This is a genomic window from Thalassovita taeanensis, from assembly GCF_900110775.1.
GTDB classification, from domain to species: Bacteria; Pseudomonadota; Alphaproteobacteria; order Rhodobacterales; family Rhodobacteraceae; genus Litorimicrobium; species Litorimicrobium taeanense.
Map to the genome: position 1 here is coordinate 121,517 of NZ_FOEP01000004.1, position 53,274 is coordinate 174,790.

Annotated in this window: 64 protein-coding genes (1 of these 64 running past the window's edge); 35 read left to right on the forward strand and 29 right to left on the reverse strand. The window is 62.1% G+C overall.

The features are described from left to right. The 3 genes in view from gshB to rsmI are tightly spaced (at most 57 nt apart) and all read right to left on the reverse strand, a layout consistent with a single transcriptional unit that may run on beyond the window. Nucleotides 1-275, reverse strand: the 5' end (the start) of a protein-coding gene (gene gshB, locus BSF79_RS07305) for a glutathione synthase (RefSeq protein ID WP_090269211.1). The gene continues 661 nt to the left of window position 1, outside the view; the window shows 275 of its 936 coding nt (coding positions 1-275); it begins with the start codon at nucleotides 273-275; its stop codon lies beyond the left edge, outside the window. A gap of 57 nt (nucleotides 276-332) precedes the next feature. Next, nucleotides 333-746, reverse strand: a complete 414-nt coding sequence (locus BSF79_RS07310; protein WP_090269212.1) for a YraN family protein — start codon at nucleotides 744-746, stop codon at nucleotides 333-335. Next, complete coding sequence (gene rsmI, locus BSF79_RS07315; RefSeq protein ID WP_090269213.1) at nucleotides 743-1,603, reverse strand: 16S rRNA (cytidine(1402)-2'-O)-methyltransferase; 861 nt, start codon at nucleotides 1,601-1,603, stop codon at nucleotides 743-745. The genes BSF79_RS07310 and rsmI overlap by 4 nt, the downstream gene beginning before the upstream one ends. 89 nt (nucleotides 1,604-1,692) lie before the next feature. Between rsmI and BSF79_RS07320 the strand changes: the two genes are divergently transcribed. From BSF79_RS07320 to BSF79_RS07335, 4 genes are all read left to right on the forward strand, one after another. Then, on the forward strand, nucleotides 1,693-2,877 hold the full coding sequence (locus BSF79_RS07320) for a penicillin-binding protein activator (RefSeq protein ID WP_090269214.1): 1,185 nt from the start codon (nucleotides 1,693-1,695) through the stop codon (nucleotides 2,875-2,877). Between the two features lie 19 nt (nucleotides 2,878-2,896). Next, entirely contained in the window at nucleotides 2,897-5,662 is a 2,766-nt protein-coding gene (locus tag BSF79_RS07325) for a [protein-PII] uridylyltransferase (RefSeq protein WP_090269215.1), read from the forward strand. Continuing rightward, nucleotides 5,659-7,200 carry a murein biosynthesis integral membrane protein MurJ gene (murJ, locus tag BSF79_RS07330; RefSeq protein ID WP_090269216.1) on the forward strand — a complete coding sequence of 514 codons (1,542 nt, stop codon included), beginning with the start codon at nucleotides 5,659-5,661 and terminating at the stop codon, nucleotides 7,198-7,200. The genes BSF79_RS07325 and murJ overlap by 4 nt, the downstream gene beginning before the upstream one ends. Nucleotides 7,201-7,300: 100 nt before the next feature. After that, a complete protein-coding gene (locus BSF79_RS07335) occupies nucleotides 7,301-7,816 on the forward strand; it encodes a DUF308 domain-containing protein (RefSeq protein ID WP_139246397.1) in 516 nt (171 codons plus the stop codon). Nucleotides 7,817-7,849: 33 nt separating this feature from the next. Here the strand turns inward: BSF79_RS07335 and BSF79_RS07340 are convergent, their stop codons facing one another. Next, nucleotides 7,850-8,536, reverse strand: coding sequence for a rhomboid family intramembrane serine protease (locus tag BSF79_RS07340; protein ID WP_090269218.1), 687 nt, complete (start codon nucleotides 8,534-8,536; stop codon nucleotides 7,850-7,852). Nucleotides 8,537-8,608: 72 nt separating this feature from the next. Here BSF79_RS07340 and trpS point away from each other — a divergent pair, with 72 nt between their 5' ends. Next, nucleotides 8,609-9,658 (forward strand): tryptophan--tRNA ligase, encoded by a 1,050-nt coding sequence (gene trpS, locus BSF79_RS07345; RefSeq protein ID WP_090269219.1) that lies wholly within the window; start codon nucleotides 8,609-8,611, stop codon nucleotides 9,656-9,658. A 44-nt stretch (nucleotides 9,659-9,702) separates the two neighbouring features. Here the strand turns inward: trpS and BSF79_RS07350 are convergent, their stop codons facing one another. Beyond that, entirely contained in the window at nucleotides 9,703-10,245 is a 543-nt protein-coding gene (locus BSF79_RS07350) for a L,D-transpeptidase (RefSeq protein WP_090269220.1), read from the reverse strand. A gap of 191 nt (nucleotides 10,246-10,436) precedes the next feature. On the opposite strand from BSF79_RS07350, the gene BSF79_RS07355 reads away from it, so the two are divergent. Both BSF79_RS07355 and BSF79_RS07360 read left to right on the forward strand, forming a co-directional pair. Then, nucleotides 10,437-10,931: a VOC family protein gene (locus BSF79_RS07355; protein WP_090269221.1), complete on the forward strand. Its 495-nt coding sequence runs from the start codon at nucleotides 10,437-10,439 to the stop codon at nucleotides 10,929-10,931. Nucleotides 10,932-11,015: 84 nt separating this feature from the next. Then, nucleotides 11,016-11,879 carry a branched-chain amino acid aminotransferase gene (locus BSF79_RS07360; RefSeq protein WP_090269222.1) on the forward strand — a complete coding sequence of 288 codons (864 nt, stop codon included), beginning with the start codon at nucleotides 11,016-11,018 and terminating at the stop codon, nucleotides 11,877-11,879. Here the strand turns inward: BSF79_RS07360 and hisD are convergent, their stop codons facing one another. Both hisD and BSF79_RS07370 read right to left on the reverse strand, forming a co-directional pair. Beyond that, complete coding sequence (gene hisD, locus BSF79_RS07365) at nucleotides 11,880-13,178, reverse strand: histidinol dehydrogenase (RefSeq protein ID WP_090269223.1); 1,299 nt, start codon at nucleotides 13,176-13,178, stop codon at nucleotides 11,880-11,882. It lies immediately after the preceding gene. Between the two features lie 167 nt (nucleotides 13,179-13,345). Then, on the reverse strand, nucleotides 13,346-13,780 hold the full coding sequence (locus tag BSF79_RS07370; protein ID WP_090269224.1) for a low molecular weight protein-tyrosine-phosphatase: 435 nt from the start codon (nucleotides 13,778-13,780) through the stop codon (nucleotides 13,346-13,348). A gap of 98 nt (nucleotides 13,781-13,878) precedes the next feature. Here BSF79_RS07370 and BSF79_RS07375 point away from each other — a divergent pair, with 98 nt between their 5' ends. Beyond that, nucleotides 13,879-14,571, forward strand: a complete 693-nt coding sequence (locus BSF79_RS07375; protein WP_090269225.1) for an NAD-dependent deacylase — start codon at nucleotides 13,879-13,881, stop codon at nucleotides 14,569-14,571. Nucleotides 14,572-14,683: 112 nt separating this feature from the next. On the opposite strand, the gene BSF79_RS07380 is transcribed toward BSF79_RS07375, so the two are convergent. The 5 genes from BSF79_RS07380 to meaB form a co-directional block, all read right to left on the reverse strand. After that, on the reverse strand, nucleotides 14,684-15,187 hold the full coding sequence (locus BSF79_RS07380; protein WP_090269226.1) for a copper chaperone PCu(A)C: 504 nt from the start codon (nucleotides 15,185-15,187) through the stop codon (nucleotides 14,684-14,686). Between the two features lie 45 nt (nucleotides 15,188-15,232). Further along, entirely contained in the window at nucleotides 15,233-15,571 is a 339-nt protein-coding gene (locus BSF79_RS07385; protein WP_139246398.1) for a hypothetical protein, read from the reverse strand. A 112-nt stretch (nucleotides 15,572-15,683) separates the two neighbouring features. Further along, nucleotides 15,684-15,971 (reverse strand): 50S ribosomal protein L28, encoded by a 288-nt coding sequence (rpmB, locus tag BSF79_RS07390; RefSeq protein ID WP_090269228.1) that lies wholly within the window; start codon nucleotides 15,969-15,971, stop codon nucleotides 15,684-15,686. A gap of 196 nt (nucleotides 15,972-16,167) precedes the next feature. Further along, on the reverse strand, nucleotides 16,168-16,383 hold the full coding sequence (locus BSF79_RS07395) for a hypothetical protein (RefSeq protein WP_139246399.1): 216 nt from the start codon (nucleotides 16,381-16,383) through the stop codon (nucleotides 16,168-16,170). A 256-nt stretch (nucleotides 16,384-16,639) separates the two neighbouring features. Then, nucleotides 16,640-17,620, reverse strand: coding sequence for a methylmalonyl Co-A mutase-associated GTPase MeaB (meaB, locus tag BSF79_RS07400; protein WP_090269230.1), 981 nt, complete (start codon nucleotides 17,618-17,620; stop codon nucleotides 16,640-16,642). 188 nt (nucleotides 17,621-17,808) lie between these two features. Here meaB and BSF79_RS19740 point away from each other — a divergent pair, with 188 nt between their 5' ends. The 3 genes from BSF79_RS19740 to BSF79_RS07410 all read left to right on the forward strand — a co-directional run bounded on the left by BSF79_RS19740 (nucleotide 17,809) and on the right by BSF79_RS07410 (nucleotide 21,043). Beyond that, nucleotides 17,809-17,949 carry a hypothetical protein gene (locus BSF79_RS19740; RefSeq protein ID WP_175545283.1) on the forward strand — a complete coding sequence of 47 codons (141 nt, stop codon included), beginning with the start codon at nucleotides 17,809-17,811 and terminating at the stop codon, nucleotides 17,947-17,949. A gap of 41 nt (nucleotides 17,950-17,990) precedes the next feature. Continuing rightward, a complete protein-coding gene (hrpB, locus tag BSF79_RS07405) occupies nucleotides 17,991-20,444 on the forward strand; it encodes an ATP-dependent helicase HrpB (protein ID WP_090269231.1) in 2,454 nt (817 codons plus the stop codon). Nucleotides 20,445-20,647: 203 nt separating this feature from the next. Then, entirely contained in the window at nucleotides 20,648-21,043 is a 396-nt protein-coding gene (locus BSF79_RS07410) for an NUDIX hydrolase (RefSeq protein WP_342741852.1), read from the forward strand. A gap of 89 nt (nucleotides 21,044-21,132) precedes the next feature. Here BSF79_RS07410 and BSF79_RS07415 read toward each other — a convergent pair whose 3' ends face one another. Continuing rightward, complete coding sequence (locus BSF79_RS07415; RefSeq protein WP_090269232.1) at nucleotides 21,133-21,738, reverse strand: GcrA family cell cycle regulator; 606 nt, start codon at nucleotides 21,736-21,738, stop codon at nucleotides 21,133-21,135. 145 nt (nucleotides 21,739-21,883) lie between these two features. Between BSF79_RS07415 and BSF79_RS07420 the strand changes: the two genes are divergently transcribed. Together BSF79_RS07420 and BSF79_RS07425 are read left to right on the forward strand one after the other, a co-directional pair. Further along, nucleotides 21,884-22,669, forward strand: coding sequence for an ABC transporter permease (locus tag BSF79_RS07420; protein WP_090269460.1), 786 nt, complete (start codon nucleotides 21,884-21,886; stop codon nucleotides 22,667-22,669). Between the two features lie 144 nt (nucleotides 22,670-22,813). Next, nucleotides 22,814-23,590, forward strand: a complete 777-nt coding sequence (locus BSF79_RS07425; protein WP_090269233.1) for a transglutaminase-like domain-containing protein — start codon at nucleotides 22,814-22,816, stop codon at nucleotides 23,588-23,590. A gap of 7 nt (nucleotides 23,591-23,597) precedes the next feature. Here the strand turns inward: BSF79_RS07425 and BSF79_RS07430 are convergent, their stop codons facing one another. Then, nucleotides 23,598-24,479, reverse strand: a complete 882-nt coding sequence (locus tag BSF79_RS07430) for a DMT family transporter (protein ID WP_090269234.1) — start codon at nucleotides 24,477-24,479, stop codon at nucleotides 23,598-23,600. Between the two features lie 288 nt (nucleotides 24,480-24,767). Between BSF79_RS07430 and BSF79_RS07435 the strand changes: the two genes are divergently transcribed. From BSF79_RS07435 to BSF79_RS07445, 3 genes are all read left to right on the forward strand, one after another. Then, nucleotides 24,768-25,955, forward strand: a complete 1,188-nt coding sequence (locus BSF79_RS07435) for an aspartate aminotransferase family protein (protein WP_090269462.1) — start codon at nucleotides 24,768-24,770, stop codon at nucleotides 25,953-25,955. A gap of 64 nt (nucleotides 25,956-26,019) precedes the next feature. After that, nucleotides 26,020-26,946: an ornithine carbamoyltransferase gene (gene argF, locus BSF79_RS07440; protein ID WP_090269235.1), complete on the forward strand. Its 927-nt coding sequence runs from the start codon at nucleotides 26,020-26,022 to the stop codon at nucleotides 26,944-26,946. 109 nt (nucleotides 26,947-27,055) lie between these two features. Then, nucleotides 27,056-27,556, forward strand: a complete 501-nt coding sequence (locus tag BSF79_RS07445; RefSeq protein WP_090269236.1) for a lytic transglycosylase domain-containing protein — start codon at nucleotides 27,056-27,058, stop codon at nucleotides 27,554-27,556. 168 nt (nucleotides 27,557-27,724) lie between these two features. Here the strand turns inward: BSF79_RS07445 and BSF79_RS07450 are convergent, their stop codons facing one another. Beyond that, the gene (locus tag BSF79_RS07450; protein WP_090269237.1) at nucleotides 27,725-28,201 is read right to left on the reverse strand and encodes a cytochrome b; all 477 of its coding nucleotides are present in this window, start codon (nucleotides 28,199-28,201) and stop codon (nucleotides 27,725-27,727) included. A gap of 315 nt (nucleotides 28,202-28,516) precedes the next feature. Here BSF79_RS07450 and BSF79_RS07455 point away from each other — a divergent pair, with 315 nt between their 5' ends. Genes BSF79_RS07455 through BSF79_RS07465 form a run of 3 tightly spaced genes read left to right on the forward strand, consistent with a single transcriptional unit; the run spans nucleotide 28,517 to nucleotide 31,325 of the window. Next, nucleotides 28,517-29,089 carry a TetR/AcrR family transcriptional regulator gene (locus tag BSF79_RS07455; protein ID WP_175545285.1) on the forward strand — a complete coding sequence of 191 codons (573 nt, stop codon included), beginning with the start codon at nucleotides 28,517-28,519 and terminating at the stop codon, nucleotides 29,087-29,089. Between the two features lie 10 nt (nucleotides 29,090-29,099). Beyond that, nucleotides 29,100-30,212, forward strand: coding sequence for an HlyD family secretion protein (locus BSF79_RS07460; RefSeq protein WP_245776344.1), 1,113 nt, complete (start codon nucleotides 29,100-29,102; stop codon nucleotides 30,210-30,212). 9 nt (nucleotides 30,213-30,221) lie between these two features. Continuing rightward, nucleotides 30,222-31,325: an FUSC family protein gene (locus BSF79_RS07465; RefSeq protein ID WP_090269239.1), complete on the forward strand. Its 1,104-nt coding sequence runs from the start codon at nucleotides 30,222-30,224 to the stop codon at nucleotides 31,323-31,325. Here the strand turns inward: BSF79_RS07465 and BSF79_RS07470 are convergent. Continuing rightward, entirely contained in the window at nucleotides 31,242-32,003 is a 762-nt protein-coding gene (locus tag BSF79_RS07470) for an NAD kinase (protein ID WP_090269240.1), read from the reverse strand. The genes BSF79_RS07465 and BSF79_RS07470 overlap by 84 nt on opposite strands. Nucleotides 32,004-32,171: 168 nt before the next feature. Here BSF79_RS07470 and glyA point away from each other — a divergent pair, with 168 nt between their 5' ends. Beyond that, complete coding sequence (gene glyA, locus BSF79_RS07475; protein ID WP_090269467.1) at nucleotides 32,172-33,455, forward strand: serine hydroxymethyltransferase; 1,284 nt, start codon at nucleotides 32,172-32,174, stop codon at nucleotides 33,453-33,455. 87 nt (nucleotides 33,456-33,542) lie between these two features. Here glyA and BSF79_RS07480 read toward each other — a convergent pair whose 3' ends face one another. After that, complete coding sequence (locus BSF79_RS07480; protein ID WP_217650052.1) at nucleotides 33,543-33,890, reverse strand: hypothetical protein; 348 nt, start codon at nucleotides 33,888-33,890, stop codon at nucleotides 33,543-33,545. Nucleotides 33,891-34,004: 114 nt separating this feature from the next. On the opposite strand from BSF79_RS07480, the gene BSF79_RS07485 reads away from it, so the two are divergent. Further along, entirely contained in the window at nucleotides 34,005-34,760 is a 756-nt protein-coding gene (locus BSF79_RS07485) for an alpha/beta fold hydrolase (RefSeq protein WP_090269242.1), read from the forward strand. A 42-nt stretch (nucleotides 34,761-34,802) separates the two neighbouring features. Here the strand turns inward: BSF79_RS07485 and BSF79_RS07490 are convergent, their stop codons facing one another. Further along, nucleotides 34,803-34,988: a CTP synthetase gene (locus BSF79_RS07490; protein WP_090269243.1), complete on the reverse strand. Its 186-nt coding sequence runs from the start codon at nucleotides 34,986-34,988 to the stop codon at nucleotides 34,803-34,805. Nucleotides 34,989-35,227: 239 nt separating this feature from the next. Continuing rightward, nucleotides 35,228-35,638, reverse strand: coding sequence for a hypothetical protein (locus tag BSF79_RS07495; protein ID WP_090269244.1), 411 nt, complete (start codon nucleotides 35,636-35,638; stop codon nucleotides 35,228-35,230). A 120-nt stretch (nucleotides 35,639-35,758) separates the two neighbouring features. On the opposite strand from BSF79_RS07495, the gene cobO reads away from it, so the two are divergent. After that, entirely contained in the window at nucleotides 35,759-36,367 is a 609-nt protein-coding gene (cobO, locus tag BSF79_RS07500) for a cob(I)yrinic acid a,c-diamide adenosyltransferase (RefSeq protein ID WP_090269245.1), read from the forward strand. Here the strand turns inward: cobO and BSF79_RS07505 are convergent. Then, nucleotides 36,364-37,578 carry an aminotransferase-like domain-containing protein gene (locus tag BSF79_RS07505; protein WP_090269246.1) on the reverse strand — a complete coding sequence of 405 codons (1,215 nt, stop codon included), beginning with the start codon at nucleotides 37,576-37,578 and terminating at the stop codon, nucleotides 36,364-36,366. The two genes, cobO and BSF79_RS07505, sit on opposite strands and share 4 nt — an antisense overlap. Before the next feature lie 182 nt (nucleotides 37,579-37,760). On the opposite strand from BSF79_RS07505, the gene BSF79_RS07510 reads away from it, so the two are divergent. Further along, on the forward strand, nucleotides 37,761-38,528 hold the full coding sequence (locus BSF79_RS07510) for a FadR/GntR family transcriptional regulator (RefSeq protein WP_090269247.1): 768 nt from the start codon (nucleotides 37,761-37,763) through the stop codon (nucleotides 38,526-38,528). A gap of 18 nt (nucleotides 38,529-38,546) precedes the next feature. Here BSF79_RS07510 and BSF79_RS07515 read toward each other — a convergent pair whose 3' ends face one another. The 6 genes from BSF79_RS07515 to BSF79_RS07540 form a co-directional block, all read right to left on the reverse strand. Then, a complete protein-coding gene (locus BSF79_RS07515; protein WP_139246400.1) occupies nucleotides 38,547-39,446 on the reverse strand; it encodes a hypothetical protein in 900 nt (299 codons plus the stop codon). Between the two features lie 207 nt (nucleotides 39,447-39,653). Then, a complete protein-coding gene (locus BSF79_RS07520; protein ID WP_090269249.1) occupies nucleotides 39,654-40,211 on the reverse strand; it encodes a F0F1 ATP synthase subunit B in 558 nt (185 codons plus the stop codon). 5 nt (nucleotides 40,212-40,216) lie between these two features. Beyond that, nucleotides 40,217-40,789, reverse strand: a complete 573-nt coding sequence (locus tag BSF79_RS07525) for a F0F1 ATP synthase subunit B' (protein ID WP_090269250.1) — start codon at nucleotides 40,787-40,789, stop codon at nucleotides 40,217-40,219. A gap of 80 nt (nucleotides 40,790-40,869) precedes the next feature. After that, on the reverse strand, nucleotides 40,870-41,106 hold the full coding sequence (locus BSF79_RS07530; protein WP_090269251.1) for a F0F1 ATP synthase subunit C: 237 nt from the start codon (nucleotides 41,104-41,106) through the stop codon (nucleotides 40,870-40,872). A 46-nt stretch (nucleotides 41,107-41,152) separates the two neighbouring features. Continuing rightward, on the reverse strand, nucleotides 41,153-41,923 hold the full coding sequence (locus BSF79_RS07535; protein ID WP_090269252.1) for a F0F1 ATP synthase subunit A: 771 nt from the start codon (nucleotides 41,921-41,923) through the stop codon (nucleotides 41,153-41,155). Nucleotides 41,924-41,925: 2 nt separating this feature from the next. Then, complete coding sequence (locus tag BSF79_RS07540; protein ID WP_090269253.1) at nucleotides 41,926-42,255, reverse strand: AtpZ/AtpI family protein; 330 nt, start codon at nucleotides 42,253-42,255, stop codon at nucleotides 41,926-41,928. 231 nt (nucleotides 42,256-42,486) lie between these two features. Between BSF79_RS07540 and BSF79_RS07545 the strand changes: the two genes are divergently transcribed. Next, the gene (locus BSF79_RS07545; RefSeq protein ID WP_090269469.1) at nucleotides 42,487-42,828 is read left to right on the forward strand and encodes an ArsR/SmtB family transcription factor; all 342 of its coding nucleotides are present in this window, start codon (nucleotides 42,487-42,489) and stop codon (nucleotides 42,826-42,828) included. Here BSF79_RS07545 and BSF79_RS07550 read toward each other — a convergent pair. Then, nucleotides 42,825-43,733 (reverse strand): DMT family transporter, encoded by a 909-nt coding sequence (locus BSF79_RS07550; RefSeq protein WP_090269254.1) that lies wholly within the window; start codon nucleotides 43,731-43,733, stop codon nucleotides 42,825-42,827. The two genes, BSF79_RS07545 and BSF79_RS07550, sit on opposite strands and share 4 nt — an antisense overlap. Before the next feature lie 2 nt (nucleotides 43,734-43,735). After that, nucleotides 43,736-44,611, reverse strand: coding sequence for a LysR family transcriptional regulator (locus BSF79_RS07555; RefSeq protein WP_090269255.1), 876 nt, complete (start codon nucleotides 44,609-44,611; stop codon nucleotides 43,736-43,738). A gap of 121 nt (nucleotides 44,612-44,732) precedes the next feature. On the opposite strand from BSF79_RS07555, the gene BSF79_RS07560 reads away from it, so the two are divergent. After that, on the forward strand, nucleotides 44,733-45,329 hold the full coding sequence (locus BSF79_RS07560) for an FMN-dependent NADH-azoreductase (protein WP_090269256.1): 597 nt from the start codon (nucleotides 44,733-44,735) through the stop codon (nucleotides 45,327-45,329). Nucleotides 45,330-45,344: 15 nt separating this feature from the next. Here BSF79_RS07560 and BSF79_RS07565 read toward each other — a convergent pair whose 3' ends face one another. Continuing rightward, the gene (locus BSF79_RS07565; RefSeq protein ID WP_090269257.1) at nucleotides 45,345-46,091 is read right to left on the reverse strand and encodes a glycosyltransferase family protein; all 747 of its coding nucleotides are present in this window, start codon (nucleotides 46,089-46,091) and stop codon (nucleotides 45,345-45,347) included. A gap of 264 nt (nucleotides 46,092-46,355) precedes the next feature. On the opposite strand from BSF79_RS07565, the gene ffh reads away from it, so the two are divergent. The 10 genes from ffh to trmD all read left to right on the forward strand — a co-directional run bounded on the left by ffh (nucleotide 46,356) and on the right by trmD (nucleotide 53,233). Continuing rightward, complete coding sequence (gene ffh / locus BSF79_RS07570) at nucleotides 46,356-47,861, forward strand: signal recognition particle protein (RefSeq protein ID WP_090269258.1); 1,506 nt, start codon at nucleotides 46,356-46,358, stop codon at nucleotides 47,859-47,861. After that, nucleotides 47,858-48,397 (forward strand): GNAT family N-acetyltransferase, encoded by a 540-nt coding sequence (locus BSF79_RS07575; RefSeq protein WP_090269259.1) that lies wholly within the window; start codon nucleotides 47,858-47,860, stop codon nucleotides 48,395-48,397. The genes ffh and BSF79_RS07575 overlap by 4 nt, the downstream gene beginning before the upstream one ends. Continuing rightward, nucleotides 48,394-48,918 carry a GNAT family N-acetyltransferase gene (locus BSF79_RS07580; RefSeq protein WP_090269260.1) on the forward strand — a complete coding sequence of 175 codons (525 nt, stop codon included), beginning with the start codon at nucleotides 48,394-48,396 and terminating at the stop codon, nucleotides 48,916-48,918. Before BSF79_RS07575 ends, BSF79_RS07580 begins: the two co-directional genes overlap by 4 nt. Continuing rightward, nucleotides 48,918-49,520 (forward strand): GNAT family N-acetyltransferase, encoded by a 603-nt coding sequence (locus BSF79_RS07585; protein ID WP_090269261.1) that lies wholly within the window; start codon nucleotides 48,918-48,920, stop codon nucleotides 49,518-49,520. Before BSF79_RS07580 ends, BSF79_RS07585 begins: the two co-directional genes overlap by 1 nt. Continuing rightward, a complete protein-coding gene (locus BSF79_RS07590) occupies nucleotides 49,513-49,809 on the forward strand; it encodes a chorismate mutase (RefSeq protein ID WP_090269262.1) in 297 nt (98 codons plus the stop codon). The genes BSF79_RS07585 and BSF79_RS07590 overlap by 8 nt, the downstream gene beginning before the upstream one ends. A 122-nt stretch (nucleotides 49,810-49,931) precedes the next feature. Continuing rightward, nucleotides 49,932-50,324, forward strand: a complete 393-nt coding sequence (gene rpsP, locus BSF79_RS07595) for a 30S ribosomal protein S16 (protein ID WP_090269263.1) — start codon at nucleotides 49,932-49,934, stop codon at nucleotides 50,322-50,324. 17 nt (nucleotides 50,325-50,341) lie between these two features. Further along, on the forward strand, nucleotides 50,342-50,971 hold the full coding sequence (bluB, locus tag BSF79_RS07600; protein WP_090269264.1) for a 5,6-dimethylbenzimidazole synthase: 630 nt from the start codon (nucleotides 50,342-50,344) through the stop codon (nucleotides 50,969-50,971). Between the two features lie 100 nt (nucleotides 50,972-51,071). After that, on the forward strand, nucleotides 51,072-51,584 hold the full coding sequence (gene rimM / locus BSF79_RS07605) for a ribosome maturation factor RimM (protein WP_090269471.1): 513 nt from the start codon (nucleotides 51,072-51,074) through the stop codon (nucleotides 51,582-51,584). Between the two features lies 1 nt (nucleotide 51,585). Continuing rightward, nucleotides 51,586-52,368 (forward strand): hypothetical protein, encoded by a 783-nt coding sequence (locus tag BSF79_RS07610; RefSeq protein ID WP_090269265.1) that lies wholly within the window; start codon nucleotides 51,586-51,588, stop codon nucleotides 52,366-52,368. 43 nt (nucleotides 52,369-52,411) lie between these two features. Beyond that, the gene (gene trmD / locus BSF79_RS07615; protein WP_090269266.1) at nucleotides 52,412-53,233 is read left to right on the forward strand and encodes a tRNA (guanosine(37)-N1)-methyltransferase TrmD; all 822 of its coding nucleotides are present in this window, start codon (nucleotides 52,412-52,414) and stop codon (nucleotides 53,231-53,233) included. Nucleotides 53,234-53,274: the final 41 nt, after the last annotated feature.

Sequence of the window (53,274 nt, forward strand, 5' to 3'; positions counted from 1 at the left end):
ATGTCAAACGGCGGGTCCTGGCGCAGCCAGACCACATCAAACTCGGACAGATCCACCTCCTGCTCCTCGCCCAGCCGGAAATGATCGCCTTTGACGCGCTGAACGGTCAGCGGCCACCCCCGCGCAACGATCCGTCCCTCCTGATACGACAGCTGATCGGGCGTGTAATAAAACAACTCATGCCCACGCGCCTGCGCCTCTTCGGCAATGCGGAATGTGCTGTCAGCGTCGATGTTGACCGGCCCGATCGGGTCCATCTGAAAGGCGATTTTCATGCGTGTCCCTCAATACAATCTGCCCTTTACATGGCGCAGTCCACTGGCAGAGGCAAATCAGAAATGGCCAAAGGCGTTTTCAATGATCTTCACTTCACCATGCGCATTCACCAAAGCGACGTCAAATCGCACCTCGGTAAGCTGCCCCTTGGGCATACCGATCAGATACTCCTCGGCCGTGGCATAGATGCGCCGCATCTGCGCCGTGCTCAATTGCGCCACGGCGCGGTCGAAACTCTTGCTTTTCTTGACCTCAACGAACACCAGCCCATTGCCATTCTGCACGATCAGATCGACTTCGCCGACCCGACCACGCCAACGACGCTCCGCCAAGGGCAACCCACGTCGTTCATAGTGGCGGGCAACACTGCCCTCAGCAGCGGACCCCGACAGATAGGCCACACGCCCTCTGCTTCGCCGGTTCTGAACCGGAGCCGCCACGCCCTGTTCGGAAGAAGAATGTGCTGTCATGCCTTACCGTCGAGTTTCAGAGCCAATTGGTACACCTGTCGCCGGGGCAGCCCGGTTCGGACTGACACCAGATCGACGGCATCGCGAACACTCAGCGTCTCAAGCGCCTCGCTCACCTGCGACTCTAGCTCGATTTCGCTAACGCTTGGTGAACCCGCGCGATCAATAAGAACAACAATTTCGCCCTTCAGGGTCCGATCGGCGCAGATTTGCGCCAACTCTGACAGGGGGGCGCGGATGATTTCCTCGAATTTCTTGGTCAGCTCGCGGCAAACTGCGGCCTCGCGTTCCGCACCCAGCACCTCGGCCGCATCGGCCAGCATGGCGGCGATTCGTTTGGGTGATTCGTAGAAAACCAGCGTCGCGGGCACGTCTTTGACCCCGGCAAGGGCGGTTTTCCGCTGGCCTTTGGCATTCGGCAAGAAGCCTGCGAAAAAGAACTTATCGGTCGGCAATCCGCCCAATGTCAGCGCCGTCACCACTGCCGACGGCCCCGGCGCCGAGGTCACCGGATACCCGGCCTCGCGCACCGCGCGCGCCAGGTCGAACCCCGGATCTGCAATCATCGGCGTGCCCGCCTCGGACGCATAGGCAAGCGATTTCCCCTCGGCCAGCAGGGCCAGCAGGCGCGGGCGCATCTGGGCGCCATTGTGATCGTGATAGGATAAGACTGGCCGATCCCCCAACGGTACACCATGGATCTCCAACAGTTTGCGCAGGCTGCGCGTATCCTCGGCCACCAGAACATCGGCACTGGCCAGAATATCCAGCGCCCGCAATGTAATATCGCGCGCAGTGCCGATCGGTGTGGCCAAAAGATACAAGCCAGCCGTCAGTTTCGTCTTTTGAAGATTCAACACTGGACCCGCCCTTCACTGTGTCTATTATCGGCAACCGAAGACCGGCAGTAAGGAAACCGCCGGTCACGAGGGAGTGCACTCAGCCCATGTTCGCCGTTTTAGCCAACGCCCGCAAGGCAATAGCCCTTTTCTTTGCGCTAACCGCGCTTGTCATTCTGGCGGCATGCGAACCTGTCTCCCTTGGTGGCATCGGCGGTGGCGGTCCATCGATCAACACAAGCGCCCCGGTGCCTGTGGCGCTTCTGGTCCCGCGTGGCGGCGGCAACTCAGGTGATGACCTGTTGGCACAAAGCTTGGAGAACGCAGCGCGCCTGGCGATTTCGGATCTGGAAGGCGCCAGCATTGATCTGCGCGTCTATTCCACCGGTGGCAGCCCCGCACAGGCGCAGGCACAGGCCCTGCAGGCGGTAAGCGATGGCGCAAAGATCATCCTCGGGCCGGTTTACGGTGAAGAGGCCAACGCAGTGGCCGTGGCCGTGGCCCCTAAAGGCATCAACGTTCTGTCTTTTTCCAACAACACCACCATTGCTGGCGGGAACCTTTTCATCCTTGGCCCGACCTTTCAGAACACCGCAAACAGGCTGGTCAGCTATGCGGCACGTCACGGCAAAGATCGTATTGTCATTGCCCACGACAGCACTGTCGCAGGCCAATTGGGCCGAAATGCCATTCAGAACGCGATTGGCCGCTCCGGTGCCACACTTGCCGGAACCGTCAGCTATGACTTCTCGCAACAAGGCGTTGTGAGCGCGATCCCTGAGATCCGTTCGGCTGTGTCGTCCGGTGGCGCCAATGCCCTGTTTCTGACAGCGAATACAGCGGGCGCGATGCCCCTTTTCAGTCAACTTCTGCCCGAGGCAGGCGTACGCCCCGAAACAACCCAGTACATCGGCCTGACACGTTGGGACATTCCGGCGCAAACTCTGGAATTGCCTGGCGTTCAGGGCGGATGGTTCGCCATGCCTGACCCAACAATGACAGCCCGTTTCAGCAGTCGTTACAACACCGCCTTCAGCGGGCAACCGCATCCGATTGGTGGCTTGGCCTATGATGGCATCGCCGCGATTGGCGCCTTGGTCAAAGCAGGTAAACGCGATGCCCTGACCGCAAGCGCCCTGACCCAAGGAGCGGGTTTTCAGGGTGTAAACGGCATCCTACGCCTGCGCAGCGACGGCACTAACGAACGAGGGCTGGCTGTGGCCCAAATCCGCGACAAACAAGTCGTGATCATCGATCAGGCTCCAAGAAGCTTTGATGGCCTTGGCTTCTGACCTTAACCGAAGATCCCAAATGTCCAATATACCCGCTGCGCCGGACAGCCTGATCTGTCCGGCAGAAATGATATTCGACCACGCCGACATTCAGGCCCGAATTGACGCCGCAACCGCCAATTCCCCGACGGACGCCGATATTCGCGCCGCCGTGGTGCCCATTTTGACCGAAGCCCGAAAACGCGGCATGGATGCGATCGAGACCGGGTTTGCCAAGCGCCCGTTCGAGGCCCGACCCGTCACCCGCGCCTATACCTGGCTGACCGATTGCATTGTCATCACGGCGCTGGATGTGGCCACTCGCCTGATGCATCCGCTGCCTGATTCTGCTGACCCCGAGCGTCTGGCACTGATTGCAGTCGGCGGATACGGCCGCGGGGAAATGGCCCCCTATTCCGATGTCGATCTGCTGTTTCTGACCCGGACCAAAATCTCGGACTGGGCCGAGAGCGTGATCGAATCCATGCTGTATATCCTGTGGGATCTGCGGCTGAAGGTGGGGCACGCCTCGCGCACGATCAAAGACTGCATACGGCTGGGCCGCGAGGATTTCACCATTCGCACCGCCCTGCTGGAGCATCGCGCTCTGGGCGGCGACCTGGATCTGGCGGCAGAACTGGACCGGCGCCTGCGCAAAGAGCTATTCAAAGGCACCGCCCCCGAGTTCATCGAGGCCAAGCTGGCCGAACGCGACGCGCGCCACGAACGCCAAGGTGGCCAGCGCTATGTGGTCGAACCCAACGTCAAGGAAGGCAAAGGCGGGCTGCGTGACCTGCAATCGCTGTTCTGGATCGCCAAATACCTGCACAGCGTGCAGGATGCCGCCGATCTGGTGGACCTCAAGGTCTTCACCGCCGACGAGTTCAAAAACTTTCTCAAAGCCGAAAGCTTTCTCTGGGCGGTGCGCTGCCATCTGCACCTGATCACCGGGCGCGCCTCGGATCAGCTCAGCTTCGATCTGCAGGTCGATGTAGCCGAGCGGATGGGATACAAGGACAAAGGCGGGCGCCGCGCGGTCGAACATTTCATGCAGGACTATTTCCGCCACGCCACCGCCACCGGCGACCTGACCCGGATTTTCCTGACCAAGCTTGAGGCGATGCACGTCAAAAGCGAGCCGCTTTTGGAGCGGATTTTCCGCCGCACCCCACGGATCAAACCCGGCTACAAGGTCATCCACAACCGGATCGCCATCGAGAATGAAACGGCATTTCTGGACGACAAGCTGAATATTCTGCGCCTGTTCGAAGAGGCGCTGCGCACCGGCATGCTGATCCACCCCGATGCGATGCGGCTGATCACGGCCAATCTGGATCTGATCGATGACGACATGCGCACCACCCGCGAGGCGCAGCGCATTTTCCTCGACTTGATGCTGAAGCACGGAAACCCCGAACGCGCCCTGCGCCGGATGAACGAACTGGGCGTGCTGTCGGCCTTTATTCCCGAATTTGAACCGATCGTGGCGATGATGCAGTTCAACATGTATCACAGCTATACCGTGGATGAGCACACGATCCAGTGCATCCGCAACCTGGCCCAGATCGAAAAAGGCGAGCTGGTGGAATCCCTACCGCTGGCCAGCCGGATCCTGCGTGAGGGCGTGAACCGCAAGGTTCTGTATGTGGCGCTGTTGCTGCATGACATCGGCAAAGGCCGCGATGAAGATCACTCGGTTCTCGGCGCCAAGATCGCCCGCAAAGTTGCCCCGCGTCTGGGCCTCAACAAGGCCGATTGCGAGACCGTCGAATGGCTGGTGCGCTATCACCTGTTGATGTCCGACATGGCCCAGAAACGCGACTTGAGCGACCCGCGCACCCTGCGCGATTTTGCCAAGGCGGTAAAAACCCGCAAGCGGCTGGATCTGCTGACAGTGCTGACAGTCTGCGACATTCGCGGCGTCGGCCCCGGTGTCTGGAACAATTGGAAAGCCATGCTGCTGCGCCAGCTGCACCGCGAAACCGCACAGGCGCTGGAACACGGGCTGGAAGAGTTGAACCGCGAAAACCGCGGGGCCGAGGCCAAAAGGCTGCTGCGTGAGGCGCTCAACGGCTGGGATCCGGCAGCAATCCGGGTCGAAGCCAACCGTCATTACCCACCCTACTGGCAAGGGTTGGACACCGCGACACAGGCGATCTTTGCCAATCTGCTGCGCGATATACCCGACGATGAGGTCCGTATCGATCTGCACCCGGATGAAAACCGCGACGCCACCCGCGCCTGTTTTGCTCTTGTCGATCATCCGGGCATCTTTTCGCGGCTGGCTGGTGCCTTGGCGCTGGTCGGTGCCAATGTGGTCGACGCCCGCACCTATACCTCCAAAGATGGCTATGCCACTGCCGTGTTCTGGGTGCAGGATGCCGATGGCCACCCGTATGAAGAAGCCCGCCTGCCACGCCTGCGCAAGATGATCAGCAAAACCCTGCGCGGCGAGGTTCTGACAAGCGAGGCCATCCGTTCGCGCGACAAGATCAAGAAACGCGAGCGCGCGTTCAAAGTGGCAACCTCGATCACTTTCGACAACGAAGGCTCCGAAATTTACACCATCATCGAGGTTGATACCCGCGATCGTCCCGGCCTGCTGTTCGACCTGACCCGCTCGCTGGCCGCCAACAATGTCTATATCGCGTCTGCCGTGATCGCGACCTACGGCGAACAGGTGGTCGACACCTTCTATGTCAAAGACATGTTCGGGTTGAAATTCCACTCTGTCCCCAAACAAAAAACGCTGGAGCGCAAATTGCGCGACGCAATTGTAAAGGGTGCGGAAAGGGCCATTTCGTGAAGCCCATCCGCCTGCTTTCAGGCTTTGTGACGGTCGGCATGTGGACCCTTGCCAGCCGCGTTCTGGGGTTTGTACGTGATGCGATGATCCTCGCCTATCTGGGCACCGGCCCAGCCTACGAGGCCTATGTCGTCGCCTTCCGCCTACCCAACATGTTCCGCCGTTTCTTCGCCGAAGGCGCGTTCAACATGGCCTTCATCCCGCAATACTCCAAGCGGCTTGAGGGCGGTGAAGATGCCGACGACTTCGCCTCCCAAGCCTTTGCCGGTCTAGCCTCGGTGCTGATCGCGCTGACGTTGCTTGCCATGGCGGTGATGCCGTGGATGATCTATGCGCTGGCCTCCGGCTTTGCAGGACAGGCACAGTTCGAGCTGTCGGTCGAATTTGGCCGCATCACCTTCCCCTATGTGCTGTTCATCTCGCTGGCGGCCCTGCTGTCGGGGGTTCTGAACGCGCTTGGCCGCTTTGCCGCCGCTGCTGCCGCCCCGGTGCTGCTCAACATCGTGCTCGTCAGCGCCATGACGCTGGCCGCGCTTGCAGGCGGCGACGTGGCGCGTGCCCTGATCTGGGCGATCCCGCTGGCCGGGATGGCGCAACTGGCGCTGGTCTGGGCCGCCGCCAAACGCGCCGGGTTTCACCTACGCCTGCAACGCCCGCGCTGGACACCGGCAATGCGCCGCCTTGTGCGCGTCGCCATTCCCGCAGCTCTTGCGGGCGGCGTGATGCAGGTCAACCTGCTGGTCGGGCAACAGGTCGCCAGCTATTTTGACCGTGCCGTCGGCTGGCTCTATGCTGCAGACCGGTTGTATCAACTACCGCTGGGTGTGGTTGGGATTGCCGTTGGCGTCGTCTTGCTGCCCGACCTGTCTCGCAGGCTCAAGGCCAATGACACCGCAGGCTCGCGCGAAGCGCTCAGCCGCGCCGCCGAGATTTCGCTGTCGCTGACCATCCCCTCCGCCGTGGCGCTGATCGTCATCCCCCTGCCACTGGTGTCAGTGCTGTTTGAGCGCGGTGCGACCACCTCGGATGATAGCGCCGCCATTGCCACCGCCGTGGCAATCTATGGCCTTGGCCTGCCGGCCTTTGTGGTCCAGAAAATCCTGCAACCGCTGTTCTTTGCGCGCGAAAACACCCGCACCCCGTTCTATTACGCCGTGGCCGCCATGATCGCCAATGCCGCCATCGCCATCGGGCTGGCGCCCTTGGTGGGCTGGCTTGCCTCGGCCATTGCCACCACGATGGCGGGCTGGGTCATGGTCGGGCTGCTGATCCGCGGCACCCGCCCTTTTGGCGAGATAGCTCGCTTTGACGCCCGTTTCCATGCCCGGATCTGGCGTATCATCGCCGCAGCACTTGGAATGGGCGTGGTGCTTTGGGCGGCAATGGCGCTGCTGACCCCGTTCCTGGGAATGGATGGGCTGCGCTATCTGGCGCTGCTGGTGCTGATCCTGGCAGGAATAATCAGCTATTTCGGGATCGGTCAGCTGATCGGCGCCTTCCGCCTGTCCGAATTCAAACGCGCATTGCGCCGAGGCTGATAAACGCGGCCCGGCGCAAATATGTGCATCCTTGTCAAACCCGCGCAGTCGGCGCAGGTTGGGGGCGAACCTGATCACGTTTTCTGCAAAGGACGATCTGATGCGCGGCACCACCCTTCTTCTCATCACCGGCTTGCTTGCACTTGCAGCAGGCGTTGTTGCGCTGATCTACCCGCTCGCGGCCTCTGTTGCCGTCAGCCTTCTGATTGGTTGGAGCTTCGCTGTGCTCGGCGCGCTGCTCTTGCTTGCGGGCCTGACGGCTCCGGGCTGGCGCGTTGTCCAGATCATTCTGGGCGTGCTGATGATGCTTCTGGGGGTGTCGCTTCTGGCCGATCCGCTTGAAGGGGTCGTGGGGCTGACAATCGTGCTGGGCGTGCTCCTTGCGATTTCCGGCGTGGTGAAGCTGCTGATGAGCTGGAGCGCCCTTTCCGGCCCGTTCCGCGCCTCGCTGCTTCTGTCGGGGGCGCTGTCGCTGCTGCTTGGTATCATGATTCTGACCAACACACCCGGCTCAGGAGTCATCGCCATTGGCGTCCTACTGGCGATTGAGCTGCTCAGCAATGGGATCTGGGCGATCTCACTGGCGCTTATGATGCGGCGCGGCACCAGGTTTTGAAACACCGGCAAGCAGACACGTCGGCCGCGCGCCTTACTTGTGGCGCAACCGGGCGCGGAGTCTGCTCCAGCCACCGGGGCTGACCAAAAACGACAGCGCGAACCCCGCAGCAAAGCCCCCCACGTCGGCCACCCAATCGGGCTGACTGCCGAACAGAATCCCAAATACCAACTGAATTCCCATCAGAAACCCGATCAGTGAAAACGCCCGGGCCTGCTGCTCGCCCAGCACCCCCAGCCGCAACCACATCAGATAGGTGAATGCCCCAATCAGGCCGTATACCCCCGGAAACGCCCCCATCAGCGGCACTGGCGTGCTCAGAAACAGGCCATAGGCCAGCGCGCCCACAACGCACGACAGCATGAACACCGCCAGCGTGGCGAGCTGCGAAAATACATCGCCCACCATCTTGCCCAAGGCCAACAGCATCGCGCCAGAAAACACCGCCTGTGTGAAGCTGGCATGCACAAATGGATAGGTCACAAACCGCATCACATGCTCGAACGGCCAGTGGTTGTTCTCCAGCATCCAGTCAAAGATCGGTCCAGAAAACGCATAGCGCTGAACCGCTTCAAGCCGCCACCCCACCGCACCCGGCCCACCAACAAGACCGCGGCCGCCCAGCCACAATGCTGCCTCGATCCCAATGACAAGCAAAAACAACGCCACCACAACGGGCGGCAACGGGTTGACGGGGCTTTCATTCTCTGGGCTGCTCATGGGCCTCTCCTTGACGGGGCTTTTTCGCATGGGTAAGCCAACTGCACCCATAAATCCAGACGGAGAAACACCATGGCGGATGCGGTCCAAACGCAATCCAACCCGAACGCGGCCTTCACCCCCCGCGTTTTCTCGGGCATTCAGCCCTCGGGGGGGCTGACCCTCGGCAACTATCTTGGCGCACTCAAGCGGTTTGCGCAGGCGCAAGACAGCGGTATTGAAACGATTTACTGCATGGTTGACCTGCACGCCATTACCGTCTGGCAAGACCCCGACGCCCTGCGCCGCCAAACCCGCGAACTGGCCGCTGGTTTCATTGCCTCCGGTGTTGATCCAGAACGCTCAATCCTGTTCAACCAAAGTCAGGTGCCTGAACACGCACAGCTGGCTTGGATCTTCAATTGCGTTGCGCGCCTAGGCTGGATGAACCGGATGACCCAGTTCAAGGACAAAGCTGGCAAAAACGCCGAAAAAGTCTCGCTGGGCCTTTATGCCTATCCGGCGCTTATGGCCGCTGACATCCTGCTTTACCACGCCACCCAAGTGCCGGTGGGCGAGGACCAGAAGCAGCATGTCGAGCTAACCCGCGACATCGCCGCCAAGTTCAACCACGACTATGGCGTCGACTTCTTCCCCATCACCGAACCGGTGATTGAAGGCGCGGCCACCCGCGTCATGTCATTGCGTGACGGCACCAAGAAGATGTCCAAATCCGACCCTTCCGATGCCAGCCGCATCAACATGACCGACGATGCAGACACCATCGCCAAAAAGATCCGCAAGGCCAAGACCGACGCCGAGGCGCTGCCCTCCGAGGCCAAAGGTCTGGAAGAGCGCGCCGATGCCCGCAATCTGGTGAACATCTATGCCGCTTTGTCGGATATGACCGTTGATCAGGTGCTGGCTGACGTGGGCGGCAAACAGTTTTCGGAATTCAAACCGATGCTGGCAGACCTGGCCGTGGCCAAGCTGTCTCCGATCTCGACCGAAATGTCGCGGCTTATGCGCGACCCGGCCGAGATTGACCGCCTGCTCGGCGCCGGGGCAAAACGCGCCCGCACCATCGCCACCCCGATTCTTGAAAAGACTTATGATATCGTCGGCATGGTGCGCTCGGCCTAAAAGCACGTCAAGGGGTGGGCGTGTGACGCCCACCCTAACCGGCATCAAACCAGCCGGACCTGCGTGCCGACCTCTACCAAACCGTAAAGCTCGGCAATCATCTGGTTATACAGCCCGATACACCCATCCGACGACCTGCGCCCGATCTTGCGCGTGTCATGCGTCCCGTGGATCCGATAATACTGCCAGCTCAGATACAGCGCATGCGTGCCCAGTGGGTTCTTCGGCCCTGCCGGGATCACCGCAGGCAGCGACGGGTCGCGCTCGCGCATCGACGGGGTTGGCGTCCATGTCGGGCCTTCGACCTTCTTGATCACGCGGGTATACCCCAGCCTCGTCAGCTCCTCGCTGATCGGCACCGAGGTTGGATACAACCGATAGATACTGCCATCCCCAGACCAAAAATGCAGCGCGCGTGACGTGGTATCGGCCACGATCGCCCCTTTGTCCAAGCTGTCAAAATGGTCGCGCCAATCCATCGTCCGAAAGCTCGAGATATTGTTGCGCACCGCTGCTGCGGCCACATGCGGGCTGGCCACCAAAGCCGCAGCCGCACCGATAAATAGGCGCCGATTCAAAGTGCTCATATCTGCCTCGTCTGACTATGTTTCTGCCACACAAAGCAAACCCCGGACACATTCACAAATCACAATGCAGTGCGCGCCGGGCGCCCCCGCGCACCTAAGCATATTCGCACAATTTGCGTGCGAACTTCGCTATTTCAGTGCAAATATGCGTCAACTATCTTGCTGACATACCGACAAACCGGAGAAAGCAAATGACCACCCCCGTTCACCCCAACACCCGCATCGGCCACGTGCACTTAAAAGTGTCCGACCTTGACCGTGCCATCGGATTTTATTCTGGCGTTCTCGGGTTCGAACTGATGCAGCGGTATGGCACACAGGCCGCGTTTCTCTCGGCGGGCGGGTATCACCACCATATCGGGTTGAACACTTGGGAAAGTCTGGGCAGCGGCCCCGCCCCGCGCCACCATCCCGGCCTGTACCATACCGCCTTTCTTTATCCCGACCGCGCCAGCCTTGGCGACGCCCTGCGCCGTGTGCTCGAGGCAGGGTTGGATCTGGAAGGCGCCGCAGATCACGGCGTCAGCGAAGCGATTTACCTCTCCGACCCCGATGGTAACGGCGTCGAGCTTTACCGCGACCGCGCCCCCGAGGATTGGCCTCGCGATGCCGACGCGCAGCTGAGCATGTCCAACAGCCCTCTGGACCTGCAAAAGCTTCTGTCCGAGGCACCGCCGCGCTCCTGAGCCTTGCGGAAACCGCAAGCCGGTTTTGCTCTGGACGCCCCCGGCCCGCCCTCCTAGGCTGCGCGCCAATAAGGAGAGTTCGACATGGCAATCGGTTCGCATATCCGCACATATTTCAACGGCATCTGGCATCAGGGCGATATGCCAGTGATGAACGCCGCCGATCACGGCAGCTGGCTGGGCAGCACCGTATTCGACGGCGCGCGCTATTTCAATGGCTTGGCGCCGGACCTGGACGCGCATTGCGCCCGCGTGAACCGTTCCGCCAAGGCGCTGATGATCACCCCCACCGTTGAAACCGATGACATGGTGCAGATCATCCGCGATGGCTTGCGCGCCTATCCCGAAGACGCCGCCGTCTATATCCGCCCGATGTATTGGGCCATTGATGGCGATGCCACCGGGATCGTGCCGTTGCCAGACAAGACGGGCTTTGCCATCTCACTGGAACAGGTGCCGATGGCCCTGCCCGAGGCGTCAACCACACTGACCCGCACCCGTTTCCGCCGCCCCGTGCTTGAAGACGCCGTGTGCAACGCCAAAGCCGGCAGTCTTTATCCCAACAATTCCCGCATGTTGGCCGAGGCGAAAGCCAAAGGCTTCGGCAACGCTCTGGTGGCCGATGCGATGGGCAATGTCGCCGAAAGCGCCAGCGCCAATGTCTTCATGGTCAAGGATAACGAGGTGTTCACCCCGATCGCCAACGGTACCTTTCTGGCCGGCATCACGCGCGCGCGCCATATCCAGAACCTGCGCGCCGATGGTTTTCTGGTGCACGAGACCGTGCTGACCTTCGACGACTTCCACGCCGCTGACGAGGTTTTTCTGTCCGGCAACATGAGCAAAGTCACGCCCGTGACTGCCTTTGACGACACCACATACCCTATCGGCCCGGTCACCAAACGCGCGCGGCAACTCTATTGGGAGTGGGCCGCCGCCAACGGCTGATTACCCCACTGCCAATCGCACCGCCGGGCAGAATTTCTCCAACCGGATATCGGCGGTGCGGGCGTGGCCTTCCATGCCTTCCTCGCGGCTGATCCGCGCGGTCACGCGCGCCAGATCGGGCAAGGCCTGCGCCTCCACCCGTTGCCACGTGACGACCTTCAGAAACTTGTGCACCGAAAGACCGCCGGTATACCGCGCCGCGCCGCTGGTCGGTAAAACATGGTTCGGCCCGGCGGCCTTGTCGCCAAAGGCCACCGTAGTTTCCTCGCCCAGAAACAGCGATCCGTAAGACCGCAACCGCGCCAACCACCACTCCAGATCTGCGGCCTGCACATGCAGATGCTCTGGCCCGACCTCATCGGCGAACCCCGCCATTTCCGCGCGGCTATCGCACAAAACCACCTCGCCCAACGCCGCCCAAGCGGACGCCGCTGCCTCGCGGTTTGGCACTGGCAGCTGCGCGATACATTCTGGCACCAATGCCATCACCTGCCGCGCCAACGGCACATGATCCGTCACCAACCACACCGGCGAATTTGCACCATGCTCGGCCTGTCCCACCAAATCCCAAGCCACCAAATACGGGTCGGCTTCGACATCGGCCAGAATCATCGAATCTGTCGGCCCGGCAAACATGTCGATCCCCAAGGGGCCAAACATCTGTCGCTTGGCCTCGGCGACATAGGCATTGCCCGGCCCCACCAGAATATCCACGCCGGGCCCACCAAACAGCCCCCCGGCCATCGCGGCCACCGCTTGCACGCCTCCCAATGCCAAGACCCTGTCCGCCCCGGCCAGATGCATCGCATAGAGGATCGCCGCAGGAATACCTTCACCCGCCTTCGCCGGAGAGCAAGCCGTGATATGCCCGACACCCGCCGCGCGCGCCGTCGCAATCGTCATCAGTGCGCTGGCAATATGAGCATAGCGTCCGCCGGGCACGTAAGCCCCAACCGCCTCCAGCGGCAGCAACCGCTGCCCGGCAAACAACCCGGGCCGCAGTTCCACCTCCATCTCATGGCACGTCGCGCGCTGTGCCTCGGCGAAGCGCCGGATATTGTCATGCGCCCAGCCAATACTGTCCTTCAAAGTCTGCGGCACCTCGCGTATGGCCCGCGCGATCGCCTCGGACGGCACAACGATCTCCCCCTCCCAACCGTCAAGCCGCTGCGCATAGTCGCGTACAGCGGCCTCACCCACCAACCTGATCCGTGCCAACATAAGTTGAACAGTATCGCAGACATCAGCCGCAGCCTGCGACGATAGTCCTGGGGCGGGTTTCATTCGGGTAATTGACATAAGGGGGCTCCTGTTGCGCGCCGCCATGAAACGACAGCCCCTCTGACCTGCCAAGCCCGTTCGCCTTCAGGCTTCGCTGATTTTCGAAGCCCTCAATCCCGCTTTCGGAAAACCCGAAAACTTGGCCATCTCATTTCCAAAACATCCTTGCTCAGGGCATACTTGCCCTAAATAGCGGCACTCAACCCCGCAGCGGCCGCTTCGATCAAATCCAGAACGCCATCGAAATCGCGCGTGTAATACGGGTCGGGCACCTCGCTGATCCCCTGCCCGGCATAATCCGCAAACAGATTCACCGGCGACGTGCACCTTGCGGGGCGCAAATCCTCGATACGGTCCAAATTCGCACGATCCATCGCCAAAATCAGTTCATACCGCTCGAAATCCAACGCCTCGAACTGCCGCGCCCGCAAGCCTGACAGGTCGTACCCCCGTGCCAAAGCCGCCTGCTGCATCAGGTCATAGGGCGCTTCGCCGACATGCCAGCCGGACGTGCCTGCACTGTCCAGCACCAAATCAGGCCGGTGTTTGCGCATAACACCTTCGGCTGCGGGGGACCGGCAGATATTGCCAAGACAAACAAACAGGATACGGTAAGGCATTGATGGCTCCTGTGGGGCCAGATGAGCATTTTCGACTCTGTCGGAGGCAATTGGCATTTCAAGCGTCTTCGACGCCAAGGATATTACAGGGCACACCCATGGGAAAGATTGTTATCCTCACAGGGGCGGGCATCTCCGCCGAAAGTGGCCTTGGCACATTCCGTGACGAAGGCGGGCTATGGTCGCAACACCGAATCGAGGACGTTGCCACCCCCGAAGGCTTCGCACGCAACCCCACGCTGGTGCAAAACTTCTACAACACCCGCCGCACGCAGGCTGCCCGTGCCCGCCCCAACGGGGCCCACCGCGCCCTTGCTCGGCTGCAACGCGACTATGCTGGGCAGGTGCTGATCGTGACGCAGAACGTCGACTCCCTGCATGAGGCCGCCGGCGCCGAAGACGTGCTGCACATGCATGGGCAGTTGGACAGAGCGCTCTGTAGCGGGTGCGGCCATCGCTGGGCGGCCCCCGAAAACATGACCCCGGATGACCCCTGCCCCGCCTGCGCCGCGCCGCTCACCCGTCCCGATGTGGTCTGGTTCGGCGAAATGCCCTATCATATGTCCGAAATCTGGGATCACCTGCGCGATGCTGACATCTTTGCCGCCATCGGCACGTCTGGGCAGGTCTATCCCGCCGCCGCCTTCGTGCAAGATGCAGCGCGCGCCGGGGCTCACACGGTCGAGCTGAACCTCGATCCTTCCTCGGTCGTGTCGGATTTCGCAGAAACCCATTTCGGAAAGGCGACACAGATCGTGCCCATCTGGGTGGACAGCTTGCTGCCCCAATAGCCCCCCCCCCCCGCCTGGAAAGGCCTGAATAACAAACAGCCGGACCATTGGCCCGGCTGTTGCTTGGAAGCGGTGGCGGCACAGCCGCCCCGGAACAAACGTTCCCGCCCGATCAGTTCGACATTGTCGGCATCTGACCATTCTGCATGGTGCCGTGGTTCATCATCCCATGCATCGGCTTGCGTTCCAGATCGACGGGCACATCCACAACCACGTCACCCGCCTTTTCAAAGTGCAAGGTCAGCGAAATGATCTTGCCCTGCTCCATCGGCTCTTTCAGCCCCAGAAACATCACATGGTGGCCACCGCGCTGCATCGCCAGAACGCCGTCCTTGGGCAGATCGAATCCCTCTTCAACGTGCAGCATCTGCATCACGCCCTGCGCGTTTTCCTTGTGAGTGTGCAGCTCGACCCGCTCGGCCACATCTGACGCGGCGCTGACCAGATGGTCGTCCTGGCCTGAATGGTTCTCGATCATCATGAACGCCGCCCCCGAGACCGACATCATCGACGACGCACGCGCATAGGGATCCATAACCATGATGCCGTCGGCATAGGCGGGCATGGCGAAAGTAAGGGCAGCAGCAGCTGCCAGAAAGCTGGATTTGAAAGACATCACGTCTCTCCTTTTGTCTGATCAAAATTTAGGCTGGTCGTGGAATCAGACCAAAACTGGCGGGCCGCGCGCCGTGGCGGGAATCGCCAGTAACCCTTCCGCATTGCCCACCGCCTCGACGTGCAGAACCACCACCCCGCCCACCGGGCGCAGTACAAAAGGCGGGTCCTGCGCCAGCGCCACAAACAGCGAAAGCGCGCAATCGGGGCAAATATGGGGTGGCCCAACAGGCTGTCCGTCCGCATCGACCAGAACCGAGACCGGCCCGGTCCCGGTGCACAGAACCATACCGCCCGCCGCAGGTGGCATACCGCGCGCCACCGCCATCGCCTGCCCTGTCAGGGCCAGCATCAGCGCAAGCGTCAAAGCCAGAAAAGGGCGCATCCGGTGTGTCATCAGCTCAGATATAAGCTTGGTCGCGAAACTTGTAACGCGACAAAAGGAAACAGCCCCGCCAAGAAGGCAGGGCTGTTAAATCCTAGAAAATCCCGCAGGATCAGGCTGTTGCCTGAGCCTTTGCAATCTCTTTTTTGATCTTCAGCGCGTTGCTGGACAGCTCTTCGTCCTTGGCTTTCGCCAGGAATGCGTCCAGACCACCGCGGTGATCAACCGAGCGCAATGTCGAAGCCGCGATCCGCAGCTTGACGCCACGGCCCAAGGTTTCGGACTGCAGGGTCACGTCGTTCAGGTTCGGAAGGAACCGGCGACGGGTTCTGTTGTTGGCATGGCTGACATTGTTGCCAGTCATCGGGCCTTTTCCGGTCAGTTCGCAGCGGCGCGACATGGCTCTATCCTCGTCTCGATCAGCGGGGCACATCTGACCCCTTCAACACAAATGGGCACCGCCGCAGGCAGCACCCTGAATTCCGTTCGAGGTGATTATGCGGAATCACCGAGCGCGTCAAGAGGGGGGCGCGCACAAGCTTCAGGCAATTTGCCCGAATACCGAAAAATGGCTGCGTGCCCTCCCCGTGACCCGATCATTTGATCTTTTTGCCCGCCACCATCAGCGGAACCTTGTTGGCGCCGGAATTTGCTGTTGCAAGAACCTTCTGCTTTTCCTGCTTGGGTTTCTTGGCTTCTTTGTTGCCACGGGATTTATCGCCTTTAGACATCTGCTTTCCTTTCAGGGCCGTCGCCACATAGGCGAAACCGGCCATACGCAATTGCTGTGAGAAAACCGGCAAGCCGGTCAATACGTCTGACCCCCCCCCGCCTTGACCCGCAAACGGGGCCCAGCCAAGGGCAGTGCCAAGCCTGTTGTGGCTCGGTCCGTTGCTCAGGAAAATCAAGGTTGCCTGACTGTGCTGTCAGGGCGGTAACTTTGTCTGGACGAAGGCGCGCCCGACCCTTTTCCGACAAACCGGCGGGGCCTGCGCCTCTGGTATTGAATATAATACGGCGCGATTTGCCGTTCAAGCGCCACGCACCACTGTGATCCGCAATTTTTTATCAACTGCGCCCCAGCAAGGCCATGATCTCGTCCGCCGCAATTGTCGGCGTCACCTCGCCCTTGGCAACCCGCGCACCCAGCGCCTGCATCATGCCTTTCAACGGCTCACGCTCCAGCTGAGCCAACAGCCCATGCCGAACTTCCTCGCCGAACCAGTATTGAGCCTGCTCGGCCCGGCGCCCCGCGAAATGCCCCATCTCGCGCCGCCAGGTCACCAGCGCCTGCATATCCTCCCAGGCCTTATCCAGGCCGTTCTCCTCCAACGCCGACACCGTCATCGCCCTCGGGTATCCCTCAGGGTCCTGCGGACGCTTGCGCAGCAACCGCAGCGCACCGGCATAATCCGCACAGGTCCGCATCGCGGCCGATTTCAGATCGCCATCAGCCTTGTTCACCAGAATGATATCGGCCATTTCCATGATGCCGCGCTTGACGCCCTGCAACTCGTCGCCCCCCGCCGGGGCCAACAGCAGAATGAACAGATCAGACATTTCCGCCACCACGGTTTCCGACTGCCCCACGCCGACGGTTTCGATCAACACGACGTCAAACCCCGCCGCCTCGCACAGCGCCACCGCCTCGCGGGTGCGTCGCGCCACACCGCCCAAATGCGACTGGCTGGGCGATGGTCGGATAAATGCGTTCGGATCTCGGCTCAGTCGCTCCATCCGCGTCTTGTCACCCAGAATCGAGCCCCCCGACCGGGTCGAGCTTGGATCAACCGCCAGCACCGCCACCCGCAGCCCTTGCGCCGTCAGCATCATGCCGAAACTCTCGATGAAGGTGGATTTCCCCACCCCCGGCGTGCCCGACAACCCGATGCGTATCGCCTGTGCATCGTTCTTGCGGCTCAGATCAAGGATCAACTGCGCGGCCTGTGCGCGGTGATCAGCCCGGCTACTCTCGACCAAGGTGATCGCCCGCGCCAGCGCCCGCCGCTCTCCCGCCAAGACCCTGTCGCCCAGCTGTGCAATATCCATGTCATCGTCCCGCTTGTCCGGGGCACTTCATGCCTTGCCGGACGGGGACTTGTCCAGACCAGCCCAAGGAATTGCCCCAGATGTTGCGCGTCTCGGTACTGATTTGCCTTTGTTTCACCCTGGCCGCGCCCGCATCCACCTGATCGGCCGTACCGAAACCCGCAGCACCATCACCTGCACCGGCGCCTATGACAGGCTCCACCCCGAACGAGATGGCCGAGCGCAGCCATTCCCCCCCGGTCACCTTCACCTCTGGCCTCGATGGCTGGCAGGTCAGCCTTGCGCGGGCCCGCACGTTCTATGGCCCCGTTACCCTTCGCCGCCACTAGCGCCACTTTACGCCCTCGCTGATCTGCCCGATAAGCGGGGCATGGAAACCACCCTGCCCATCCAAGGCGCGCTTGCGCCGCTACTTGCAGCCCTGCGCGCCCGCAGCCGCGCCGTGTTACAGGCCCCACCGGGGGCGGGCAAAACCACCGTCGTTCCGCTGGCGATGCTTCAGGCCGACCTGACCCAAGGCCGCATCCTGGTGCTGGAACCCCGCCGCCTTGCTGCCCGCGCCGCCGCTGAACGTATGGCCGAAACCCTTGGCGAGACACCCGGACAAACCGTCGGCTACCGCGTGCGCGGCGAGGCAAAGACCAGCAAAACCACCCGGATCGAGGTCGTGACCGAGGGCATCCTGACCCGTATGATCCAATCCGACGCCGAACTCACAGGCATCGGCGCGGTGATCTTCGATGAATTCCACGAACGCTCGCTCAATGCCGACCTCGGCCTCGCCCTCTGCCTTGAAATCGCCGAAGCCCTGCGCGACGACCTGATGCTGCTGGTAATGTCCGCAACGCTTGACGCCGCCCCCGTCGCCGCGCTGATGGGCGACGTGCCGGTGATCACCTCAGAAGGCCGCGCCTTTCCGGTCGAAACCCGCTGGCTCGATACGCCCCTGCCCAAAACCACCCGGCTGGAACAAGCTACCGCCGATCTGGTTGTGCAAGCCGTGGGCGAGACCGAAGGCGGCGTGCTGGTCTTTCTTCCCGGCGAGGGCGAGATTCGCCGCACCGAGGCGCTGCTGAAATCCCGCCTGCCGCCCGAGTGCCATATCCGCCCGCTGTTCGGCGCAATGGATTTCGCCGCACAACGCGCCGCCATCCAACCCGCGACGCAGGGCCGCAAAATCGTGCTGGCCACCTCGATCGCCGAAACCTCGCTGACTATTCAGGACGTCCGCGTTGTGGTCGATGCGGGCCGTGCACGCCGCGCCCGGTTCGACCCCGGCAGCGGCATGGCCCGGCTGGTGACTGAACGCGTCACCCGCGCCGAGGCGACCCAACGTGCAGGCCGGGCGGGCCGCGTCGCCGAGGGCCACTGCTACCGCCTTTGGACCAAGGGTGAAGAGGGCGGCCTGATGCCCTTCCCCCCGGCCGAGATCGAAGCCGCCGATCTGGCGGCCCTTGCGCTGGAACTGGCACTCTGGGGCGCGCAGCCCACCGATCTGGCCTTCTTGACCCCACCCAACCCCGGCACCTATGCCGAGGCGCAATCCCTGTTGCGGATGCTGGGTGCGCTGGATCACACGAACCATATCACCACTCATGGCCGCACGCTGGCCGCGATGCCGCTGCACCCACGTTTGGCGCATATGCTGGCAGTGGCGGGCGATCAGGCCGCGCTGATTGCCGCGCTGCTGGCCGATCGCGATCCGCTGCCCTTCAGCGCGCCCGTTGATCTGCACCTGCGGCTCGAGGCGCTGAGCAACCCAAGACACTATGCCGAAACCCGCCCCCACCCCGCCAATCGCGGCACGGTCGAGCGGATCCGCACCGAGGCAAAGCGCCTGCGCACCCGCGCCAAAAGCCCCGGCAAAGCCGCACTCAGCCCTGCCGAGATGGCCGCCCTCGCCTATCCCGACCGAATCGGTCTGCGCCGCAAGGGCGACAGCCCCCGCTTCGTGCTTTCGGGGGGCAAAGGCGCAATCCTTGACGATCACGACCCGCTCACCACCGCCCGGCTGATCGTCGTAACAGATACAGACGGCAATCCGCGCGAGGCGAAAATTCGCCAAGCCATCCAGATCACCGAGGCTGAGATCCGTGGCCTCTTTGCCGATCAGATTACCTGGGTCGATCACTGTGAATGGTCCAAACGCGAGCGCCGCGTGATCGCCCGGCGGCAGGAACGCTTCGGCGCGCTCGTGCTGGATGATCGGATCTGGAAAGATGCCCCGCCCGACGCCATCGCCCGCGCGATGCTGGACGGGGTGCGCGACCTTGGCCTTGCGCCCTCGGATGCCGCGCGACGGTTCCTCGCCCGAGTCGATCTGGTTCGGGACGGCGGCGCCGACCTGCCCGCCATGGACACGCCGACGCTGCTGACCACGCTTGAGGACTGGCTGCTGCCGCACTTGACTGGCGTGCGCAGCGCCGAAGACTGGAAACGCTTCGATCTGCTGCCCGCTCTGCGTGCCATGCTGAATTGGGATCAAACCCAGACACTGGACCGCGCGGCGCCTGCGCATTTCACCACGCCGCTGGGGCGCAAAACCCCCATCGACTATTCTGGCGAGGCCCCGGAGATCTCGCTCCGCTTGCAGGAAATGTTCGGACAAACCACCCACCCGCTTGTCGGGCGCACCCCGCTGCGCGTCACGCTGCTGTCCCCCGCCGGGCGTCCGGTACAGACGACAATGGACATTCCCGGCTTCTGGGCTAGCTCTTATGCCGACGTGCGCAAAGACATGCGCGGGCGCTATCCCAGACACCCCTGGCCCGAGGATCCAACCGAGGCCGATCCGACGCTGCGCGCCAAACCACGCGGCACCTGACGAACCGGCTGAAATCACGGCATCGCCGCCAATTTGCAATCCTGTTACAAAAAACGTATATACAAATTCCAACGTCCGCAGATAAAATTAAAGCAGTCTCTAGTAAAACAGTAATAGTCCCGAGCAGGCCCAAAACGCGCATGCATGACCGTCCTAAAAAAACCGGGCCCGAAACGGCCCAGCCAATCGCTATACCCTCCCGCATGATGCAGGTGGCGGCGTTGTGCTATAAGGGGAAGGGAAAAGACCGCAAAGTGCTGCTCATCACCTCGCGTGGCACCGGGCGCTGGATCATTCCCAAAGGCTGGCCGATCACTGGCAAATCCAGCCCCGAGGCCGCACTTCAAGAAGCGTGGGAAGAGGCCGGCGTGAAAGCCGCGACCGTCGATAAAACCGCGATCGGGACCTATCGGTATGACAAGATTTTGGACGATGGGGGTTTTATCCCGGTCGAAGCCCATGTTTTCGCCCTGCGCGTTGAAAAGCTGTCAGACGCTTATCCCGAAGCGCATGAACGCCGCCGCCGCTGGCTGCGCCCGAAAGAGGCCGCTCGCATGGTGGACGAACCAGAGCTGAAAAAAATCCTCAAGAACATCTGAGCCTGTAGAAATCCGCCTACGGCATGTGCCCCGAAAATGCCAAAGCCCCGGTCATGACAACCGGGGCTTTTAATGCGTTTTATAGGGGCTTAGCGGCGGCGGTCGCGGCGCGACGACATTGGCTGGAACGCCACGCCCACATGCGCCTCGCAATAGGGCTTGCCCGCTTGCACCGGCAGACCGCAAAACCAGAAGTCTTCGGTCGCCGGGTCACCCACGGGCCATTTGCAGGTCCGCTCGGTCAGCTCCAGCAGCGTCAGCCGCTTGGCCTTCTTCTCGATTTCGCTGACTTTAGCCAGCGCCTCGGGGCTGATCTCATTGGCCGAAGGCTGCGGCGGCAAAGGCTGCCCCGCTGGAATGATCGCCTTGCGGGTGTGCACCGGTACCGGCCGGGTTTCGGCCACAGGCGCAGGCTCGGCCTCAACCGGGCGCGCAGCGGGACGTGCCGCTGGTTTGGCCTTGGCCTCGACGGGCTTGTCTGGCACTGCGGTTGGCTTGGTCTTGGCCTCCGCCCTTGCGGGCTCGGCTGCCGCGCTGGGGGCACCCCCGGCACGATTCGACAGGCCCAGACGATGCACCTTGCCAATCACCGCATTGCGGGTAACGCCACCAAGCTCTTTGGCGATCTGGCTGGCCGACTGGCCCTCGCCCCACATTTTCTTCAACAGTTCGACACGTTCGTCGGTCCAGGACATCCGGTTTCCTTACCTAAAAAGCGGCCCCCTGATGCGGGCCGCCCTGCTTATTCTTGATCGCGCCCTATTCTAGTCAACCACGCCTGAGTTACAAGGCGTCGAATCAGGACACGCCGCACACTGGCAACAGGAGACCTCGATGGAGATGGGAACGCGCCGCTTTGGCAGAATGAACTGGCTTGGGTTGTATACCCTCGCAAGCCGTGAGGTGCAGCGGTTCCTTGCCGTCTGGACCCAGACACTGCTGGCACCGCTGACCACGGCGGCACTGTTTTTGATGATCTTCACCCTCGCCATCGGGCAACAGCGCGGAGATGTGATGGGCGTGCCGTTTGGTACCTTCATCGCGCCGGGGATCCTGATGATGACCGTGATCCAGAATGCCTTCGCCAATACCTCCTCCTCGATTGTGATCTCGAAGGTGCAGGGCAATATTGTCGATACGCTGATGCCGCCGCTATCGCCGCTTGAGCTGGTGCTCGGCTATCTTGCGGGTGGAATCGGGCGCGGCGTGACGGTTGCGCTGGCCATTACCGTCGGACTGGTCCTGTTTCTGGGAATTGTGCCTCAGCACCCGCTTTGGGCGCTGTGCTTTGTGGTGCTGGGCTCGGCGTTGCTGGGGGCGATTGGCATCGTGGCCGGGGTCTTTGCCAACAAATTCGATCAGATGGCCGCCATCACCAACTTCATCGTTACGCCGCTGGCCTTCCTGTCCGGCACTTTCTACTCGGTGCAATCCTTGCCGCCGGTGATCCGTGAACTGACCCACCTCAACCCGATCTTCTACTTGATTGACGGGGTGCGTTACGGCGTCATTGGTGTCTCTGACAGCTCGCCTTGGCTGGCGCTCGGCGTGGCGTCGCTGTCCACGCTCGCGGTCAGCACACTGGCTTGGGCCATGTTCCGCACCGGGTACCGGCTGAAAAACTAGCATCACCCCCACACCCACGATCCCGCAACGTCAGCCTGACGTTGATCATTGCTGTCAGGTGCGAATGCCCTAAGGTTACTGTATGACCTCACGCATTCGCGCCAACGCTGCCCTGCGCCGTGCCCTCAGCCAAGGCCAACCTGAATGATCCTGAACCTCTACGCGTTTCTGAACTATCAAATGCCACAGCCAACCGACGTTCTGCTTCAGATCGAGGCGGCCGAGCAACCCGACCAGATCCTGCACAGCGCGAATATCAACCTCAGCCTGACCAACGCCTTTGCCCGCGTTCCGGCCGAGCATGGGATCGGCGAACGTATCTGGATGCAGGTCGAAGGCGATTTTTACTGCACCTACCAGGCAACGCTCGAGATCACCCGCGACGTGCCCGACCTGTCTGCGCTGAAAGCGACCGACCTGCACGCCCTCCCCGGCGAAGCCGTGCGCTATCTGATGCCCTCTCGCTATTGCCCCTCGGATGAATTTTACAATTTTGTCTCGACCGAGTTCGGCGACACCTCCGGCGGGCCGCGTATCGCGGCGATCTGCGACTGGATCGCATCCCGCGTGAATTACGTGCCGGGGTCCAGCACCACCCAAACCACCGCAGTGCATACTTTTGTCCAACGTCAGGGCATTTGCCGCGACTTCGCCCATGTACTGATTTCACTGGCCCGCGCCTCGGGCATCCCAGCGCGTTTTGTCAGCGTCTACGCCCCTGCCGTCACCCCGCAGGACTTTCATGCTGTGGCCGAGGTGTATCTGAATGGCGACTGGCATCTGATCGACCCGACCGGCATGGCCAAGGCCGATGAAATGGCCCGGATCGGTGTCGGGCTGGATGCCGCTGATGTCGCCTTCATGAACAGCTTCAACCCGGTGCAATTGATCGCGCAAACGGTGAACGTCACAACGGGCTAGCGCCCGATCAGCCCCGCAACCGCGCCTCGCGCCACGCCAACAGCGCCGCCCCGGCGATGATGATACACGCCCCCAGCACCGAAACTGCATCCGGCACCGCGCCGAAAACACCCCAGTCATACAGGCTCGCGAAAATCAGTGTGCCATAGCTGAACGGCACGATAAAACTGGCATCCGCCCGCGACACCGCATTGACGAAACATACCTGTGCCGTGCCCATGCACAGCCCGATCGCTGCCAGCGCACCCCATTGCAGGGGCGTCGGCATCACCCAGACCGGGATCACCGCCATCGACGCGATCACAAACCCAAGCGCATTGTTGATCAGCAGGATCTGAAACGGTGCCTCACGACCTGACAGCCGCTTCAGGAACACGATCTCCATGCCCATCGAAAGCGCCGCCCCCAGCGCCAGCAAGGCCGCAGGCTGAAAACTCTCCGGCGTTGGGCGCAGCAGGATCAACGCGCCCAGCAAGGCAATGCCCGCAGCACTCCAGCGCACCCGCCCCACAACCTCGCCCAACAGCGGGATCGCCAGCATCATCGCGAAAACCGGGTTCAGAAAACTGATCGCCGTCGCATCGCTCAGCGGAATGAACGCGACCGAAGCGAACATCAGCGTCACTCCGCCCCAGCCAAACGCCGTGCGCCCCAGATGCAGCCGCATATCCGGCCGCTCCAGCCGTAGCCGGACCGCAGCCGCACCTGTGGCAAAGGCCGCGAAGGCAAACATGAAGCGCCCCTGACTGATCTGAAGCGGATGCAACGGCGGCCCCAACACGCCGGTGCCGATTGCCTTGGCCAAAAGCGTCGTCGCCGCGATGAACATCGTCGCAGTTAGCATCAGCGCAATGGCCAGCCGCGGGTTCTGGGGAGGGGCAACGAACATCCCTCTCTATCCACCGCTCCGCCCCCTGCAGCAAGGGTAAAACTGCGGCCTTGCAGCCACATCCGAACGTCACGTCACGCGCCCTCTTTTCAGCGACAGTATTTCACGCTATTCGGTGGGCATGAACACGCGCACACATATCCTTTCGATCCGACGCCGACGCACCTGCGTCTGACGCCCCGCGCCCCGTGTTCTGCCGCCTTTTCAGGCACACCTCCCCTAATTCGTTGACACCCGGCCCCTGTGATGCAACCTCAGGGCCTCCTATGGAACAAGGATGATCCAACCATGATCGCATCTGTCCTGCCGACCTATTCCCGCGCGCCGCTTCAGTTTGTGAAGGGCGAAGGCTCCTGGCTGATCGAGGCGGACGGACGACGTTTTCTGGATCTCGGTGCCGGCATTGCCGTCAACGTGCTGGGCCACGCCCACCCCGATCTGGTGCAGGCGCTGACTGATCAGGCCCAGAAACTCTGGCACGTCTCCAACCTCTACCAGATCCCGCAACAGCAAGAGCTGGCCGATAAACTCGTCGCCGCCACCTTCGCCGACACGGTGTTCTTCACCAACTCCGGCACCGAAGCCTGCGAGCTGGCGGTCAAAATGGCCCGTAAATACTGGTACGACAAAGGCCAACCCGACCGGACCGACATCATCACCTTTGCCGGGTCCTTCCACGGCCGCTCCTCCGCCGGGATCGCCGCCGCAGGCTCGGAAAAGATGATCAAAGGCTTCGGCCCGCTCCTGCCCGGCTTCGTCCACCTGCCGTGGGGCGACATCGAGGCCGTCAAAGACGCCATCACCGACACAACCGCCGCAATCCTGATCGAACCAGTGCAGGGCGAAGGCGGTATTCGGCCCCTGCCCGATGCCGACCTCAAAGCCCTGCGCGCACTCTGCGATGAAACCGGCACCCTGCTGATCCTCGACGAGGTGCAATGCGGCATGGGCAGAACCGGGCGGCTCTTTGCCCATGAATGGGCCGGTGTCACCCCCGATATCATGATGGTCGCCAAAGGCATCGGCGGCGGCTTCCCGCTGGGCGCGGTACTGGCCACCGAAAACGCGGCCTCGGGCATGACCGCAGGCACGCACGGTTCCACCTACGGTGGCAACCCTCTGGCCTGCGCCGTCGGCTCCGCCGTCATGAACCATGTCAACGATCCCGCCTTTCTGGACGACGTGAACCGCAAGGCGGGCCTTCTGCGGCAAAAACTCGAAGGCCTCATCGCCTCTCACCCCGATGTCTTCGAAGAGGTCCGCGGTTCCGGCCTGATGCTGGGCCTGAAATGCAAATGCCCCAACGCGGACATGGTCGCCGCAGGCTACACCGCCTGCGTCATCACCGTCCCCGCCGCAGACAATGTCATCCGCCTGCTGCCGCCCCTCAACATCACCGAAGACGACATCGCCGAGGCCATCATCCGCCTCGACGCGGCCGCCTCCACACTCAATCCGAAATCCGCTTCTTTCTGACGCAAATACTCCGGGGGTGTGGGGGCTGGCCCCCATGCCTTCGCCAGACAAAAAGACCATACATATGAACCATTTTCTCGACATTCACAAAACCGACGCCAGCGCTCTGCGCCACATGATCGACAACGCCAAGTCGATGAAAGACGCACGCCGAGGCCGCCCGCGCGGCGCCGCCGATGATGACCAACCGCTCAAAGACCGCATGGTCGCGCTGATCTTCGAAAAGCCCTCCACCCGCACCCGCGTCAGCTTCGATGTGGGCGTGCGCCAGATGGGCGGGCAGACCATGGTGCTTTCGGGAAGCGACATGCAGCTGGGGCACGGCGAAACCATCGCCGACACCGCCCGCGTGCTGTCGCGCTATGTCGATCTGATCATGATCCGCACCTTCGATGAAAGCGTGCTGATCGAGATGTCGGAATATGCCGACGTGCCGGTGATCAACGGCCTGACCGACCGCACCCACCCCTGTCAGATCATGGCAGATATCCTCACTTACGAGGAACACCGCGGCCCGATCAAAGGCAAGAAGGTCGTCTGGTGCGGCGACGGCAACAACGTCTGCGCCTCGTTCCTGCATGCGGCCGGGCAATTCGGCTTCGACATGGTGTTTGCCGGACCACCGCAACTTGACCCCGAGGATGAATTCGTCGGGCTGGCGCGCAAATCCGGCGTCAGCGTTCAGATCGAACGCGATGCGGCCAAAGCCGTCGAAGGCGCCGATCTGGTCGTCACGGACACCTGGGTGTCGATGCACGACAGCCAATCCGCCAAAGAGCGGCGCCACAACATGCTGCGCCCCTATCAGGTCAACGCCGATCTGATGGGCCACGCCAAACCCGACGCGCTGTTCATGCACTGCCTGCCCGCGCACCGTGAAGAAGAAGCCACCAGCCAAGTGATGGACGGCCCCAATTCGGTGGTGTTTGACGAGGCCGAAAACCGCCTGCATGCCCAAAAAGCGGTCATGCGCTGGTGTCTCGGCGTCTGACCGGCGGAATTTCGGCGGGGCTGAGCAAGGCTCCGCCGATCATCCCAAACCCTCTAGGTCGGCGCGCGCCTGCGCGCTACACCCCCGTCAGGCTTTTCGGAGACTGACCATGCCCGCAACTTCACTGCCCGCACTTTCCAGACGCGCCGCCCTGTCGCTGATCCTTGCCGCCAGCCTGTCCGCTTGCGGCGGCGGAGCGCACGAAAGCCCCCCGCCAACCCGCGCCATGCACGAAATCCCGCTGCATCCCAACGAAACCCCCCAGTTGCGCCGTCTGATCAACGAGTACGCCGATCACTATGAGGTGCCGCGCGCGTTGGTCCACCGTGTGGTGATCCGCGAAAGCACGCATAACCCCGCCGCACGCAATGGGCCGTATTTCGGATTGATGCAAATCCTGCCGCAAACCGCGCGTGGCATGGGGTTCTCCGGCCCCGACCGCGCACTTCTGGACGCTGAAACCAACCTGAAATATGCGGTGAAATACCTGCGCGGTGCGTGGCTTCTGTCCGACGGCGACTATGACACCGCCGTCAAATGGTATTCCCGCGGCTATTATTACGAGGCCAAGCGCCGCGGAATGCTGTACGAGACCGGGCTGAAATCCTAGACACCCCGCCGCTGATTACCTCCGACCGTTCCCCATTGGCGACGAACGCTTGCAGGGTGACAATCGCCGGTTTCGGTTGCGCGCGCGAACCGACCGCGGACCAAGCACCGCAGGGCATCCGCCGCGAGGTAGTGAGGGGCAAGAAGCCCCCCCCCTCTGGCTGCATCCTCAGCCGGGCTTGCGCATCCGCTGCATCACATCAGATTTCAGCACGAACTGCTGATACAGCGCGCCAAGAACATGCAGCCCCACCAGCGCCAGCAGCACAATACGCAGCACCTCGTGCACCTCGGCCGCGAATTCAACGCCGCCGAACCACGCCGTACCACCCGAAACGGCCATCAGAATCAGTAACAGATAAAGGCCAAGATGGGTGACCTGCGCCACGGCCTTCAGCGCCGGGGGCTCGTTCTCTGGCAGCGCGGGCGCGCCACGCTGAAGCTTGAGCACAATGCGCCACACGACCAGCGCGAGAATCAGCACGCCGCCGACGACATGACCGGTCACAAGCGGATCAAAGGCGGGCGTGCCCCCCTTTTGGATCTGGTCCCACGCGGCGATGATGGATTCGTGCAGCAGGTATTGCAGGGCGACAAGGATAAAGACGATCCAGTGCAGACGGATCTGGGTCAGGGAATAGGCCATGGAAAACTCCGATGATATCAGGTGCGCGTTTCCGAATATGATACGCTCACGGTGGCCCGTTCCGGTGAAAAAAGGAAGAGAATTGGGCGCGATTTTCAAAATTCCCCGCGCTTTGCGACAGCTTCAACGCTTGTCCCCTCGAATCTGAGCCACCGCCCTGGCCGGTACGAAAACGCCCGCTTGCAAAGGGAAATCGACGCCTCAAGCCTCGAACGACGCACTGCCCTGTGCCCCCAGCACCCGATACGTCACGCCAAACGGACATAAATGTCCACTTTACCTTGACAAGCGGACATGGATGTCCGCACATGCCGTATGACCAAAAGATCCGATGCCCAGAAAAACCGAAGCCATATCCTTAGCGCAGCAACAGCCGTGTTCGCCGAACAAGGTGCCTTGGCCCCGCTCGAACTCATCTGCGAACGGGCAGGTGTGGGGCGCGCCACGCTCTATCGCAATTTTTCCGACCGCGAGGCGCTGCACCGCGCCCTGCTGAATCAGATGATTAGCGACCTGGAAGCGTGGGCCAAAACTCTACCAAAGGACGAAACAGACTTCGAACTGCTGTTGCAGCGGGCCCGACAAGGCTTGCTTGACTATGCGGCGCTTTTCGAATTCTGGAGCACGCTAGCATCGCCCCCCCATCAGGTCGAAGCCATGCGCGCGCGACTTGTGGGCGTTTTCGCCGGGCCGTTGGAGCGGACCCGCGCGGCGGGACTGGTGTCACAGGATGTGGCGGCGGACGATATTCTGCCGGTGCTGCGGATGTTGGGCGCGGCGATCAAAAGCGCGGCACCGCACGACCGCCAAGCCTCCGGGCACCGCGCGCTGCTTATCCTCATACAAGGGCTCCGAGGATTTACCTTAACGCCCCAGATTTCCTCTTAGGACGAACTCAATGACTGATCTTACTCCTGCGGCAGACGCCGCCGCCGAAACCGAACGGGCCAATCCGGTCAAGAAAATTGCTATGCTGGTGGTCGTCCTTCTGCTGTCCATCGTCAGTTGGTATGCGCTGAGCGACTATTATGTCCCCAGCAATTCCCGCGCCATTGTGTCGGCCCGCGTCGCACAGATCGCGCCGCGTGTCTCGGGACGGGTCACCCGGATCGATGTCGCCGACAATGCTCAGGTCGAGGTGGGCACGCCGCTGTTCCATCTGGACGAACGCCCCTTCGTGCTGGCTGTTGAGCGCGCCCGCGCGCAATTGCAACAAGCAACGCAGTCCATCGACGCCTCCTCGGCGCAGCTTGCGGCCAGTCAGGCCAACGTCGCCCAGGCGCGCGTCTCACTGGAGGCTATCCGCCAGGCCAGCGACCGCACCCTGACGCTGGCCGAACGCGGCCTGGTGTCGACCGCCGCCACCGATCAGGCGCGGACCAACGTGGAAAACGCCGAAGCCGCTCTGGCGGCAGCGATCGCGCAATCCGAAAGCGCGGCGCGGCAGTTGGGCGTCTCGGGCGAGGACAACCCGCAGATCAAAACCGCGCAACTAACGCTGGAATCCGCTGAATACGATCTGCGATCGACCACGGTGACCGCACCCCGGCATGGGGTTGTAACCAACCTCAACCTCGCAGCGGGGCAATATGTCAGCGCAGGCACCCCCGCCCTGACATTTATTGATCGTGACACCGCCTGGATCACCGCCGACATGCGCGAGAACCAGCTGGTAAACGTCGAGCCGGGCGATCCGGTGGATGTGCTGTTCGATGCCGTGCCGGGCCATATCTACGAAGGCCGGGTGCAAAGCATCGCTTGGGGGATCAACCCCGGTCGGACACAGGCCGGCGGTCTGCCGGTGAACACCCCCTCGACCCAGTGGTTTGAACCCGCGCGGCAAATGCCCATTCGGATCGAATTGGACGGCGGCATGGAAGATTGGCCAGAGAAAGCCCGTATGGGCGGCAAGGCCAAGGTCCTGATCTATGCGCGCGGGCGCTCGAACCCGGTGTCGGCAGTCGCCCGCACCATGTTGAAGCTGCAATCCCTGACCACCGTATTTTACTGAGGCCACCCGATGTATGTCACCCCGCGCCCACTGCATGAGGACGACCCGCTGTTCCCGGTGCGGCTGGCCTCGATCGCCGTGATCGGCCTTGCCTGTATTCAGCTGTTTCAGCCCGCCATCCCCCCGTTACTGATCGCCCTGCCCGTCGGGTTGCTGGCGGCGCAGCGCAAGGCATTCAACCCGGCCAAGGCCTTCGGCGGCCCAATCGCCTTCATCGTGATCATCTGGCTTATGACGGCCCTTGTTCTGGTGACGCGCGACTTGCCGGTGCTAATGTTGACCCTGATCTTCATCATCTATTTTCTTGCATTTTTCATCACCCGCATGACCGGCAGCCCGATCGGAATGCTGGTGCTGATCGCCGCGTCGCTGATGTCGATCATGGGCATGAAGCAACGTGTGATGATCTTTTACTTCCGCGACGGCTTCATTCAGGGCGCGCTGATTGCCCTGATCGCCATTCCCATCCTGTATTGGCTGCTGCCACCCCGCACCCAACACGTGCACGAGGACGAAAACCGGCCCGCGTATGGCCATTTTGTCGCCGGCGCGCTGATCCGGGCGGTGGTGATGATGGGCATGACCTTCTGGCTGTATGCGGTACTGCCTGCGCAGGACATGCTGCTGGCAGTGGCGGCGGTGTTCGTGCTGGTATTTCCGACCCGTAAAGAAGCCTTCGCCGAAGCCAAAGAGCGCGTCTATGCCACGGTCATCGGATCGGGGGTTGGACTGCTGGTCTTGTGGCTGCTGGCCTTCAGCGCGCATTTCATGGTGCTGGCCTGTTTGATCTTTCTGGCCGCACTGTTCTTTGGCGACCGGATGATCCACGGGCGACACCCGGCGATGGTGTATCAGTTCGCGCTGTCAGCCACAGTTGCGCTTGTCGCGGGGGCGCTGTCCACCCAAAGCCCCGGATCGGCGGCGATGATGCGTGTCGGGCTGACCTTTGGAGGCGCGATTTCGGCGACGATGCTCGTCGCGTTGTTGGAAGCGCTGCTGCTCAAGCCACTTCCCGAACAACCCGAGGCGTCAGACGAATTGCTCGCGGATCAGCCGCTCCTCCAACCCGTGACCGGGGTCGAACAGGATCCTGTGCGCGATATCGGGCTCTGACTGGATCTCGACGCTCGTCACATTCTCGACCGAGTTGCTGTCGGCATCGGCCATCACCGGCCGCTTCTCGGCTTCGACCACGTCAAAGCGCACCTTGGCGGTTTTTGGCAGCAACGCCCCGCGCCAGCGCCGGGGCCGGAATGGTGCAATCGCCGTCAGCGCCAGCACGTCCGAACCGATCGGCAAGATCGGGCCGTGGGCGGAATAGTTATAGGCAGTGGACCCCGCCGGGGTGGAAACCAGCGCACCGTCGCAGACCAGCTCCTCCATCCGCAAGCGCCCGTCGATGCTGATCCGCAGCTTGGCGGCTTGTGGCCCGGCTCGCAACAGCGATACCTCGTTGATCGCCAGCGCATGATGCACCGAGCCATCGGCGCAGGTCGCGCGCATCGACAGCGGGTTGATCACCGCCTCTTCGGCCTGCTCCAGCCGCTCCAACAGATCAGTTTCGCTGTATTCATTCATCAAAAAGCCGACCGTGCCGCGGTTCATCCCATAGACCGGCACATCCAGATGCTGTGTGCGGTGCAACGTGTCCAGCATGAACCCATCGCCTCCCAGCGCCACGATCACGTCTGCCTGATCCTCGGGCACAGTGCCAAACCGACCGACCAGCGCAGCGCGCGCGGTCTGGGCCGAGGGGCCATTGCTGGCGACAAAGGCGATCCGTTGCGACATGAATGGGGTGTCCTGTTTCCAAAGCGGTCTTCGGAACAATCGAACCACAAGTTCCCCGACAGTGCCAGCCCTGCCGCCAACTCTTGCCGCATGGTCGTATTCGCCCCTTCCCCATCAGCCCCGTTTCCACTAGGTAATCGCCAATCAAAACACATGACGGAGCCCCCGATGTCTGATTCCGGTTTCTTCACCGAGCCCCTCTCCTCCCGCGATCCTGAGGTTTTCAAATCAATCACGGACGAGCTGGGACGCCAGCGCCACGAGATCGAACTGATCGCCTCTGAAAACATCGTCTCGGCGGCGGTGATGGAGGCCCAAGGTTCGGTCATGACAAACAAGTATGCCGAAGGTTATCCCGGCAAGCGCTACTATGGCGGCTGTCAGTTCGTGGATGTGGCCGAAACACTGGCAATCGAACGCGCCAAACAGCTGTTCGGCTGCGAGTTCGCCAACGTGCAGCCCAACTCTGGCAGCCAGATGAACCAGGCGGTGTTTCTGGCGCTGCTGCAGCCCGGCGATACCTTCATGGGGCTTGACCTGAATTCGGGCGGCCACCTGACCCACGGCTCGCCGGTCAACATGTCCGGCAAATGGTTCAACGTCGTCTCGTACGGTGTGCGCCAGCAAGACGAACTGCTGGACATGGACGCGATCCGCGAGCAGGCGCTGGCCGCCAAGCCGAAGCTGATCGTGGCAGGTGGCACCGCCTATTCCCGCGTCTGGGATTGGGAAGCGTTCCGCAAGATCGCCGACGAAGTCGGCGCCTATCTGATGGTGGACATGGCGCATATCGCCGGTCTGGTCGCGGGAGGTCAGCACCCCTCGCCACTGTCGCACGCGCATGTGGTCACCACGACCACGCATAAATCGCTGCGCGGCCCGCGTGGTGGGATGATCCTGACCAACGACGCCGACATCGCCAAAAAGATCAACTCGGCTGTGTTCCCCGGTCTTCAGGGCGGCCCGCTGATGCATGTGATCGCAGCCAAGGCCGTGGCCTTTGGCGAAGCGCTACGCCCCGAGTTCAAAGGCTATGCCGCGCAAGTGGTCACCAACGCTCGTGCGATGGCCGATCAGCTGATGAAGGGCGGTATCAACATCGTTTCCGGCGGCACCGACAACCACCTGATGCTGGCCGATCTGCGCCCCAAGGGTGTGACCGGCAAGGCGGCCGAAAAGGCTCTGGGACGGGCGCATATCACCTGCAACAAGAACGGTGTCCCGTTTGACCCGGAAAAACCCTTTGTCACCAGCGGCATCCGTCTTGGGACGCCTGCGGGCACAACCCGCGGCTTTGGCGCAGCGGAATTCCGCAAGATCGCGGACTGGATCGTCGAAGTGGTCGATGGTCTGGCCGCCCATGGCGACGAGGGCAACACCGAAGTCGAAGCCAAGGTGAAGGCCGAGGTCGAGGCGCTGTGCAAGCAGTTCCCGCTGTACCCAAACCTTTGATTCGACGCTGTTTTTAAGATACTGCACACGCCGTCGCTGAACACAGCGGCGGCGTTTTGCATACAATCGCATGGCTGGGCGGTATGGTCACAGCAACCCGCGCCAGCGCACGAAAAGCACCGCCAACGCCGTCAACAGCAGGATGTTGAAGGCCAGCCCGCCCAGCACCCCCAACGCAAAGCCCTTGCGACGGTCCGCCGGGTCAATCGACCGAAGATGCGCGCGCAATTCGTCATACCGGCGGCGCAGGTGGTCGGGATCAATCATCCGTATCAGCTTGGGGTGACTGGCCTGCTCCAACGCCTTGAGAACCTCATCAGCGCGGACCTGCATACCCGAAGGCAGACGCCGCCCGGCGCGGCGAAATCGCTTGGCCAGTGGTCCTTTTCTGGCACCGAATTTTTCGGCCAGAAGCGTCTCAAGCTCCTGCGTCATTCTGTTTAATTCTTTTTGCTCAATCATTTAACAACACCTCGGCCAAAAATACCGCTCACAACATTTGGCTATAATGACGCTGGCAATACACTGCTATCATAGCTATCAAAAGGCATGCTGAATACAGTCACTCATGGGCAGCCCACTGACCTGCCGCCGCTTTTGATCGTTCACGGGCTGTATGGTTCGGCCCGGAACTGGGGCGTGATCGCCAAACGCCTGTCCGACAGCCGTCAGGTTGTCGCGGTGGATCAGCGCAATCATGGCCTAAGCCCTTGGTTTGGAACCCATTCCTACGAGGACATGGCCGAGGATCTGGCGCAGGTCATCCGCGCTTACGGCAAGCCGATGGATGTGCTGGGCCATTCGATGGGGGGCAAGGCGGCGATGGTGCTGGCGCTGAAATACCCCGAGCTGGTGAACCGGCTGATCGTGGCAGATATTGCGCCTGTGCCCTATGACCATTCGCAGATACAGTATGTCGAGGCGATGAAGGCCGTGGATCTGAGCCGCGTCGAAAAGCGCAGCGATGCGCAGGAACAATTGCAGGCGATGATCGACGATCCGATTCTGCCGGTGTTCTTCACCCAATCGCTGGATGTGAAGGAAAAGCGCTGGCAGCTGAACCTTGACGTGCTGGCGGAAGAGATGGGGAAGATTCTGGATTTTCCCGTTATGACAGGCACTTACACCGGTCCAACCCTGTTCCTGTCAGGCGCCAATTCGAACTATGTCAAAACCGAATACCGCCCGGCAATCAAGCTGCTGTTTCCTGAGGCGAAATTCGCCAAGATCCCCGGCACGGGGCATTGGCTTCATGCCGAAAAGCCGCGTGAGTTCGAGGCGACGGTGCGCGCATATCTGAACTAAGGCTTTGATCTTAAATAGATATCCGCGACCATCAATCGCACCTCAGCCCTCTTCGACGATCTGTTTGGCCACCAGCCATGACACCGGCACGGCCACAATGAACCCTGCGACGGCGGCGATCAGGATCGGGGACAAGGTGTCGTACCCCATAACCAACGCTGCAATAACCAATGAACCGGCCAGAGTTGTGCCGATCAGAGAGTAAAGAATGGATGCCAGCCGAAGCATGTCGGACCTCCTGATGTGATGCGCGCATGACCTGAAAGTCACATTGCAGCAACGGAATATAACGCGCTTTGATCTGCATCAGATGCTGCCCAGATCGGGGGGTGATTGGCGTGCACCCCCTGTGCACCCCCTGTACACCGCCCGGCGCATGATTTTGCGGAGCCTGCGGGCCAGCCAGCGGCGTGTCGCATATGGAATCGAAGACGCGAGAAAGAGCGGTGCCACAGCGCCCCGCTGCCCTAAACGGGCACCAGCCGACAGGTCATATCGGTGACCTCAAGCTGCTGACCACGCGACAGATAGCTATCGTCGACCTCGCATTCGTACTGCAACTGTTCGGGCACTGCGGGGGCAGTCGCGCGACCACACGACAACCGCGCCACCAGCACGGCCTGATCGCCATCCAGCCGCCTGACCTTGCAGCCGCTGACCAGTTCGATCGCCAGCCCGGCCCGCACGCCGATCGGGCCAACGCGCGGCGCATATTGCCGGTTCACGCGGATCGCCTGCGCGCGGTTGCCCTTGACCCGCACATCAAACACGCTGCCGCCCAGTGCCACCTGTGACACCGGGGCACCCTGAAACGCCGGGCCGGGCGTGTTGCAGCCAACCAGCCCAGCCAACCCCAAAACAAAAACAAGCATCCGCATCGCATCACTCTGCCCGCCGAAGGGTTAACGAAGCGTGAAGACACATCCGCCTTCCCGCTTGCCTCGCCCCGCCTGCCCGGCCTATGACTGGTCCTCAACACGCACCGGGGGGACCGACAGATGACAGCCGATAGTGATCGCCACGCCGTAAAAATGGCCAAGAAAAAGGTCGCCCGTGACAAGATCATGGCCACCAAGACCGACCAGAAGGGCCTGATCATCGTTCATACCGGCAAGGGCAAGGGCAAATCCTCGGCCGCGTTCGGCATGATTTTTCGCTGCATCGCCCACCAAATGCCCTGCGCCGTGGTGCAGTTCATCAAGGGCGGTATGAGCACCGGCGAGCGTGACCTGATCCTGGCAAACTTCACCGACCTGTGCGAATTTCACACCATGGGCGAGGGCTTCACCTGGGAAACCCAGGACCGCGACCGCGATATCGAGATGGCGCAGGCCGCATGGGAAAAGGCCAAGGACCTGATCCGCGATGAAAGCCGACGCATGGTGCTGCTGGACGAAATCAACATCGCGCTGCGCTATGATTATCTGGATGTGAACGAGGTCGTGCAGTTCCTCAAGGACGAAAAACCGCCGATGACCCACGTGGTTCTGACCGGTCGCAACGCCAAAGACGAGCTGATCGAAGCCGCCGATCTGGTGACGGAAATGGAGCTGATCAAGCATCCCTTCCGTTCGGGCATCAAGGCGCAGATCGGTGTCGAGTTCTAGGCCAGCGCTTCGCGGATCACCGCGCCCAGCCGCGCCATGCCGTCGTCGATCATCGCGGCGTCGGCACAAGAGAAGCTGAGCCGGATCGTGTTGCCCCCCGATCCGTCGGGGAAGAACGCGCGGCCCGGCACGAAGGCAAGGTTGTGCACCTCAAGCGCGCGGGCCAGCAACGTGGCCCCGTCCAGCGCCGCAGGCAGCGTCAGCCAGATGAACATCCCACCTTCGGGGCGCGACCATGTCACCCCCTCGGGCATCTCGCGCGTCAGCGCCGTCAGCATCGCATCGCGCCGCGCCTTATAGGTCGCGCGCACGCGCTCGATATGCGTGTCGAAACATTGCACCGCCACCTCGGCCACGGCCATCTGATTGGCGGTCGCCGAATGCAGGTCAGCGGCCTGTTTCATCAGCACCAGTTGCGAAATCACCGGCTTGGCGGCACAGACCCAGCCGACGCGCAGCCCCGGCGACAGCGTCTTGGAAAAACTACCACAATAGATCGTGCGCGCCGCCTCGATCCCGCCGCAGCGTTCGATCTCGAGCGCCAGCACGGGCGGCACCGGCGCGCCATCATAGCGCAGCGCCTGATAGGCCGCGTCCTCGATCACCGCGATGTCCAGAGCGGCGGCCATGTCGAGCAGGTTCTCGCGCCCCGCGCGGCTTACGGTCTCGCCGGTCGGGTTGGCAAAATCCGCCGACAGATAGGCGAATTTCGCCCGTCCGCCAGCCGCCTCTGCGGCCTCGGCATAGGAGGCGGGCGAGCGGTTGCCGTTCACGCTGAGCTGGTCATAGACGGGTTCATAGGCGTTGAACGCCCCCAGCGCGCCCATATAGGTCGGCCAGCCCACCAGCGCGGTATCGCCCGGCGACAGGAACAGCTTGCCCAGATAATCCAGCGCCTGCTGCGACCCGGAGGTGATCAGGATATTGTCCACCGTACAGGGCACGCCGATCGCGGCCATCTGCCCGACGATCCACTGGCGCAGGGGCATATAGCCTTCGCTGACCGAATATTGCAGCGCCTGCCCCGCCTTGTTGCCGCTCAGGACATCTGCAAAGGCGGCGGCGAACGCGTCGGACGGGAACAGCGCCGGATCGGGAATGCCGCCCGCGAACGACAGGATACCGGGCCGGTCCAGCAGCTTGAGCAGCTCGCGGATTTCCGAAGCCTTCATCCGCGCGATCCGCGTGGCGAATATAGTGTCCAGTCCCATGGTGGGTCTCCTCCCGGTGGTCTGGGCATATGTTCGGACGGCATCGGTTGCGTCAATATTACTGACCATTTATTTCAGCATTTGTGAACAGGCCCCGCCCTTGTCCGGCGCCCGTGCCCACACCCTTGCCCCATCGCGGCGATGGTCATATAATCTGACCAATTCCCGGACAGGACAGATCCATGCCTTTTCAGAAGGTCCAGCCAGAGAAACTTTCAACCGCCGTCACCCGGCAAATCGAGCTGCTGATCCTGCGCGGTATCCTGCGGCCCGGTGAACGCCTGCCTGCCGAACGCGAGCTGTCCGAGCGGCTTGGGGTCTCGCGCCCGTCGCTGCGCGAGGCGATTTCAGCGTTGCAGGACAAGGGCCTGCTGACCACCAAAGCCGGGGCGGGTATCTATGTCGCCGATGTGCTGGGCTCGGCGTTTTCGGATGCGTTGGTGAAACTGTTCGCCAGCCATGACGAGGCGGTGTTCGACTACATCTCGTTTCGGCGGGATATGGAGGGGCTGGCGGCGGCGCGCGCGGCGCGTCTGGCGTCTGATACCGACCTGCGGGTGATCCAGACGATCTTTGACAAGATGGAAACCGCCCACTCCAAGCGTGACCCCGCTGACGAGGCGCGGCTGGATGCCGATTTCCACCTCTCGATCATCGAGGCCAGCCATAACGTGGTGATGCTGCACATGATGCGGTCGATGTATCAGCTGCTGCGCGAGGGGGTGTTTTATAACCGGCAGATCATGTTCCGCCAGCGCACCACCCGCGACACCCTGCTGGATCAGCACCGCGCCATCAACGCCGCCCTGCAGGCCCGCGACCCCGAGGCCGCCCGCACGGCGGTCGAGGCGCATCTGGACTACGTCAAAGCCTCGCTGAGCGATCAGCAAAAGGCCGACCGGAACGAGGAAATCGCCCGCCAGCGGTTCGAGCACGAACAGGCGCGCTGACCGGCGGGCGATCCGGGTTTATTGTTTGGGCTGGGTATAGTCACGGCGCAGGCTGAGGCTGATGTTCATCACCTTGGTCCCGCCCCCAACCGCCGAGGAGGTCAGTTTGGCATAGGGCATGCACAGATCGCCTGCGTCGCTGAGGAAATAGTGCTTGCCGCCCTGCTCATAGCCGGAATAGCCCAGTATTCTGGGCGTATTCCCCGACATGTTCATCCCGGCGATATCGAACAGGGGCGTGTCGAAATCCATCACGATCTCGCTGGTCTCTTCACCTTTGATGCCGAACAGTGCCCCGTTTTCATAGAGCGCCTTGTAGATCCCGCTGCTCCACGTGCCTACTGCGGTCTTCTTGTTCGGGTGATACACCTCGGGCGACATGATCACCGACAGCGGTGCCATATAGTGGTCGCCACCGTAGGAATTATAGACGCCGAAAATGAAGGTCGGGAAATAGCGGCCGGGGTATTTGAAGCCCTTCGCCGCGACGCCCGCTGGGATCGCCAGATCCTTCCAGACCGTCTTGTCGCGCACGGCCTGACTGGACATTTCGAACCAAACCGCGCTGGTCTGCACCGGAAACGCGCAATAGACCCCGCGCCCGGCATTGCTTTGCAAGCCGCACAGGAACCCGTCGCCTTCTGGCATCTTGATCGTCGATTCCGGCGGATGCAGATCCAGTGGCGGATTGGCGGCCTTGTCCACGATCCAATAATCATAGTCGCTGGAGACGATCTCGTTGTAACAGGTGTGAACGTCCTTGAACCCGTTATAGAGGATGTGCCCGTTGGCATCGACGTCGCCGTTCAACACCTCGATTTCGATCGCGTGACGAAACGTATCCAATTGCGAAGAAACCACCGATTCAAGCGTTAAAATGGCTTGAATACCTTCGACTACTGCTGCTGCACTCGGCATAGCAAACTCCTAAATAATAATTAAAAAACACAGTCGTAAAATAGTGGAGTCAGGTTCGCAGGAATCGCGTGCATTTCAACCCTTGAACACGCAGGTCGGCGAATCTCACCTAAAAGTGAGTGTCTGAGCCGTGTGAAATGCAAAAACCCGCGCCGTTTCGGGCGCGGGTTTTTATAACCGTATGACGAGGGTCACCCCACCATTCGTTTAGTGCAGCTTGGCATCCACCTCGGCGATAGCCGCGTCGATCAGCTTGTTGCCTTCGGCCGCGGTCATCTGCTTGGCGATCACGTCATTCGCCGCGCTGATGGCGATGGCGATGGCGCTGTCACGGACTTCACGCACAGCCGATGCTTCGGCAGAGGTGATCTGATCCTGTGCGCCCGCAAGACGGCGAGCGATGGACTTCTCCAGATCGGCCTTGGTCTGCTCGGCGATCAGAGCGGCCTCTTCGCGGGCATGTGCCACGATGCGGTCGGCCTGATCCTGAACTTCCTGCTGCTTGCGCTCGTAGGAGACCAGAATGGTCTGGGCCTCTTCACGCAGGACGCGGGCTTCGTCCAGTTCGGACTTGATGCCGGCGGCGCGCGTGTCCAGCATGCCACCCAGAAGACCGGGAACCTTGAAATAGAACAGGACCCCGATGAACAGGATGAACGCCAGCAGCACGACGAAGTTGGTGTTGTGCAGCGACACGAACGGGCCAGAGGCCGCGAAGGCCGGGCTGGCGGCGGTCAGGGCAATGAGAAAAGCCAGTTTACGCATATCCCTTACCCCTTCATCCGGGCGGCAATCGCCGCTGACACAGTTTTCTCGTCCGCAGCACCGCCCATGGCCGCAACAATCGCTGCGGTGGTTTCGGTGGCAACGTCCTTGACGCTGACCAAAGCATTCTCGCGAATGCCAGCGATCACTTTCTCGCCCTCGGCCACTTTGACGGCGATCTCGGCGTCGGCCTTGGCGACCGCTGCGTCCAGATCGGCCTGCATTTCGGCCTTGGTTTCAGCGATGATCCGGCCCGCTTCGGCACGGGCTTCCGCCAGCGCCTTGTTATATGCGTCCTCGGCCTCGACCGCTTTCGCCTTCAGCTCTTCAGCTTTGGCGATGTCATTCGTAATTGTCCCCTGACGCTCGGCCAGAACCGCACCAATGCGCGGCAGCGCGATGCGCGACAGGACGAAGTAGATCACGACCAGCGTGACCAGAAGCCAGAAAATCTGGTTGCCAAAGGTCGAAAAATCCAGCTGCGGCATGCCGGGTGCGGCATCGGCTGCTTCATGCGCCGCTACACCCATTGCATCTGCCAGACCTTCGCCTACGGCTTCGTGCGTTTCAGTCGCCATGACGTCCTCCTTGGGAACTTCCGGTTACAACGGATGGGCCGTGTCGGCCCACCCGCGCGTAAGGATGTGTTCCGTAAGGCTTAGACGGCGAACATCAGCAGCAGAGCGACGAGGAACGAGAAGATCCCCAGTGCTTCTGCAAACGCGATGCCGATGAACAGAGTGGCGGTTTGCGATGCAGCCGCCGACGGGTTGCGCAGAGCGCCCGCCAGATAGTTGCCGGCAACATTGCCCACACCAACCGCGGCGCCGCCCATGCCCATGCATGCCAGACCTGCGCCGATGTATGCGCCCATTTGTACGATATCGCCTTCCATGAGATGTCTCCTTACGTTGGAATTGGCAGAAATTTCTGACCCTGACTTAGTGTCCGGGATGCAATGCGTCCTTGAGGTACACACAGGTCAGGATGGTGAACACGTAGGCCTGGATAAAGGACACCAGAACCTCAAGCCCATACATCGCCGTGATGGCAACGATGGACAGCGGGGCGATGGCCGTGATGGCCGCGAAACCCGCGAAAACTTTGATAACGGCGTGACCGGCCATCATGTTGCCCGCCAAACGAATGGAGTGGCTGACGGGGCGCACGAAGTAGCTGATGATCTCGATCAGGGCCAGGATGGGGCGCAGCGCCAGCGGCGCGCTTGAAACCCAGAACAGGCCCAGAAACTTGGGGCCGTTCAGCACGAAACCCAGAATGGTCACCGCAAAGAACACCGCAAAGGCCATCACGGCAGTCACGGCGATGTGCGACGTGGTGGTGAAGGCCATCGGCAGCAGGCCAAGGAAGTTGGCAAAGACGATGAACATGAACAGCGTCATGATATAGGGGAAGTATTTCACCCCGTCCTTGCCGGCCACGTCCTCGACCATCTTGTAGATGAAGCCATAGGCCAGCTCGCCGATCGACTGGGTGCGGCTGGGGATGATGGCGCGGCGCGAGGTGCCCAGAACCAGCAACGCGATGATCGCCAGAATGGTCACGCCCATCCACAATGTTACGTTGGTGATCGTGTACCATTCGACCGTATCACCCCCGAACAGGGGTTTTACGATGAATTGGTCCATCGGGTGGAAAACCAGACCGCCTTGGTCGGCGGCTTGTTCGGCACCATGCGCTTCGCTTGCCACGTCTATACCCTCTCGTCGTCGCTGGCCTTGTCGGCCAATTGCTTCTGCTGGATTTCTTGCGCAGTGCGGAGCATTGTCTTCACCCCGGCCGCAAGGCCCAACATTGTGAACAGCACCAGAAAGATCGGGATTGTCCCGAGCAGGCGATCAAGCCCGTATCCAATGCCAAAGCCGATCCCCAGACCGGCCACCAATTCAATTACCATCCGCCACGCCACATTGGCCTGAGAATAGTGTTCATCCGCACGAGGCTTGGGTGCCTGAGCCGCTTTGGCCGCTGCGATCTTGGCCTCAAGCTGCTGCATTTGCCGCTTTTGGTCGGGATCGGTCACGCGCAAAACCCCCTTAGGATGAGTGCGGCCTTGCTAAGCGCCGCAGGGCCCCGAGTCAAGCGCGCATAACGCGGCGTCGAAATACGATCAAGCCGTTGTTATAATGAGTATTTTTATCAGAAAGAAACAGGGGTGCGGGCGCGCGGCGGATGGTGTTAGGGCAAACATGGGCCGGAAGGCATATTCAACCAAATGGTTGACGATGAAATGCCGCTCGGCCTATGCCGGGGCATGGTCCTGTCCCTTGATACCGTCTTTGCCGCTTTGGCCGACCCGACCCGCCGCGCGATCCTGTCGATGCTGCTGGAGGATGACATGGCCGTGACCGATGTGGCCGAGCCGTTCGAGATCTCGCTGGCCGCGATTTCCAAGCATCTGGGCCTGTTGGCCAGCGCCGGGCTGATCAGTCAGGAAAAGCGCGGGCGGGTGCGGTGGTGCAAGCTGGAACCCGACGCGCTGCGCGAGGCCAGCGTCTGGATGCAGGGGTTTGGTCAGTTCGAGCCGGTCAATCTGGATGCGTTCGAGCGGTTTCTGGCGGCCGAGCTGGTGGCGCCTGAGGCGGAGTGCGACTAGGGCGCCGGTTGCGGCTGCGGTGTCACCGGGTCACTGCGCAGCAGCATCACCAGCGCCGCGATGCTGAGCCCCACCCCGATCAGGGTCAACGCGGGCGGCAGGCCGTGGCCCAGCGCGAATTCCCACACCAGCACCCAGCTGGGCGTCAGATAGGTATAGGCCATCACCTTGGCCGAGGGCAGCCGCAGGGACGCGTATTGCAGCAACACGAATGTGATCGAGCTGGCGCAGACGGCGATATAAAGCAGTGTGATCCAGACGATCCGCGGCAGGTTGGCCCAATCGGTGGCCGCAATATCGCGCCAGCCCCACAGCGTGACCACGACGCAACCGGCCACCAGCATACCGAAGGTGAAGACCACCGCAGGTTCGCCCCGGTTCAGCTTACGCACCAGCGGGGTATAGATGGCGTGGGCAACGCAGCCCCAGAAATACACCATTTCGCCGGGGCCAACATGGAACCGCAGCAGCGCCGCCAGGTCTGCACGGAAGATCACCCAGACCGCCCCCGCCCCGCCGATTGCCAGCGCCAGCGCCATCCAGCGCGTGGTGATCTGGCGTAGCAGCACATAGCCCGCCGCCGCACTCAGGATCGGGGTCAATGTGAACACCGCCGAGGCCGATACGGGCGACGCGGTTTTCAGCCCCTCGAACATCAGTACGAAGTAGATGGCGAAGATGCCGCCCAGCAGCAGGTATCGCCACGGCGCCCGCCAGGCGCTGCGCGGCAATCCGGTGGTGGCCCAGGCCGCCGTGCCGACCAGCACCGCCGCAATCGCGAACCGCGCCGCGTTCAGCGCCGTTGGCGCGATGTGATTGGCCGCCTGCACGCCCAGCGAAAACGACCCCGCCACCAGCGCCGAGAACAGCAGCATCGCCAGATGACCACGGGCGGCTTGGCTCATGCTCAGGCCCAGTCCTTGGCGCTGTCCTTTAGGAAGGACAAGAACGCCTGAACCTTGGTGGTGCGGTGCAGGTCAACGTGGGTCACCAGCCACAAGGGCGCTTCCCAGTCTTCGCGCGTTGGGCAGATCTCGACCAGATCGGGGTGTTGGCTGGCTTCCCACTGCGGCAGAAATCCGATGCCGACCCCTTCCAGAACCGCCAGGTTCAGCGCCCGGATGTCGGTGCTGCGGAATATGATGTTTTCCGGCGGAACCGTATCCCACAGCCATTTGTAGAAGGGCGCGCGCGAATCGCCGATGTCCGAGCCGATGAAAAGATGTTTGCCGTACTCGGTCTTGCATTCGGGCAGGCCCATGCGCGCAATATAGGACTGCGCCGCATACAGCCCGGTGCGCTGCTTCAGCATCGGCTGCACCACATTGTCGGGCTGATCGGGCACCGAGCCCGCGCGGATCGCCACATGCGCTTCGCCGTATTCCAGCCGGAACAGCCTGTCGCCAGTCAGATAGCGCAGTACCACATCCGGATAAGCCGCGCGGAACTGTGCCAGAACCGGCATGATCAGCGGCGCCAGCCCGGCCAGAGAGGTGATCACCAGCTCGCCCGACACTTCGTTGCCACGCCCCTTGATGCGCCCGACCAGCTGGCTGAACTGTTCGTCCGTGGCCTGCGCCACGCGCAGCAGGTCCCGCCCGGCCTCGGTGGCGGTATATCCGCGGGCGTGGCGCTGGAACAGTTTGACGCCCAGCCGCCCTTCGATGGAATCAATATGGCGAATGACGGTGGCATGATGAACCCCCAGCACATCAGCGGCGCCGCTGACCGTGCCCATGCGCGCCACCTGAAAGGCCGTCCGAATTTCGTCCCAGTTGTCCACGCCATACTCCCTACTTGTGTGCGCCAGCAAACAATCCCTGTTCACTTGGGCAAATTGCGTTCTGTGATGCAAGGAGTATCTGATCACAAACAGCAACCCTTACCATGAACGGATACCTCTGATGACCACTTCTATCCTGCGTATTGATGCCAGCATCAAACCCGAAGGCTCGATCTCGAAGCAACTGACCGGCGATATCGTCGCGCGCCTGACCGCTGCCCACCCCGACGCCACAGTCACCACCCGCGATCTGGGCGCCAACCCGCTGCCCGTTACAGATGGCGCATGGCTTGTCGCAGTCAACACCCCGGTCGACGCCCGCACCCCGGCGCAAGCCGAGATCGCAGCCCTGTCCGACGCCCTGATCGCCGAGCTGAAGGCCGCAGACACCGTTGTGATCGGCCTGCCGGTCTATAACTTCGCGCCGCCCGCACAGCTGAAAATCTGGATCGACCAGATGTCCCGCGCGGGCGAGACCTTCAACTATTCCGAAGCCGGCCCCGTTGGTCTGGTGAAAGACACCCGCGTTATCGTCGCCTATTCGTCGAACGGTACGCGCATGGGGTCGGACATCGACTTCGCGTCGGGATACCTGCGCCACATGCTGGGCTTCTTCGGCATCACCGATGTTCAGTTCGTCGCCTCGGACCACTATGCGATCGACGCCGACAGCTCGATGAAAGCCGCGAACGAAGGCGTTGCAGCCCTCGTCGCCTAAGTCGTAAAGGCCAGTTCATTCGGGCCAGGGCCGCGCGCCATCCAGCGCGGCCCACTCTTCCTTCAGCGCCACACGTTCCAGCGCCCGCACCTGTTCAAGCGTGGTCACCCGCGCGCCCTGTCCGCGCAGATGCTGCAACAGGCGATGCGAATGCAGGATCGTCGGCACCGCGTCCAGCGGCTCCCACGCATCCAGCATGGTAACGCGGCGCAGATTGAATTCGGGCGGCAGCACATAGAACCGCAGGTCGCTGTCCCACAGCAGATCCTTCAGGACCACCTGATCGCGCGCCACCCCCATCAGATCATAGCGCCGCTTCCATTCGGCGAAAAACGCCGCCATCGCGGCATCGTTGCGGTACAGCATCACGCCGGAATTGAGCTGCGGAAAGGCATAGGGCGTCTGTGCCCCGGCGCCTTCGCGGATCAGATCGGACCGGCGCCGCACATCATGTGCCAGACTCAGCGGGAAGCGATCCGCCAGATCGAACAGATCACCCAGCGGCGCCAGCACCAGCACATCGCAATCCAGAAACAGCACCCGCTCGAACCGTGCCTGCGCAAAACACTCCAGCTTGACCCGTGGATGCGCCGAAGGGGTGCGGTGCACCCGGTCGAACACCTCCAGCCCCGGTGCTGCGGGCAGATCGGTGAACAGATCCACCGCCAGCCCCGGATTATGCGCCCGCAGGCTGTGTGCGGCCTGCACCGCAAGCGCCACATAGCCCGCGCCTGTTCCGACAAAAATCACCCCGTCCCGCATCGCCCGCTTCCCTATCCGCCGCCGTAGTCGCCACCCTGTTCGCCCCGGTCTTGGCCCAGCGCGGCCCTGCCCGCCAGACTTGACTCGCCGCCCCGTTCGGCCTACACGCCCCGCAACCAATCCGGAAGTCGCGAGTCTTCCGGTCCTTCGCATCACGCAAGGATCGCCCCCCGTCAGCGCGTTGCGCCCACGGGGGACATTGGCATTTGGGCCGGTCCTGCTTACCTGTAGGATCATATGGAAACGGTGTAAGGAGCCGCGGGAATGTTTGAAAACCTATCCGAACGCCTGTCTGGCGTCTTTGACCGCCTGACCAAGCAAGGCGCGCTGTCCGACGAGGATGTCAAAACCGCCCTGCGCGAAGTCCGCGTTGCCCTGCTTGAGGCCGACGTTTCCCTGCCCGTTGCCCGCGATTTCGTCAAAGCGGTACAGGAAAAGGCCACCGGTCAGGCCGTGACCAAATCGGTCACCCCCGGTCAGCAGGTCGTCAAGATCGTGCACGACACGCTGATCGACGTGCTGCGCGGCGAAGGCGAGCCCGGCGCGCTGAAAATCGACAACCCGCCTGCGCCGATCCTGATGGTCGGCCTGCAAGGTTCGGGCAAGACCACCACCACAGCGAAACTTGCCAAGCGCCTCAAAGACCGCGACGGCAAGCGCGTGCTGATGGCCTCGCTTGACGTGTATCGCCCGGCGGCCCAGCATCAGCTGGAGGTTCTGGGCAAACAGATCGGCGTTGACACCCTGCCGATCGTGCCCGGCCAGAAACCCGCCGACATCGCCAAACGCGCCAAGCAACAGGCGACGATGGGCGGCTATGACGTCTATATGCTGGACACCGCCGGCCGGTTGCACATCGACGAAGTGCTGATGGACGAGGTGCAGATCGTCCGCGACATCGCCACCCCGCGTGAAATCCTGCTGGTGGTTGATGGCCTGACCGGTCAGGACGCGGTGAACGTGGCCGAAGAATTCGACAGCAAGATCGGCATCACCGGCGTTGTCCTGACCCGGATGGATGGCGACGGGCGCGGCGGTGCCGCCCTGTCGATGCGCGCCGTCACCGGCAAGCCGATCAAATACGTCGGTCTGGGCGAAAAGATGGACGCGCTCGAAACCTTCGAGCCTGAACGTATCGCTGGCCGTATCCTTGGCATGGGCGACATCGTGGCGCTGGTTGAGAAGGCGCAGGAAACGCTGGAGGCCGAACAGGCCGAGCGCATGATGCGCCGCTTCCAGAAGGGTCAGTTCAACATGAACGACCTGAAGATGCAGCTTGAGCAGATGATGAAAATGGGCGGCATGGAGTCGATCATGGGCATGATGCCCGGCATGGCCAAGATGTCCAAGCAGGTGCAGGAAGCGGGCTTTGACGACAAAGTGCTGAAGCGCCAGATCGCCCTGATCCAGTCGATGACCAAGAAAGAGCGCGCCAACCCCGCGCTGCTGCAAGCCAGCCGTAAAAAGCGGATCGCCAAAGGGGCCGGGCTTGAGGTCTCTGATCTGAACAAGCTTCTGAAGATGCACCGGCAGATGGCCGACATGATGAAGAAGATGGGCAAAATGGGCAAAGGTGGCATGCTCAAGCAAGCCATGAAGGGCATGATGGGCAAGGGCGGCGGCATGCCTGCCGGTATGGATCCCACAGCCATGGACCCCAAGGCGCTTGAGGCCGCAGCCAAAGCCATGGGCGGCAAACTGCCCGGCGGGCTGGGTGGCATGGGCGGCGGGCTGCCCTCGGGCCTTAGCGGGTTCGGCAAGAAAAAATGATCGCCCCCACCCTTCATACCGAACGCCTGACGCTGCGCGCGCCCTGCGCCGCTGATTTCACGCCATTTGCCGAATTCTATGCCTCGGACCGCGCCAAATTTGTCGGCGGCCCGCTGACCTCGGAAGGCGCGTGGCGGATGCTGGCGATGGAGATCGGCCACTGGACGCTGAAAGGCTTTGGTCGCTGGATCGCCGAGGAGAAATCCACCGGCGCGCCCGTCGGCCTGATCGGCCTGTTCGAACCCTTTGGCTGGCCCGAGCCCGAAATCGGCTGGGATCTGTTCGCCGGGTTCGAGGGCAAAGGCTATGCGACCGAGGCGGCTTTGTCCGCGCGCAGCTATGCCTATGACGTGCTCGGCTGGACCACCGCGATCAGCCTTGTGAAAACCGCCAATACCGGATCGGCCCGCGTTGCCACCCGCATGGGCGCGTGGCACGACAGCGATTACACCCACGAGCGTCATGGCTTTATGCATGTTTACCGCCACCCCGCGCCCGACGCGCTGGTGAACGGCGGGATCGAGGCCTACACATGACCGCCCTGCCGCTGCCCATCCCCACCGTGGAAACCGACCGCCTGATCCTGCGCGCGCCGCGCGCCAGCGATCTTGACACCATGGCCGACTTCTATGCCGACGACCGCAGCCGCTTTGTTGGCGGGCCAAAGACCCGGCACGAAACCTGGCGCAGCCTGATCGGCATGATCGGCCATTGGGCGATCTTCGGCTATGGCTTCTGGGTGATCGAGGACAAGGCCACCGGGCACCCCTTTGGCGGCGTCGGCATCATCAACCACGAAGGCTGGGACGAGCCCGAACTCGGCTGGCACCTTTATGCGGGCGCCGAAGGCAAGGGTATCGGGCACGAGGCAGCACTGGCCGCCCGCGACCATGCCGCCCGGCATTTCGGCATCCCCGCGCCGATCAGCTATATCGACCCGGCCAATACCCGGTCGCTGGCGCTGGCCAAACGCCTTGGCGCGACCTTTGAACGTGACGGCGACGTGATGGGCACCCCCTGTCACATCTTCCGCCACCCAGCCGCAGGAGCCGCATAATGCCCCTGATCATCCCGACGCTGGAAACCAAACGCCTGATCCTGCGCGGCCCCGAGGCGCAGGATTACCCCGAGTTCAAATCCACCTTCACCAGCTATCGCGCCCGGTTCATGGGCGGGCCGCTGAATTCCTATGAGGCGTGGATGCTTTACGCCGCTGAAATCGGCCATTGGGAAATTCGCGGCTTCGGCATGTGGGTCATCCACGACCGCGAGACCGACAAGCCGCTCGGCATGGCCGGTGGCTGGAAGCCCGCGAAGTGGCCCGAGGCCGAGCTTGCCTGGATCATCTGGCCCGAAACCGCCGGCAAGGGCTATGCGCTTGAGGCCACGCACGCTGCGCGCGGATATCTCTATGGGCAGATGGGCTGGGAAACCGCCGTGTCCTATGTCGACCCCAAGAACCTCGATTCGATCCGTCTGGCCGAACGTCTGGGCGCCAAGAAGGACCCGCAGGCCGCCACCGTTGACGGCAACGACATTGTCTATCGCCATCCCACGCCCGCGCAGTTGAAAAACAGCCAGCTGTCGCATGGGATCGAGATGGAGATCGCCAATTACGCCAACCCGCTGTTCAAGCCCAAGGGGATGCCAATTGACTGACGCCACAACCCGCGCCGCCACTCTCCTGCGCGACCACCGCCAAAGCATCGACCGCCTCGACGCGATTCTGGTCTATACGCTGGGCGAGCGGTTCAAACACACGCAGGCCGTGGGCAAGCTCAAGGCCGAACACGACCTGCCGCCCTCTGACCCCGACCGCGAGGCCGGGCAGATCGCACGGCTGGAAGAGCTGGCCCAGCAGGCCGACCTTGACCCCGAATTCGCCAAAAGCTTTCTGCAATTCATCATTCAGGAAGTCATCCAACACCACAAGAAACACCAAGAATAACCAACACGCGACGGACCACACCCCATCGCACCCAAACGTAGGGCGGGGATCACCCCGCCGCACACACCAACGTAGGGCGGGTTCATCCCCGCCGCACCAAGCCATCTAAAGGAGATACCACCATGGCCATGAAAATTCGTCTCGCCCGCGGCGGCAGCAAAAAGCGCCCCTTCTACCGCATCGTTGCAACCGACAGCCGCATGCCGCGCGACGGCCGCTTCATCGAGAAGCTGGGCACCTACAACCCGCTGCTGCCGAAAGACAGCGAAGAGCGCGTAAAAATGGACCTCGAGCGCGTTCAGCACTGGCTGAGCAAAGGCGCCCAGCCCACCGAGCGTATCTCGCGTATGCTGGAAGCCGCAGGCGTGCTGCCGAAGAAAGACCGCACCAACCAAAACCCCAAGCGCGGCACCCCCGGCAAGAAAGCCACCGATCGCGCTGAAGAAAAGGCCGCCAAAGCCACAGCCGCGACCGAAGCAGACGCCGCAGCGCCCGAAGAAGCCTCGGCCGAGTAAAACCAGAGCGCGCTGGAATGCACATCTTCTCAGACTCGTTCCAGCGCGACCTGACCGACCTGATGCGGTGGCGGCGCGACGTGCGCAACTTCCGCACCGATCCGGTAGACGAGGCATTGCTGACGCAATGCCTCGATGCCTTTCTGCTGGCCCCCTCGGTGGGGCTGTCAGAACCCTGGCGCGTGATCCGCGTCGCCAGTGATGCCGCCCGCGCGGCGGCGCTGGCCAATTACAAATCCGCCAACGCGCAGGCCCTTGATGGCTACGGCGCTGAAAAGGCACAGCTTTACGCCTCGCTCAAACTGTCGGGCATGATCGATTCACCGGTGCAGCTTGCGATCTATTGCGACGAGGCAACCGCCAAGGGCCACGGCCTTGGCGCCGCCACCATGCCGGAAATGCGGCGCTATTCGGTGGTCTCTGCTGTCAATCTGTTCTGGCTTGCGGCCCGTGCGCGCGGTCTGGGCGTCGGCTGGGTCTCGATCCTTGATCCCGATCAGCTGAGCCGCGACCTTGAGGTGCCCGAGGACTGGTCGCTTGTGGCCTATCTGTGTGTCGGCTGGCCACAGGACACCGGCACCACGCCGGAACTGGAACAAAAGGGCTGGGAAGACCGCCGGGGCCACCTGCCGCTGCAAACCCGCTGAGCGCCACCCGATTTTCCCCGATTGCCCCAGTGCCCCGCAAACGGTATCAGACCAAAGCAACCGCCACGCGCCGCGCGTGGCCCAACAGGAGCGGAACAGCATGGACCAGCCGGATGATCTGATCTGTGTCGGCGCAATCGCCGGGGCCTTTGGCGTTCAGGGCGAACTGCGGCTGAAAAGCTTCACCGCCGATCCCGAAGCCATTGCCGACTATGCCCCCCTGCTGACCGAGGACGGCAGCCGCAGCTTTGATGTCACCGTCAGCCGCCCGATCAGCAACGGCCTTGCCGTGCGCCTGACCGGGGTCAGCACCAAGGAACAGGCCGACGCGCTGAAAGGCGTCAAACTCTATGTCCCGCGCGACCGCCTGCCGTCGCTGCCCGATGACGAATTTTACCACGCCGATCTGATCGGGCTCGAGGTGCTGGACACCGGCGGCACGCTGCTGGGGCGGGTCAAATCGGTGCTGAACCACGGCGCCGGCGATCTGCTGGAACTGCACGGTCCGGGGCTGAAATCCAGCGTCCTGCTGCCCTTCACCCGCGACGTGGTGCCCACCGTCGATCTGGACGCCGGGCGCATTATTGTCGACCCGCCCGAAGGGCTGATCTGACATGCGACTGATCCTGCATGCCGGATTTCACAAAACCGGCACCAGCAGCATCCAGAACTTCCTGTACCAGAACAAACCCACCCTCAGCGCCGAATTCCGGGTGCTGATGCGGCCGAAGATCAAGGCGCTGTGCGACTGTGCCCGTGGGTTTTCGGTCAACCGCAATCCGCTGGATCAGGGCTTGTTCCTGTCCGAAGCGGCGCAGGCCCTGTCCGCCCTTGATCCCGCCGATCCCCGCCCGGTGGTGATCAGCGCCGAGGATCTGTCCGGCCACACGCCCGGTCGCCACCGCCTGCTCAGCTATGCCGCGACCCCCGCCCTGATGCAGATGCTGGTGCAGGTTGCCGACGAATGCCTGCCCGGCGCTGAGCTTACCTTCCTGTTCACCACCCGCGATCCCGAAAGCTGGCTGCGCAGCAGCTATGCCCAAAGCCTGCGCGCCACCCGTCAGCGGTTGGGCTGGGCCGCCTATTTCGCCACGCTGTCGCCGCATGCCGACTTTGGCCCGGTGCTGGACGAGATCCAGACCGCCGTCGCCCCCCACCACGTATTCACCGCCGCGTTGGAGGACAGTCAGACCCACCCGCTTGGCCCCGCCACCGCCCTGCTTGACCTGATGCAACCCAGCGACGCCCTGCGCGCCGCACTGGTTCCGGTGTCGCCGCAAAATCGCAAACTGCCCGACCCGGTGCTGGATGCCCTGTTGCACCTGAACCGCTCGGACCTGCCCAAAGACGAGATGCGCCGCCGTAAAGCCGACCTGATCACGCAGGCCTTGGGCTGACAGCCCCTTTTGCGCTGCGCCAATACCGGCTAAGAGCCTGCTCATGACCGACACACCCAAATCCTTTGGCCGCAAATCCATCTCCGTCACGCGCAAACCGCAGGACCTGATGAGCCGCAATCCCCGCCTTGCCGGTGTCTGGACCGCGCGGGTGATCACCCTGTTCCCGCAGGCCTTTCCCGGTGTGCTGGGCGAAAGCCTGACCGGTAAGGGGCTGAAAGACGGGCTGTGGCAGCTTGAAACCATCGACCTGCGCGATTTCGGCGTCGGCAAGCACCGCAACGTCGATGACACCCCCGCAGGCGGCGGCGCGGGCATGGTCCTGCGTGCCGATGTGCTGGGCGCTGCGCTGGACTCGGCGCAAAAGGACACCCGTGGCACATGGCCGGTGCTGTACCTGTCACCGCGCGGCAAACGCTTTGACCAACAGATGGCGCGCGACCTGTCGCAGGCCGATGGCGTCACCCTGCTGTGTGGCCGCTTCGAGGGCGTCGATGAACGCGTGCTGGAGCAGTATAACATTCAGGAAGTCTCGCTCGGCGACTTCATCCTCACCGGAGGAGAGATTGCCGCTCAGGCCTTGATTGATGCAACAGTCCGTCTTATACCCCGCGTACTTGGGAATCAGGTCTCAACCGAGGAAGAATCTTTCTCGGATTTTTTGCTTGAACACCCGCAATACACGAAGCCCGCCATCTGGAACGGTCGCGAAATCCCTGACATTCTTCTGTCGGGCCACCACGCGAAGATCACCGACTGGCGACGGGCCATGGCCGAAAGGCTGACAAAGGAAAGACGACCTGACCTCTGGCGGGCTTATTGTGCCAAACACAATAGGGACCCGGACGAAGACCAAGAGCTCTGAGGCGGCGCAACAACTTTGCGGAAAAACCGCAAGCATATAGG

Coding starts and splice junctions, on each gene's coding strand:
- BSF79_RS07455 (WP_175545285.1), top strand. CDS start 28,517: ATGACCAAAAGATCCGATGCCCAGAAAAACCGAAGCCATATCCTTAGC.
- BSF79_RS07325 (WP_090269215.1), top strand. CDS start 2,897: ATGTCCAATATACCCGCTGCGCCGGACAGCCTGATCTGTCCGGCAGAA.
- BSF79_RS07465 (WP_090269239.1), top strand. CDS start 30,222: ATGTATGTCACCCCGCGCCCACTGCATGAGGACGACCCGCTGTTCCCG.
- BSF79_RS07530 (WP_090269251.1), bottom strand. CDS start 41,106: ATGGAAGGCGATATCGTACAAATGGGCGCATACATCGGCGCAGGTCTG.
- BSF79_RS07585 (WP_090269261.1), top strand. CDS start 48,918: ATGCCCCTGATCATCCCGACGCTGGAAACCAAACGCCTGATCCTGCGC.
- BSF79_RS07485 (WP_090269242.1), top strand. CDS start 34,005: ATGCTGAATACAGTCACTCATGGGCAGCCCACTGACCTGCCGCCGCTT.
- meaB (WP_090269230.1), bottom strand. CDS start 17,620: ATGGATATTGCACAGCTGGGCGACAGGGTCTTGGCGGGAGAGCGGCGG.
- BSF79_RS07375 (WP_090269225.1), top strand. CDS start 13,879: ATGGGAAAGATTGTTATCCTCACAGGGGCGGGCATCTCCGCCGAAAGT.
- cobO (WP_090269245.1), top strand. CDS start 35,759: ATGACAGCCGATAGTGATCGCCACGCCGTAAAAATGGCCAAGAAAAAG.
- BSF79_RS07335 (WP_139246397.1), top strand. CDS start 7,301: ATGCGCGGCACCACCCTTCTTCTCATCACCGGCTTGCTTGCACTTGCA.
- BSF79_RS07525 (WP_090269250.1), bottom strand. CDS start 40,789: ATGGCGACTGAAACGCACGAAGCCGTAGGCGAAGGTCTGGCAGATGCA.
- BSF79_RS07350 (WP_090269220.1), bottom strand. CDS start 10,245: ATGAGCACTTTGAATCGGCGCCTATTTATCGGTGCGGCTGCGGCTTTG.
- BSF79_RS07360 (WP_090269222.1), top strand. CDS start 11,016: ATGGCAATCGGTTCGCATATCCGCACATATTTCAACGGCATCTGGCAT.
- rimM (WP_090269471.1), top strand. CDS start 51,072: ATGGACCAGCCGGATGATCTGATCTGTGTCGGCGCAATCGCCGGGGCC.
- BSF79_RS07415 (WP_090269232.1), bottom strand. CDS start 21,738: ATGTCCTGGACCGACGAACGTGTCGAACTGTTGAAGAAAATGTGGGGC.
- BSF79_RS07470 (WP_090269240.1), bottom strand. CDS start 32,003: ATGTCGCAACGGATCGCCTTTGTCGCCAGCAATGGCCCCTCGGCCCAG.
- bluB (WP_090269264.1), top strand. CDS start 50,342: ATGCACATCTTCTCAGACTCGTTCCAGCGCGACCTGACCGACCTGATG.
- BSF79_RS07380 (WP_090269226.1), bottom strand. CDS start 15,187: ATGTCTTTCAAATCCAGCTTTCTGGCAGCTGCTGCTGCCCTTACTTTC.
- BSF79_RS07565 (WP_090269257.1), bottom strand. CDS start 46,091: ATGCGGGACGGGGTGATTTTTGTCGGAACAGGCGCGGGCTATGTGGCG.
- ffh (WP_090269258.1), top strand. CDS start 46,356: ATGTTTGAAAACCTATCCGAACGCCTGTCTGGCGTCTTTGACCGCCTG.
- trpS (WP_090269219.1), top strand. CDS start 8,609: ATGGCGGATGCGGTCCAAACGCAATCCAACCCGAACGCGGCCTTCACC.
- trmD (WP_090269266.1), top strand. CDS start 52,412: ATGACCGACACACCCAAATCCTTTGGCCGCAAATCCATCTCCGTCACG.
- BSF79_RS07420 (WP_090269460.1), top strand. CDS start 21,884: ATGGGAACGCGCCGCTTTGGCAGAATGAACTGGCTTGGGTTGTATACC.
- BSF79_RS07495 (WP_090269244.1), bottom strand. CDS start 35,638: ATGCGGATGCTTGTTTTTGTTTTGGGGTTGGCTGGGCTGGTTGGCTGC.
- BSF79_RS07430 (WP_090269234.1), bottom strand. CDS start 24,479: ATGTTCGTTGCCCCTCCCCAGAACCCGCGGCTGGCCATTGCGCTGATG.
- BSF79_RS07460 (WP_245776344.1), top strand. CDS start 29,100: ATGACTGATCTTACTCCTGCGGCAGACGCCGCCGCCGAAACCGAACGG.
- BSF79_RS07355 (WP_090269221.1), top strand. CDS start 10,437: ATGACCACCCCCGTTCACCCCAACACCCGCATCGGCCACGTGCACTTA.
- BSF79_RS07505 (WP_090269246.1), bottom strand. CDS start 37,578: ATGGGACTGGACACTATATTCGCCACGCGGATCGCGCGGATGAAGGCT.
- hrpB (WP_090269231.1), top strand. CDS start 17,991: ATGGAAACCACCCTGCCCATCCAAGGCGCGCTTGCGCCGCTACTTGCA.
- BSF79_RS07435 (WP_090269462.1), top strand. CDS start 24,768: ATGATCGCATCTGTCCTGCCGACCTATTCCCGCGCGCCGCTTCAGTTT.
- rpmB (WP_090269228.1), bottom strand. CDS start 15,971: ATGTCGCGCCGCTGCGAACTGACCGGAAAAGGCCCGATGACTGGCAAC.
- rpsP (WP_090269263.1), top strand. CDS start 49,932: ATGGCCATGAAAATTCGTCTCGCCCGCGGCGGCAGCAAAAAGCGCCCC.
- BSF79_RS07550 (WP_090269254.1), bottom strand. CDS start 43,733: ATGAGCCAAGCCGCCCGTGGTCATCTGGCGATGCTGCTGTTCTCGGCG.
- BSF79_RS07480 (WP_217650052.1), bottom strand. CDS start 33,890: ATGACGCAGGAGCTTGAGACGCTTCTGGCCGAAAAATTCGGTGCCAGA.
- glyA (WP_090269467.1), top strand. CDS start 32,172: ATGTCTGATTCCGGTTTCTTCACCGAGCCCCTCTCCTCCCGCGATCCT.
- BSF79_RS07320 (WP_090269214.1), top strand. CDS start 1,693: ATGTTCGCCGTTTTAGCCAACGCCCGCAAGGCAATAGCCCTTTTCTTT.
- BSF79_RS07515 (WP_139246400.1), bottom strand. CDS start 39,446: ATGCCGAGTGCAGCAGCAGTAGTCGAAGGTATTCAAGCCATTTTAACG.
- BSF79_RS07610 (WP_090269265.1), top strand. CDS start 51,586: ATGCGACTGATCCTGCATGCCGGATTTCACAAAACCGGCACCAGCAGC.
- BSF79_RS19740 (WP_175545283.1), top strand. CDS start 17,809: ATGACAGGCTCCACCCCGAACGAGATGGCCGAGCGCAGCCATTCCCCC.
- BSF79_RS07310 (WP_090269212.1), bottom strand. CDS start 746: ATGACAGCACATTCTTCTTCCGAACAGGGCGTGGCGGCTCCGGTTCAG.
- BSF79_RS07560 (WP_090269256.1), top strand. CDS start 44,733: ATGACCACTTCTATCCTGCGTATTGATGCCAGCATCAAACCCGAAGGC.
- BSF79_RS07385 (WP_139246398.1), bottom strand. CDS start 15,571: ATGCGCCCTTTTCTGGCTTTGACGCTTGCGCTGATGCTGGCCCTGACA.
- BSF79_RS07445 (WP_090269236.1), top strand. CDS start 27,056: ATGCCCGCAACTTCACTGCCCGCACTTTCCAGACGCGCCGCCCTGTCG.
- BSF79_RS07340 (WP_090269218.1), bottom strand. CDS start 8,536: ATGAGCAGCCCAGAGAATGAAAGCCCCGTCAACCCGTTGCCGCCCGTT.
- BSF79_RS07450 (WP_090269237.1), bottom strand. CDS start 28,201: ATGGCCTATTCCCTGACCCAGATCCGTCTGCACTGGATCGTCTTTATC.
- BSF79_RS07510 (WP_090269247.1), top strand. CDS start 37,761: ATGCCTTTTCAGAAGGTCCAGCCAGAGAAACTTTCAACCGCCGTCACC.
- BSF79_RS07490 (WP_090269243.1), bottom strand. CDS start 34,988: ATGCTTCGGCTGGCATCCATTCTTTACTCTCTGATCGGCACAACTCTG.
- BSF79_RS07580 (WP_090269260.1), top strand. CDS start 48,394: ATGACCGCCCTGCCGCTGCCCATCCCCACCGTGGAAACCGACCGCCTG.
- BSF79_RS07410 (WP_342741852.1), top strand. CDS start 20,648: ATGATGCAGGTGGCGGCGTTGTGCTATAAGGGGAAGGGAAAAGACCGC.
- BSF79_RS07575 (WP_090269259.1), top strand. CDS start 47,858: ATGATCGCCCCCACCCTTCATACCGAACGCCTGACGCTGCGCGCGCCC.
- hisD (WP_090269223.1), bottom strand. CDS start 13,178: ATGTCAATTACCCGAATGAAACCCGCCCCAGGACTATCGTCGCAGGCT.
- BSF79_RS07520 (WP_090269249.1), bottom strand. CDS start 40,211: ATGCGTAAACTGGCTTTTCTCATTGCCCTGACCGCCGCCAGCCCGGCC.
- BSF79_RS07425 (WP_090269233.1), top strand. CDS start 22,814: ATGATCCTGAACCTCTACGCGTTTCTGAACTATCAAATGCCACAGCCA.
- BSF79_RS07545 (WP_090269469.1), top strand. CDS start 42,487: ATGGTCCTGTCCCTTGATACCGTCTTTGCCGCTTTGGCCGACCCGACC.
- BSF79_RS07370 (WP_090269224.1), bottom strand. CDS start 13,780: ATGCCTTACCGTATCCTGTTTGTTTGTCTTGGCAATATCTGCCGGTCC.
- argF (WP_090269235.1), top strand. CDS start 26,020: ATGAACCATTTTCTCGACATTCACAAAACCGACGCCAGCGCTCTGCGC.